56 protein-coding genes and 1 pseudogene (1 of these 57 cut by a window edge) are annotated in these 55,635 nt (G+C 70.5%); 44 read left to right on the top strand and 13 right to left on the bottom strand.

What is annotated here, in order from left to right; all coding sequences use genetic code 11:
• The first annotated feature begins 220 nt into the window (after positions 1–220).
• Both BLU02_RS02075 and BLU02_RS02070 read left to right on the top strand, forming a co-directional pair.
• Entirely contained in the window at positions 221–541 is a 321-nt protein-coding gene (locus BLU02_RS02075; RefSeq protein ID WP_231919620.1) for a hypothetical protein, read from the top strand.
• Between the two features lie 171 nt (positions 542–712).
• The gene (locus BLU02_RS02070) at positions 713–1,042 is read left to right on the top strand and encodes a DUF7882 family protein (protein WP_060922102.1); all 330 of its coding nucleotides are present in this window, start codon (positions 713–715) and stop codon (positions 1,040–1,042) included.
• Between the two features lie 77 nt (positions 1,043–1,119).
• Here the strand turns inward: BLU02_RS02070 and BLU02_RS02065 are convergent, their stop codons facing one another.
• Positions 1,120–1,593: a DUF4383 domain-containing protein gene (locus BLU02_RS02065; protein WP_083370863.1), complete on the bottom strand. Its 474-nt coding sequence runs from the start codon at positions 1,591–1,593 to the stop codon at positions 1,120–1,122.
• 188 nt (positions 1,594–1,781) lie between these two features.
• Between BLU02_RS02065 and BLU02_RS02060 the strand changes: the two genes are divergently transcribed.
• Both BLU02_RS02060 and BLU02_RS02055 read left to right on the top strand, forming a co-directional pair.
• The gene (locus tag BLU02_RS02060; RefSeq protein ID WP_231919619.1) at positions 1,782–2,276 is read left to right on the top strand and encodes a DUF6098 family protein; all 495 of its coding nucleotides are present in this window, start codon (positions 1,782–1,784) and stop codon (positions 2,274–2,276) included.
• Entirely contained in the window at positions 2,273–3,025 is a 753-nt protein-coding gene (locus BLU02_RS02055) for an MBL fold metallo-hydrolase (protein ID WP_060923170.1), read from the top strand. Before BLU02_RS02060 ends, BLU02_RS02055 begins: the two co-directional genes overlap by 4 nt.
• A 10-nt stretch (positions 3,026–3,035) precedes the next feature.
• Here BLU02_RS02055 and BLU02_RS02050 read toward each other — a convergent pair whose 3' ends face one another.
• The 6 genes from BLU02_RS02050 to BLU02_RS02025 form a co-directional block, all read right to left on the bottom strand.
• Positions 3,036–4,262 carry a Dyp-type peroxidase gene (locus tag BLU02_RS02050; protein WP_060923169.1) on the bottom strand — a complete coding sequence of 409 codons (1,227 nt, stop codon included), beginning with the start codon at positions 4,260–4,262 and terminating at the stop codon, positions 3,036–3,038.
• Positions 4,262–4,795, bottom strand: coding sequence for a copper chaperone PCu(A)C (locus BLU02_RS02045; RefSeq protein ID WP_060923168.1), 534 nt, complete (start codon positions 4,793–4,795; stop codon positions 4,262–4,264). The genes BLU02_RS02050 and BLU02_RS02045 overlap by 1 nt, the downstream gene beginning before the upstream one ends.
• 11 nt (positions 4,796–4,806) lie before the next feature.
• Positions 4,807–5,427, bottom strand: coding sequence for a copper resistance CopC family protein (locus tag BLU02_RS02040; protein ID WP_231919618.1), 621 nt, complete (start codon positions 5,425–5,427; stop codon positions 4,807–4,809).
• A 111-nt stretch (positions 5,428–5,538) separates the two neighbouring features.
• On the bottom strand, positions 5,539–6,144 hold the full coding sequence (locus tag BLU02_RS02035; protein WP_157546958.1) for a hypothetical protein: 606 nt from the start codon (positions 6,142–6,144) through the stop codon (positions 5,539–5,541).
• 50 nt (positions 6,145–6,194) lie between these two features.
• Positions 6,195–7,544: a cryptochrome/photolyase family protein gene (locus BLU02_RS02030; RefSeq protein WP_060923171.1), complete on the bottom strand. Its 1,350-nt coding sequence runs from the start codon at positions 7,542–7,544 to the stop codon at positions 6,195–6,197.
• Positions 7,541–7,918 (bottom strand): DoxX family protein, encoded by a 378-nt coding sequence (locus tag BLU02_RS02025; protein WP_060923166.1) that lies wholly within the window; start codon positions 7,916–7,918, stop codon positions 7,541–7,543. Before BLU02_RS02025 ends, BLU02_RS02030 begins: the two co-directional genes overlap by 4 nt.
• 50 nt (positions 7,919–7,968) lie before the next feature.
• On the opposite strand from BLU02_RS02025, the gene BLU02_RS02020 reads away from it, so the two are divergent.
• The 3 genes from BLU02_RS02020 to BLU02_RS02010 all read left to right on the top strand — a co-directional run bounded on the left by BLU02_RS02020 (position 7,969) and on the right by BLU02_RS02010 (position 10,953).
• Positions 7,969–8,328: a YnfA family protein gene (locus tag BLU02_RS02020; RefSeq protein ID WP_060923165.1), complete on the top strand. Its 360-nt coding sequence runs from the start codon at positions 7,969–7,971 to the stop codon at positions 8,326–8,328.
• Positions 8,329–8,449: 121 nt separating this feature from the next.
• A complete protein-coding gene (gene thrS / locus BLU02_RS02015) occupies positions 8,450–10,402 on the top strand; it encodes a threonine--tRNA ligase (protein WP_231919695.1) in 1,953 nt (650 codons plus the stop codon).
• Entirely contained in the window at positions 10,399–10,953 is a 555-nt protein-coding gene (locus BLU02_RS02010) for an HIT family protein (protein ID WP_025103533.1), read from the top strand. Before thrS ends, BLU02_RS02010 begins: the two co-directional genes overlap by 4 nt.
• Before the next feature lie 200 nt (positions 10,954–11,153).
• On the opposite strand, the gene pdxY is transcribed toward BLU02_RS02010, so the two are convergent.
• Both pdxY and BLU02_RS02000 read right to left on the bottom strand, forming a co-directional pair.
• A complete protein-coding gene (gene pdxY, locus BLU02_RS02005) occupies positions 11,154–12,005 on the bottom strand; it encodes a pyridoxal kinase PdxY (RefSeq protein WP_060922279.1) in 852 nt (283 codons plus the stop codon).
• A 46-nt stretch (positions 12,006–12,051) separates the two neighbouring features.
• Positions 12,052–13,358: pseudogene (locus BLU02_RS02000) on the bottom strand (aminotransferase class I/II-fold pyridoxal phosphate-dependent enzyme).
• Between the two features lie 89 nt (positions 13,359–13,447).
• Here BLU02_RS02000 and pdxS point away from each other — a divergent pair.
• From pdxS to BLU02_RS01950, 10 genes are all read left to right on the top strand, one after another.
• A complete protein-coding gene (gene pdxS, locus BLU02_RS01995; RefSeq protein ID WP_025103530.1) occupies positions 13,448–14,341 on the top strand; it encodes a pyridoxal 5'-phosphate synthase lyase subunit PdxS in 894 nt (297 codons plus the stop codon).
• Entirely contained in the window at positions 14,331–14,921 is a 591-nt protein-coding gene (pdxT, locus tag BLU02_RS01990; RefSeq protein WP_060922278.1) for a pyridoxal 5'-phosphate synthase glutaminase subunit PdxT, read from the top strand. Before pdxS ends, pdxT begins: the two co-directional genes overlap by 11 nt.
• A gap of 170 nt (positions 14,922–15,091) precedes the next feature.
• A complete protein-coding gene (locus BLU02_RS01985) occupies positions 15,092–15,853 on the top strand; it encodes a YebC/PmpR family DNA-binding transcriptional regulator (RefSeq protein ID WP_060922277.1) in 762 nt (253 codons plus the stop codon).
• A gap of 45 nt (positions 15,854–15,898) precedes the next feature.
• Positions 15,899–16,483: a crossover junction endodeoxyribonuclease RuvC gene (gene ruvC, locus BLU02_RS01980; protein WP_060922276.1), complete on the top strand. Its 585-nt coding sequence runs from the start codon at positions 15,899–15,901 to the stop codon at positions 16,481–16,483.
• Positions 16,484–16,492: 9 nt separating this feature from the next.
• Positions 16,493–17,113 (top strand): Holliday junction branch migration protein RuvA, encoded by a 621-nt coding sequence (gene ruvA, locus BLU02_RS01975; protein WP_060922275.1) that lies wholly within the window; start codon positions 16,493–16,495, stop codon positions 17,111–17,113.
• Complete coding sequence (gene ruvB, locus BLU02_RS01970; protein ID WP_060922274.1) at positions 17,106–18,131, top strand: Holliday junction branch migration DNA helicase RuvB; 1,026 nt, start codon at positions 17,106–17,108, stop codon at positions 18,129–18,131. The genes ruvA and ruvB overlap by 8 nt, the downstream gene beginning before the upstream one ends.
• 72 nt (positions 18,132–18,203) lie before the next feature.
• Positions 18,204–18,605: a preprotein translocase subunit YajC gene (locus tag BLU02_RS01965; RefSeq protein ID WP_370670655.1), complete on the top strand. Its 402-nt coding sequence runs from the start codon at positions 18,204–18,206 to the stop codon at positions 18,603–18,605.
• Between the two features lie 55 nt (positions 18,606–18,660).
• The gene (secD, locus tag BLU02_RS01960; protein ID WP_060922272.1) at positions 18,661–20,391 is read left to right on the top strand and encodes a protein translocase subunit SecD; all 1,731 of its coding nucleotides are present in this window, start codon (positions 18,661–18,663) and stop codon (positions 20,389–20,391) included.
• On the top strand, positions 20,391–21,380 hold the full coding sequence (gene secF, locus BLU02_RS01955) for a protein translocase subunit SecF (RefSeq protein WP_060922271.1): 990 nt from the start codon (positions 20,391–20,393) through the stop codon (positions 21,378–21,380). The genes secD and secF overlap by 1 nt, the downstream gene beginning before the upstream one ends.
• Positions 21,381–21,445: 65 nt before the next feature.
• Complete coding sequence (locus BLU02_RS01950) at positions 21,446–23,698, top strand: RelA/SpoT family protein (RefSeq protein ID WP_060922270.1); 2,253 nt, start codon at positions 21,446–21,448, stop codon at positions 23,696–23,698.
• Here the strand turns inward: BLU02_RS01950 and BLU02_RS01945 are convergent.
• The gene (locus tag BLU02_RS01945; protein ID WP_060922269.1) at positions 23,685–24,233 is read right to left on the bottom strand and encodes a type IV toxin-antitoxin system AbiEi family antitoxin; all 549 of its coding nucleotides are present in this window, start codon (positions 24,231–24,233) and stop codon (positions 23,685–23,687) included. The genes BLU02_RS01950 and BLU02_RS01945 overlap by 14 nt on opposite strands.
• Before the next feature lie 59 nt (positions 24,234–24,292).
• The gene (locus BLU02_RS01940; protein ID WP_231919617.1) at positions 24,293–25,645 is read right to left on the bottom strand and encodes a DUF349 domain-containing protein; all 1,353 of its coding nucleotides are present in this window, start codon (positions 25,643–25,645) and stop codon (positions 24,293–24,295) included.
• A gap of 278 nt (positions 25,646–25,923) precedes the next feature.
• On the opposite strand from BLU02_RS01940, the gene BLU02_RS01935 reads away from it, so the two are divergent.
• Together BLU02_RS01935 and BLU02_RS01930 are read left to right on the top strand one after the other, a co-directional pair.
• Positions 25,924–27,714, top strand: coding sequence for an NAD(P)/FAD-dependent oxidoreductase (locus BLU02_RS01935; protein WP_060922268.1), 1,791 nt, complete (start codon positions 25,924–25,926; stop codon positions 27,712–27,714).
• The gene (locus BLU02_RS01930; protein ID WP_060922267.1) at positions 27,711–28,463 is read left to right on the top strand and encodes a winged helix-turn-helix domain-containing protein; all 753 of its coding nucleotides are present in this window, start codon (positions 27,711–27,713) and stop codon (positions 28,461–28,463) included. The genes BLU02_RS01935 and BLU02_RS01930 overlap by 4 nt, the downstream gene beginning before the upstream one ends.
• 15 nt (positions 28,464–28,478) lie before the next feature.
• Here the strand turns inward: BLU02_RS01930 and BLU02_RS01925 are convergent, their stop codons facing one another.
• Positions 28,479–28,775, bottom strand: coding sequence for a hypothetical protein (locus BLU02_RS01925; RefSeq protein ID WP_060922266.1), 297 nt, complete (start codon positions 28,773–28,775; stop codon positions 28,479–28,481).
• A 100-nt stretch (positions 28,776–28,875) separates the two neighbouring features.
• On the opposite strand from BLU02_RS01925, the gene BLU02_RS01920 reads away from it, so the two are divergent.
• The 12 genes from BLU02_RS01920 (at position 28,876) to aroQ (ending at position 40,731) form a co-directional block, all read left to right on the top strand.
• The gene (locus tag BLU02_RS01920; protein WP_082750059.1) at positions 28,876–30,240 is read left to right on the top strand and encodes a replication-associated recombination protein A; all 1,365 of its coding nucleotides are present in this window, start codon (positions 28,876–28,878) and stop codon (positions 30,238–30,240) included.
• A 182-nt stretch (positions 30,241–30,422) separates the two neighbouring features.
• Positions 30,423–31,052 (top strand): 30S ribosomal protein S4, encoded by a 630-nt coding sequence (gene rpsD, locus BLU02_RS01915; RefSeq protein ID WP_060922265.1) that lies wholly within the window; start codon positions 30,423–30,425, stop codon positions 31,050–31,052.
• Positions 31,053–31,162: 110 nt separating this feature from the next.
• Positions 31,163–31,351 (top strand): hypothetical protein, encoded by a 189-nt coding sequence (locus BLU02_RS01910; RefSeq protein WP_025103513.1) that lies wholly within the window; start codon positions 31,163–31,165, stop codon positions 31,349–31,351.
• A 55-nt stretch (positions 31,352–31,406) separates the two neighbouring features.
• Positions 31,407–34,067, top strand: a complete 2,661-nt coding sequence (gene alaS / locus BLU02_RS01905) for an alanine--tRNA ligase (protein WP_083370862.1) — start codon at positions 31,407–31,409, stop codon at positions 34,065–34,067.
• The gene (ruvX, locus tag BLU02_RS01900) at positions 34,064–34,537 is read left to right on the top strand and encodes a Holliday junction resolvase RuvX (RefSeq protein WP_060923676.1); all 474 of its coding nucleotides are present in this window, start codon (positions 34,064–34,066) and stop codon (positions 34,535–34,537) included. The genes alaS and ruvX overlap by 4 nt, the downstream gene beginning before the upstream one ends.
• A 2-nt stretch (positions 34,538–34,539) precedes the next feature.
• On the top strand, positions 34,540–36,081 hold the full coding sequence (gene mltG, locus BLU02_RS01895; RefSeq protein WP_083370861.1) for an endolytic transglycosylase MltG: 1,542 nt from the start codon (positions 34,540–34,542) through the stop codon (positions 36,079–36,081).
• Between the two features lie 4 nt (positions 36,082–36,085).
• Positions 36,086–36,898 carry a shikimate dehydrogenase gene (locus BLU02_RS01890; protein ID WP_060922151.1) on the top strand — a complete coding sequence of 271 codons (813 nt, stop codon included), beginning with the start codon at positions 36,086–36,088 and terminating at the stop codon, positions 36,896–36,898.
• A 58-nt stretch (positions 36,899–36,956) separates the two neighbouring features.
• The gene (gene aroC / locus BLU02_RS01885) at positions 36,957–38,186 is read left to right on the top strand and encodes a chorismate synthase (protein WP_060922152.1); all 1,230 of its coding nucleotides are present in this window, start codon (positions 36,957–36,959) and stop codon (positions 38,184–38,186) included.
• Complete coding sequence (locus BLU02_RS01880; RefSeq protein ID WP_060922153.1) at positions 38,170–38,688, top strand: shikimate kinase; 519 nt, start codon at positions 38,170–38,172, stop codon at positions 38,686–38,688. The genes aroC and BLU02_RS01880 overlap by 17 nt, the downstream gene beginning before the upstream one ends.
• Positions 38,685–39,773, top strand: coding sequence for a 3-dehydroquinate synthase (gene aroB, locus BLU02_RS01875; RefSeq protein ID WP_025103506.1), 1,089 nt, complete (start codon positions 38,685–38,687; stop codon positions 39,771–39,773). Before BLU02_RS01880 ends, aroB begins: the two co-directional genes overlap by 4 nt.
• Positions 39,770–40,294, top strand: coding sequence for a GNAT family N-acetyltransferase (locus tag BLU02_RS01870; RefSeq protein ID WP_060922154.1), 525 nt, complete (start codon positions 39,770–39,772; stop codon positions 40,292–40,294). Before aroB ends, BLU02_RS01870 begins: the two co-directional genes overlap by 4 nt.
• Positions 40,291–40,731, top strand: a complete 441-nt coding sequence (gene aroQ, locus BLU02_RS01865) for a type II 3-dehydroquinate dehydratase (RefSeq protein WP_060922155.1) — start codon at positions 40,291–40,293, stop codon at positions 40,729–40,731. The genes BLU02_RS01870 and aroQ overlap by 4 nt, the downstream gene beginning before the upstream one ends.
• A gap of 11 nt (positions 40,732–40,742) precedes the next feature.
• On the opposite strand, the gene BLU02_RS01860 is transcribed toward aroQ, so the two are convergent.
• The gene (locus BLU02_RS01860; protein WP_060922156.1) at positions 40,743–41,081 is read right to left on the bottom strand and encodes a hypothetical protein; all 339 of its coding nucleotides are present in this window, start codon (positions 41,079–41,081) and stop codon (positions 40,743–40,745) included.
• A 175-nt stretch (positions 41,082–41,256) separates the two neighbouring features.
• Between BLU02_RS01860 and efp the strand changes: the two genes are divergently transcribed.
• The 13 genes from efp to pyrF form a co-directional block, all read left to right on the top strand.
• The gene (gene efp / locus BLU02_RS01855) at positions 41,257–41,817 is read left to right on the top strand and encodes an elongation factor P (protein ID WP_025103502.1); all 561 of its coding nucleotides are present in this window, start codon (positions 41,257–41,259) and stop codon (positions 41,815–41,817) included.
• A 3-nt stretch (positions 41,818–41,820) separates the two neighbouring features.
• Positions 41,821–42,231, top strand: a complete 411-nt coding sequence (gene nusB, locus BLU02_RS01850; protein WP_060922157.1) for a transcription antitermination factor NusB — start codon at positions 41,821–41,823, stop codon at positions 42,229–42,231.
• Between the two features lie 43 nt (positions 42,232–42,274).
• Positions 42,275–45,229: a DEAD/DEAH box helicase gene (locus BLU02_RS01845; RefSeq protein WP_082750048.1), complete on the top strand. Its 2,955-nt coding sequence runs from the start codon at positions 42,275–42,277 to the stop codon at positions 45,227–45,229.
• Positions 45,230–45,309: 80 nt separating this feature from the next.
• Entirely contained in the window at positions 45,310–46,887 is a 1,578-nt protein-coding gene (locus BLU02_RS01840; protein ID WP_060922158.1) for a Rieske 2Fe-2S domain-containing protein, read from the top strand.
• A 44-nt stretch (positions 46,888–46,931) separates the two neighbouring features.
• Positions 46,932–47,189, top strand: coding sequence for a hypothetical protein (locus BLU02_RS17535; protein ID WP_060922159.1), 258 nt, complete (start codon positions 46,932–46,934; stop codon positions 47,187–47,189).
• Positions 47,186–47,566, top strand: a complete 381-nt coding sequence (locus BLU02_RS01835) for a type II toxin-antitoxin system VapC family toxin (protein ID WP_060922160.1) — start codon at positions 47,186–47,188, stop codon at positions 47,564–47,566. The genes BLU02_RS17535 and BLU02_RS01835 overlap by 4 nt, the downstream gene beginning before the upstream one ends.
• Before the next feature lie 69 nt (positions 47,567–47,635).
• Positions 47,636–48,166, top strand: a complete 531-nt coding sequence (gene pyrR / locus BLU02_RS01830) for a bifunctional pyr operon transcriptional regulator/uracil phosphoribosyltransferase PyrR (protein WP_025103498.1) — start codon at positions 47,636–47,638, stop codon at positions 48,164–48,166.
• Positions 48,163–49,128, top strand: a complete 966-nt coding sequence (locus tag BLU02_RS01825; protein ID WP_060922161.1) for an aspartate carbamoyltransferase catalytic subunit — start codon at positions 48,163–48,165, stop codon at positions 49,126–49,128. Before pyrR ends, BLU02_RS01825 begins: the two co-directional genes overlap by 4 nt.
• Positions 49,125–50,429: a dihydroorotase gene (locus BLU02_RS01820; protein ID WP_060922162.1), complete on the top strand. Its 1,305-nt coding sequence runs from the start codon at positions 49,125–49,127 to the stop codon at positions 50,427–50,429. Before BLU02_RS01825 ends, BLU02_RS01820 begins: the two co-directional genes overlap by 4 nt.
• On the top strand, positions 50,426–50,938 hold the full coding sequence (locus BLU02_RS01815) for a PH-like domain-containing protein (RefSeq protein WP_060922163.1): 513 nt from the start codon (positions 50,426–50,428) through the stop codon (positions 50,936–50,938). Before BLU02_RS01820 ends, BLU02_RS01815 begins: the two co-directional genes overlap by 4 nt.
• Positions 50,935–52,137 (top strand): glutamine-hydrolyzing carbamoyl-phosphate synthase small subunit, encoded by a 1,203-nt coding sequence (gene carA / locus BLU02_RS01810; protein ID WP_060922164.1) that lies wholly within the window; start codon positions 50,935–50,937, stop codon positions 52,135–52,137. Before BLU02_RS01815 ends, carA begins: the two co-directional genes overlap by 4 nt.
• Positions 52,137–55,424, top strand: coding sequence for a carbamoyl-phosphate synthase large subunit (gene carB, locus BLU02_RS01805; protein WP_060922165.1), 3,288 nt, complete (start codon positions 52,137–52,139; stop codon positions 55,422–55,424). The genes carA and carB overlap by 1 nt, the downstream gene beginning before the upstream one ends.
• Positions 55,421–55,635 carry the 5' end (the start) of an orotidine-5'-phosphate decarboxylase gene (pyrF, locus tag BLU02_RS01800; RefSeq protein ID WP_060922166.1) on the top strand. Its footprint extends 631 nt past the window's final position, so the window shows 215 of its 846 coding nt (coding positions 1–215); it begins with the start codon at positions 55,421–55,423; its stop codon lies off the right edge, out of view. The genes carB and pyrF overlap by 4 nt, the downstream gene beginning before the upstream one ends.

The following is a 55,635-nucleotide window of genomic DNA, read 5'->3' as shown; positions in this document are numbered from 1 at the left end:
ATACTGTTTCGATCCCAGTATCGCGCACCACCTGAAACCCCCGGTTCTGCCGGGGGTTTTTTCTTGCCCGCGCGCGACGTCGCAGATCTGCGCGAGGTCGCAGCCTCACGGCAGAGCCCTGCGACCTCGGCGCGAATTTCCGAGTCGGCGCCGCCGGGATCGAGTTCGAAGATGTGTTCGAATATCGGTATCCTGGAAGAGGCCGGAGGAAGGAGCCGGTGTGGGGAACTCGGGTCGCGCGCTCTCCGCGTACAACGACATGCGGTCGCAGCATCAGGCCATCGAGGCCGCCGCACGCCGCGGCCCCCTGCAGTCCCTGTCCGATCGCGAGCTCGCCTTGCGCGAATCCGCCATCACCGTCTATCCGCACGCGCTCCAGCGGCGGGTGCGGGCGTGGGTGCGGTTCGGCCCGGAGGCGATCCGCGTGGAGGCCAAGGTCGTCCGCTCCACTCCGCTTGCGGCGGGCATCGAGTTCCGTGCCGGCGAGCGCACCTACCGCTGCTGGGTCTGGGGGAACGCCGTGCAGCCGGTGGAGGCATAACCGGGGAGTGGACACCGCTCGCACGAACTGTTCGTTTCCTGTCCGCACAACGCTGTCTTCGTCCTTCCGGGGGCGGTGCCGGTGACAGGGTGGACGGACATCACCACCCGCGATCGACGATCGCACCTCCGTGGGACGAGATCTCGTGGCGATCATCTCAGGAGGGCGAACATGGGCAGATTCATCTACGAAGGAAGCACCAAGGTCGAGGTCGAGGACCGCGCGCTGCGGCATCTGCAGCTGGTGATGACCGCGAAGCTGCGGCGGGGCGAGCCCTTCCCGTACACCTGGAAGGAGGACGCCAGCATCGGGGGCGGACGGATCACCGTCTGGCTCCACGCCGGGAGCTCCATGGTGTTCAAGTACGTCGGCAGCCGCCAGCCGGAGATCAACCGCGCCTGGGTCGACGCGCTGGCGTACACGGCGAACTCGCCCGGTGGTCTGTATCTCGTGCCGGAGCCCGCCGGGAGCGCCGTCACCGGCAACCTCGACGGGGCGTAGGGCACGGGACGGCGACAGACGGGACGCCCCCTCCGCGAGGCGAGGAGGAGGCGTCCCGTCTGGGGGTGCACCGAGCGTCAGACGCGCGCGGTGCCGGCGCCGTTCCGCGTGACGCGCGGCTCTCGACTGACGAAGATGCCCAGCAGCACCATGCCGATCGCGAGACCGAGGTGGAGCCAGTTGTCGGCGTTGTTCACCGGCAGGAAGTTCAGCTGCTCGTTGCCGACCGCGATGAGGCCGTACAGCCAGACGACGAGGTACGCGAGCCCGCCGATGATGAGGTAGAGGCGGGAGGCGCGCGGCGAGGCGGCGAGCGCGATGCCCGCGACGGCGAACAGCAGGTGCACGACGTTGTGCAGGACCGAGACCTGGAAGAGGCCGAGGAGCAGGGCCTCCGATGCTGCTCCGGCACCGTGCAGGTGTTCGGCCGAGTGGGTCAGGCCCGGGATGAAGCCGGCGATGCCGACGATGAGGAAGACGATGCCGACGATCAGCGCCGTCTTCTGGATCGGTGTCTCGGCGTAGCGGGTGGTGCGGGTGGTGTCGCTCATGATCCCCTCCAAGGTGGGTGCGGTTGCCCGAAGGTAGAACCCCGGGGTACGGGCTGAGAGGGCATTGACGCGGCGGAAGCGGCGCGCTAATTTCTCGCGCGTCCGCGAGCGCTCCGGCGATGATGCGCTCGAAGCCCGGATTGTCAATCCCCCTCGGCGTCGTCTCGCCCGCTTCTTACGCTCAGGCCATGACCGACGCCGCTCTCGACCGCACCTGCGGCACCTCGACCGATCGCGACGCCACGACCGGGTTGCGACGCATCGACCACCTGGCGCAGCTGGCCGCGGTCGTCCGCGCATGTCCCGGTCTGCACGTCCGGTACTCCGAGGGACCGGACGCGGACGCACGCCGCTCCAGCATCGACACCGAGAGCGGACTCGAGCTCCCCGGGCTCTCCGTCAATCCTCTCGACGCCGAGCGGTGGTGGACGCGTCCGCTGGAGGACTGGCTCGCGCGCCAGCTCTGTCAGTACCGACACCTCGCCGAGAAGGATCCGCAGCGCATCGCCTGGATCCTCCGCGGCGAGCACTGCGGTCGGGGGCCCGACTGCGAGCCGTTGCTGCGAGAGGTGGAACCGATCGCCGTGATCGGCGCACACGTGCTGCTCGAGGCCAGGGAGCGGTACGAGCGCAACTTCGATGCGGGTCGCGGACCCGCCGACGACGAGGAGGACCGGGGATGAGTAGAGGGCGGCAGTGGACGGAGGTCGTTCCCGGCTTCTTCGGCATCAGCGTGGCGGACGTCAACTGCTACCTCGTGCAGACCGCCGACGGGCTGACGCTGTTCGATGCGGGACTGCCGCGCAGCATGGGCGTGCTGCGCGACCTGCTCGGCCACCTCGGGGCGAAGGAGACCGACATCGATGCGGTCGTCCTGACGCACGGGCATTTCGACCACGTCGGTGTCGCGTGCAGGCTGCACGAGGAGGGGGTCTCCGTGTTCGTCCACCCTCGCGACGCACGGCTGGCCCGTCATCCCTACAGCTACCGTCCGGCCTCACCGCGCGTCCCCTACGTGCTCACCCATCCGAGGGGCATCCCGACGATCACCCGGATGGCACTCGCCGGAGCCCTGAACGTCCGCGGCGTCGAGGCGCAGCCGCGCGTGAGGCACGAGCATCCGATCGATGCCCCAGGGACCCCGATCGCCCTGTGGACTCCCGGGCACACGGAAGGGCACTGCGCGTACCTGTTCGAGGAGTCCGGGGTGCTCATCGCCGGCGACGCCCTCGTGACGCTCGACCCGTACACCGGCGAGACCGGACCCCAGATCGTCGCCAGGGCGGCCACGGCCGACACCGCGGAGGCGATGGAGTCGCTGGACACCCTGGCGCGCACGAGCGCGCGGGTCGTCCTGACGGGCCACGGAGAGCCCGTCCTGGACGGTGTGGGGCCCGCGGTCGCCGCCGCCCGGCGACGCGGACCCCACTGAGTCCTCGACCTCAGTCGAGCAGCGTCTCCCCGATGTAGCCGCCCTCCGCGCACCCCGGGGGCACCGCGAACACGGCGGATCCGATCGGGACCGTCCACTCGTTGAGCAGGTCGAGCTCGTCGAGCCGTTGCTGCATCGGGACGAACTGCCGCGCGACGTCGGCCTGGAACGCGGCGAAGAGCAGCCCGGATTCGGAGACGCCGTCTCCGGCCGGGCGCTCGTCGTAGTTGTACGCCCGTCGGAAGATGCGCTCCGTCCCGTCCCCGCGTGCGCGCCGGATGTGCGCGAACGCCGGGATGACGGGGAACCCGATGGCCGTCGTCGCGTCGAAGTCCGGCTCGTCGAACTCCGACGTCCCCGTGAGCGGCGCACCGTCACGGAGCGTCCGCCCCACCGAGGCCTCGCGGCCTCCGCGATCCAGGCGGTCCCAGGCGTCGAGGTCCATGCGGATGCGGCGGAGGACCATGCCCGTGCCGCCGGCGAGCCAGCCGTCATCGCTCCACACCACCTGGTCGAAGTCCGCGGTCCCCGGCTGCGGATTGCTCGTGCCGTCGACCTGGCCGAAGAGGTTGCGCATGGTCGTGCCCGGTCGCTCAGTGCCGTGTGCCCGGCGGAAGCCCTGCTGGATCCATCGGACGGTCGCGAAGCCGCGCGCGTCCTTCAGGAGCATGCGCTGCGCGTGCGCGACGGTCAGGGGGTCGTCGGCGGCGATCTGCAGGAGCAGGTCTCCGTCCGAGAACTCCGGCTGCAGGCGGTCAACGCGGAAGGCGGGCAGCGGAGCGAGCCACGCGGGGGTATTGCCGCCCGCTCGTGCCACGAGCGCCGGGCCGAAGCCGAACGTGACGGTCAACCGGGCAGGGGCGACGGCGAGCTCCGGCTCCGAGTCCGCGAGCGCCGATCGTCCCTGGGTGAGCCGCGCTGCGTCGTCCGTGAGGATCCGCAGGAGCCGGCGGAGTCCGTCGCGGTCGACCTCCGGCCGGAGGTCGAGCGCCACGAAGGAGCCGTGCGCCTGGGCAGGGGTGTCGATCCCGGCCTGATGGACACCGTGGAACGGGACGGTGAGGGAGCCGTTGAGCGGTGCGGGGGCCGCGGGAGCCTCCGTGTCCGCCCGCGTGAGGGCGAGGTCGGCCCCGACCGCGACGGCGGCGCCGACACCGGCGACAGCCCCTCCGAGGAGGAACTGCCGCCGGGTCGAGCCGGTGCGGCCGGTGCGCGCGCCCGAGACGCGCGCGGACATCAGTGGTCCATGCCCTCGTGGTCGTCGGCGCCGTCGTAGTTCTCGTTCGCGCCGGAGTAGTCCTTCACCGGTGCGGCGAACTCGAACGTGGAGTCGTCCGACAGGGTGACGGTGAAAGCGACCTCGTCACCAGCTCTCAGAGGCTCGGAGAGGTCCATCATCATGATGTGATTCCCCCCGGGCTCGAGGGCGAGGCTGCCGCCGGCGGGGACGACGAAGCCCCCGGCGATCTCCCGCATGACCATCTCCCCGGCCTCGTTCTCCACGGTCTCGTGGAGCTCGATCATCGGCGAGGCGGCGGAGGTGACCGATGTCACCGTCACGTCCTCCTCGCCCTCGTTGACGAGCACGCCGAAAGCCGCGGACATGCCTTCGTCGGCCGCCTTGACCCAGGCGTCGTCGATCCGGAGATCGTCACTGGCGGGGGTGCTGGTCGGGGTCTCGGTTTCTGTGGGCGCGGTGCACCCGGTGAGCGCGACCAGCGAGAGGACGATCGCCGCGCCGAAGCGGGGGAGAGAAGTGCGAGTGTTCATGATGATGCCTTTCAGGAGTTCTCTGCCGTGTCGTCGCCGGATTCCGGCGGCACGGCCGCCGCGCGGCGGCGGCGGAGGATGAGGAGGAGGGCGAAGGCGGCGACGGCGAGTGCCGCGCCCGCCCCGCCGACGAGCAGGACCCGGATCGGGCCGCCCGTCTCGTCTGCGTTCTGATCCGATGCGGTCGACGATCCGCCCGGGGCGGACGCGCTCGACTCCGGGTTCCCTGTCGATGCCAGCGGGACGGCGTCACCGATCGCGAAGGGGATGACCCCCGCGATCGGATGTCCGTCCTCGGAGACGACCTGCCAGCGCACCTGGTACCCGCCGTCCGGCATGTCGGGCAGGAGGGCGGCGGTGACGTTCCGTCCGCGCACCTCCACCTCGCCCGTCGCCCAGTCCTCGCCCTCCGCGTCGACGACGAGGACGACGGCCCCGGCGGTCGACTCGTCGAGGACGAGGAGTTCGCCCGAGAACGTCATGGTGACGCTCGAGGGCGCAGCGTCGAGATGCTCCCCGTCGCCTGGGCTGCTCTCGATGAGTTGGTCATGGGCGGTCGCCGGCGCTGCCGTCGCGAGGATCGCGACAGCCGCCAGCACCGCCCCGGCCGCGAATCTGCGGACAGGGGACATGGAAGAGCCTCTCTTCAGACGTCGCCGAGCGACGCGGGTACCTGCGTTCGGACGCGCGTCACAGCGGACGGCGCGAGGACGCACCGCACGGCGGGAGGCCGCGGGCGCGGATCAGAGCGCGGGGAGAGAGGGCGGGGCGCGCCCGAGAAGCGGAGTGAGGAGGCGAAGACCACGGCCCGCCGGCACGAGGAAGAGCCCGGCGAGGCGGAACGGAGAAGCAGCGGCGCGCGGGGCGAGCGTCGCGTCCGCACGCCGACGCACCCAGCGGACCATTCGGACGGCGAGAGCGCGCAGGGTGAGCAGCAGCCGCTCCCCGCGGTGGAGCGCCGTCACCGTGACGACCGCGGCGAGGGCATGCCCGAGCCACATCGCTGCATCCCCGCTCGCGACGACCGCAGAGCCTTCGGCTGCGGGGAGCACGAGCGGAGCGCCGTGCACGTGACGGATCGCCGCGCCGGACGGAGTGACCGTGCCGAGCACGAAGAGGACGTGGAAGAGGAACTGGCTCACGACCACGGAGAGCGTGAGCCGGGTGAGGGAGAGCCTTCGTCCGGCGAGGAGCACGCTCACCATGAAGGCGAACAGCCAGGGCACCAGGATGCCCAGAGGGCCCGGCATCTCTCCGCCGCCGCTCACGTGACCCGCCAGGGCCACGAAGATCGCGAGCGACGAGGTCGCGAAGCCCCGCACGACGGCGGGCTTGCGGGACGGGCTCACGGGCACCAGTCTGCCATGCGCCGGCGGTGGCCGCGGGCGTGAGCCAGGCGTCAGCTCCGCGGTGCGCCGGAGCGCTTCACGACGTCGTAGGCCGCGAGCGCTGCCTTCCGAGTCTCACCGAGGTCGACGATCGGCTCGGCGGGGGCGCCCGCAGCCCAGCGGCCGATGTACTGCCCCTCGCCGTCGAACTTCTTGGCCTGCAGCTCCGGGTTGAACACACGGAAGTACGGGGCGGCGTCGGCACCGGAGCCCGCGACCCACTGCCAGTTGAACGGATTGCTCGCGTCGTCGGCGTCCACCAGCGTGTCCCAGAACCACTCCTCGCCGAGCCGCCAGTCGATGAGGAGGTTCTTGACGAGGAACGATGCCGTGACCATCCGCACCCGGTTGTGCATGTACCCCGTGTGCCAGAGCTCGCGCATGCCCGCGTCGACGAGGGGGACTCCGGTCTCGCCGTGCTGCCAGAGCTCCAGCCGCGCGGGGTCCAGGGGAGGCCACGGGAAGGCGTCGAACTCGCGCCGCAGGTTCTTCGTCGCGAGATCCGGGAAGTGGAACAGCGTGTGCCAGGCGAACTCGCGCCAGCCGAGTTCCGAGAGGAATCCGCCGGCCCCGTCGACCTCGATCGCCTCGTGCCACACGGTGAACGGACTGAGCTCGCCCCAGCGCAGACGCGGGGACAACCGGGAGGTGGCACCGGCAGCCGGCGCGTCGCGAGCGTGGTCGTACGTGCGGAGGTCTTCGGCGAGGAAGTGCCGCAATCGGCGGCGCGCGGCGGGCTCGCCGGGCTCCCAGGTATCGCGCAGACCGCCCGCCCAGTCCGGGTCGGTGGGCAGGAGCCTCCAGTCGTCCAGCGCGTCGGAGCGGAGCCGCCTGCCGTCGCCGCGGAGCTCTCGAGGCTCAGGGAGCGGGGCGCGCGGGGCCGGGAGGGCCAGGCAGGCCCGCCAGAACGGCGTGAAGACCGAGTAGTGCGTGCCGCTCCCGGTGGTCACCGTCCACGGCTCGTGCAGAAGCGACGCCGCGAAAGACGCCACCTGGAGACCGTCGTCGCGCAGCGCCGCCTTCAGCCCCGCGTCGATCTCGCGCCCGGCCGCCCCGTAGCGGCGGTTCCAGAAGATCGCTCCGGCGCCCGACTCCACAACCAGCTCCCGCACGATCCGGTCGGCGGGCCCGCACCGCAGCACCAGCGTCGCCCCCTTCTCCTGCAGCCGCTCGGCGAGCGAGGCCAGCGAATGGTGCAGCCACCAGCGCGCCGCGCCGCCCAGCGGACGGATGCCGGGGGACTCCTCGTCGAGGACGAAGAGCGCGATGATCGGTTCGTCGCGCTCGACGGCGGCACGCAGCGCGGGGTTGTCGGTCAGGCGGAGATCGTCGCGGAACCAGACGATCGAAGGCGAGGTCATCGGGTCGCCCACAGGGCCCAGGCGATCAGCAGAGGTTGCAGGAACAGGCGGCCGAACCGCCGTCGGTCCGTATCGAGTCCCGGCGTCGATCGCCCGGTGCGCCACTGGTGCCAGTTGCCGGGGAAGACCGCGGCGAAGAACCCCGCTGTCGCCCACCCCATCTTCCGTCTTTCTCGCGGCAGTGCCACCAGCCCCGCGGCGAGCGCGACCTCGGCCGCACCCGACGCCAGGACGATCGTGTCCTTGTCCATCCGGGTCAGGTGGGTCGCCCAGTCGGGCACGACGACCCGGAACCCACGGGTCTGGGTGAAGTGCAGCACGCCCATCGCCCCGAGGGCGAGCGCGAGGAGCCAGCGGGCGATCGTCCGTGTCATGCGCCCACGCTACCGTCCCCGTCGGACGCCGCGGCTGTCACACTGAGGCGATGACCGTGCTGCGCATCGCCGTCCTCTTCCTCCTCGCCGCCGTCGCCGAGATCGGCGGTGCCTGGCTCATCTGGCAGGCGGTGAAGGAAGACCGCGGGTGGTTGTTCGCGGTCCTCGGGGTCATGGCGCTCGGTGCGTACGGGTTCATCGCCGCCCTGCAGCCGGATGCGAACTTCGGCCGCGTCCTTGCTGCGTACGGCGGGATCTTCATCGCCGGATCCCTCGCCTGGGGCGTCATCGTCGACGGATTCCGCCCCACCTCGTGGGACGTCATCGGCTCCGTGGTGGCGCTGGCCGGGGCGGCGATCATCATCTTCGCGCCGGTGGCCGCGGATCCGCTGTCGGAGACCGCCGCGTGACGGTCGGCGACCCGCGAGCGGACGAGTAGCCTAGATCCAGACCCAGATGGAGTGATCAGTGCCTGAAAACGCCCAGCCGACAGACGGCTTCGCCCTGTTCTCTGACCGAAACGTCGTCGCCATGCGCGTCGGCGGCGTCCTCAAGGACCTCGCTGCGACGGTCACCGAGACCGACGACGTCGAGCCCGTCACGATCGACAGCCCCGACGGCCTGAACATCCTGCGTCACTCGACCGCGCACGTCCTCGCCCAGGCGGTGCAGCGGATCAACCCGCAGGCGAACCTCGGCATCGGTCCGCCCATCACCGACGGCTTCTACTACGACTTCGGCGTCGACACCCCGTTCACGCCGGAGGACATCAAGGCGATCTCCAAGGAGATGCAGCGCATCGTCCGCGAGGGCCAGCGCTTCGTCCGTCGTGTCGTGACGGACGAGGAGGCTCGCGCGGAGCTGGCGGACGAGCCGTTCAAGCTCGAGCTCATCGGGCTCAAGGGCCCTTCGACAGGCTCAGGGACCCAGGGTGCTGCCGAGATCGCGGAGGGGGCCTCCGTCGAGGTGGGCGAGGGCGAGCTCACGATCTACGACAACACCACCCGCGACGGCGAGGTCGTCTGGAAAGACCTCTGCCGCGGTCCGCACCTGCCCAACACGCGCATGATCGGCAACGGCTGGGACCTCACCCGCATCGCCGCCGCGTACTGGCGGGGGAGTGAGAAGAACCCGCAGCTCCAGCGCATCTACGGCACCGCATGGCCGACGAAGGACGAGCTCCGTGCCTACCAGGAGCGCATCGCCGAGGCCGAGCGCCGCGACCACCGCAAGCTCGGCGCCGAGATGGACCTGTTCTCCTTCCCGGACGAGATCGGCTCGGGACTGGCGGTGTTCCACCCCAAGGGCGGCATCATCCGCTACGAGATCGAGGAGAACCTGCGCAAGCACCTGCTGCGCAACGGCTACGACCTCGTCAACAGCCCGCACATCACGAAGAAGGATCTCTTCATGACGTCGGGGCACCTGCAGACCTACGCGGACGGCATGTTCCCCCCGATGCACCTCGACGAGGTCGTCGACGACGAGGGCAACGTCACCCGCCAGGGCCAGGACTACTACCTGAAGCCGATGAACTGCCCGTTCCACAACCTCATCTTCCGTTCGCGCGGGCGCTCCTACCGGGAGCTGCCGCTGCGTCTGGCCGAGTTCGGCACGGTCTATCGCTACGAGAAGAGCGGAACGCTGTCGGGGCTCACCCGCGTGCGCGGCCTGACCCAGGACGACGCGCACATCTACGTCGCCCAGGACCAGGTCAAGGAGGAGCTCACCACCAACCTGAACCTCGTGCTCGACCTGCTCCGCGACTACGGCCTCAACGACTTCTACCTCGAGCTCTCGACGAACGAGGAGGGCAACCCGAAGTTCCTGGGCGAGCCCGAGCAGTGGTCGACGGCGATCGACACGCTGCGCGAGGTCGCGATCGAGTCCGGTCTCGAGCTCGTGGCCGACCCGGGCGGCGCCGCCTTCTACGGCCCGAAGATCTCGGTGCAGGCCCGCGACGCCATCGGCCGCACCTGGCAGATGTCGACCATCCAGCTCGACTTCAACCAGCCCGACCGCTTCGAGCTGGAGTACACCGGTCCTGACGGGCAGAAGCACCGCCCCGTGATGATCCACCGGGCGCTCCTCGGCTCCGTCGAGCGCTTCTTCGCGATCCTGCTCGAGCACTACGCCGGCGACTTCCCGCTCTGGCTCGCGCCCAGCCAGGTGGTGGGTGTGCCGGTGGCCGAGCAGTACGGCGACTACCTGGACGACGTCATCGCGCAGCTGCGCGCGGCGGGCGTGCGGGCCGACGTCGATCACTCCGACGACCGCATGCAGAAGAAGATCCGGAATCACACCACCGCGAAGGTCCCGCTGATCCTCATCGTGGGGGAGCAGGATCGCGCCGCGGGCACCGTGTCGTTCCGCTTCCGCGACGGCACGCAGGAGAACGGCGTGCCGGTCGCCGACGCCGTGCGCCGGATCAGCGCCGCCATCGCGTCGCACGCGCTGGTGTTGAAGGCGGGAGACCTCGCATGACGGGCGGTGAGGCGGACCTCGAGGACGCCTCCCGTCTCGTCGGGGTGCCCGACGAGTTCCAGCGGCTGTGGACCCCGCATCGGATGGCGTACATCCAGGCCGGGCCGGAACCGCTGCGCGAGGAATGCCCGTTCTGCGAGGCGCCGAAGTACCCGGACGCCGAGCGGCTCATCGTGGCGCGCGGGGAGACCGCGTACGTGCTGCTGAACCTCTTCCCGTACAACTCGGGGCATCTGCTCGTGTGCCCGTACCGGCACATCGCCACCTACGACCAGGCGACGCCCGAGGAGGTCGCGGAGATCGGCGCGCTCACGCAGACCGCGATGCGCGTGCTCCGCGAGGTCTCCGGCTGCGACGGCTTCAACCTCGGGATGAACCAGGGCGCGGTGGCCGGAGCGGGCGTGGACGCGCATCTGCACCAGCACGTGGTGCCGCGGTGGCGCTCGGATGCGAACTTCTTCCCGATCATCGCCAAGACGAAGGCGCTCCCGCAGCTCCTCGGTGAGGTGCGGGAGGCCGTCGCGGAGGCCTGGCCCGCCGCCGATCGCTGAGCCGTCGCGGCGGCGCCGGAGTGGGTCGCTGAGCCGCCTCTGGGTCGCTGAGCCTGTCGAAGCGTCGTGACCCGGCCGTTCGACAGGCTCAGGGACCCACCTTCGACAGGCTCAGGCCCTTCGACAGGCTCAGGGACCCAGCGCGGGCCCGCTCAGGGACCCAGGGCGGGCCCGCTCAGGGACCCGGCGTCGGGGAGGAGTCAGCGCACCTGGCGGGCGGTGAACTGCATCCGCGGGTTCGCGTAGAACTCCTGCGCCTCGACGAGCTGCAGCTCGCGCTCGCCCGAGTCGAGCGTGGCCTGCAGCAGGTCGTAGACGCTGGAGGCGGTGCGCTCCAGAGCGATCTGCGCGCTGCCGGTCGCGACGTAGTGCGCGGTGAACAGCGCGGCCGTCACGTCGCCGGAGCCGTTGGCCTTCATCGGCAGGTGCGGGGTCTGCACGAGCCAGGCGCCTGCGTCGTCGACGGCGAGCATCTCGATCGTGCCCTCTTCGCGGTCGGGCCGCTCGACGCTCGTGACGAGCACCGTGCGCGGCCCCATCGCCCGCGCGAGGTCGACCGACGCGAGGGTGGACTCGAGCGTGTCGGGCTCGGTCTCGGTGAGGAAGCCGAGCTCGAACTGGTTCGGCGTGATGATGTCGGCCACGGGAACCACGCGTTCGCGGAGCAGGATCGGGATGGCCGGAGCCACGAAGCAGCCGGACTTGGCATTGCCCATGACCGGGTCGCACGCGTACAGCGCATCGGGGTTGGCCGCCTTCACCCGGGAGACCGCGTCGATGATGACGTCGCCGATGCCTTCGCTGCCCTGATAGCCGCTGAGCACGGCATCGATGGAACCGAACACGCCGCGTTCCTCGATGCCGGTGATGACCTCGCCGACGTCGGCCGGGTCGATCAGCGGGCCGCGCCAGGCGCCGTAGCCGGTGTGGTTCGAGAACGTCACGGTATAGACCGGCAGCACCTCGACGCCGATGCGCTGCAGCGGGAAGACGGCGGCGGAGTTGCCGACGTGACCGTACGCGACGGCGGACTGGATGGACAGGATCTTCATACCCGGTCCCTTTCATTCTGGGCGGGGCGGTCCCCGCGTCGGGTGATCATCGTCCGGCGGCGACGAGGTCGGCGATGAGGGTCTCCGTGTCGTCCTCGGCGAGGTCGTGCACGGTGAGTCGGAGGTGATGCGAGGGCTCGGCGCGCTCGTCGAGCGCGAAGTCGTCACCGGTGCGCGCGAGCCAGCCGCGCCGCATGAGGTGGTCGGCGACCGTGCGCGCGGGCTTCTCGAATCCGACCCACAGGCTCAGGCCGTCCGGATCGGGCGCGTCGATGCCCGCGGCGCGCAGGCGTCCCGCGAACGCGGCGTTCCGCGCGGCGTAGTGCCGGCCCGCCTCCGCGATCTCCTCGCGGACGTCGGGGTCGGTGAGCTGGGCGAGCGTGAGGCGCTGCAGCAGGTGGCTCACCCACGTGGTGCCGGGGCTGAGCCGCATCGCCAGGCGCTCTGCGGTTTCCGGGTCGGTCGCCGCGAGCGCCAGGCACATGTCAGGCCCGAGGAACTTCGACACCGAGCGCACCAGGGCGAACCGCTGGTGGCCGGGGCCGATCAGCGATTCGTAGGGACGCTGGGAGAGGAGAGAGAAGTGGTCGTCCTCGATGACGAGCACATACGAGTGGTCGGCGAGAACCCCCGCAGCGCCTCCGCGCGGGCGGGGGAGAGGCTCACCCCCGTCGGATTCTGCGCGCGCGGGGTGCAGATCACGGCGCGGACGCCCGCGTCCAGAGCGGCGCGGAGACCGTCGACCGTCATGCCCTCGCTGTCCACCGGGACTGTGATGGCGCGATATCCGCCGAGCCGCACGGTGTGGATGCTCGCGAGGAAGCAGGGGTCCTCGAGTGCCACGGCGTCGTCACGCATGAGCGCCTGCGCGAGCAGGCGTTCGACGGCATCCACCGCACCGCTGGTCACGGTGACCCGGAAGTCGTGACCGGGGAGGTCGGCACCCATCCACTCCCGCGCCCACGCTTCGAGACCGCGGTCGATCACCGGCTCCCCGTAGAGCACGGGACGACGACCGATCGTGCCGAGCGCCTGCGACGGGTCGGGGATGCGGGCCGGGTCAGGGTTGCCGGTGCCGATGTCGCGGAGCACGGTGTCCGGTGCGTAGCCCTCCTGCGGCACGACGTCGACCCCGGCGACGACCGTGCCCGCGCGCCCTCGCGAATGCACGAGTCCCGCCTGCGCGAGCTGGCGGTAGGCGGCGACCGCCGTGTTGCGGTTGACCCCGAGGGTCGCCGCGAGCTCGCGCACGGGAGGAAGGACCTCGCCGGGCCGGAGCGTGCCGCGGTCCCGGAGGGCGCGCACGCTGTCCGCGATCTCCGCCGCGGTGGTTCCCCTGATCTGCTCGCTCATGATCCTCCTCCGAGATTCTAGGTGGATCGGACGGTGCTACCTTTGATCTAGATCAAAACCGATTTCGGATCATCCGACAGGAGACCCCCATGACCGAGCAGCCCACCACCGGATCCGCACGCGTGAAGCGCGGTCTCGCCGAGATGCTCAAGGGCGGCGTCATCATGGACGTCGTCACCGCCGAGCAGGCGAAGATCGCCGAGGACGCCGGTGCCGTCGCCGTGATGGCGCTGGAGCGGGTCCCCGCGGACATCCGCGCGCAGGGCGGTGTCTCCCGGATGAGCGACCCCGACATGATCGACAGCATCATCGACGCGGTCTCCATCCCCGTCATGGCGAAGGCGCGGATCGGCCACTTCGTCGAGGCGCAGGTGCTGCAGGAACTCGGCGTCGACTACATCGACGAGTCCGAGGTGCTCTCGCCCGCCGACTACGTGAACCACATCGACAAGTTCGGCTTCACCGTGCCGTTCGTCTGCGGCGCCACGAACCTGGGGGAGGCGCTCCGCCGCATCAACGAGGGCGCTGCGATGATCCGCTCCAAGGGTGAGGCCGGCACGGGGGACGTCTCCGAGGCCATGAAGCACATCCGGAAGATCCGGGGAGAGATCGCCGCGCTGACCGCGCTGCCGAAGGATGAGCTGTTCGTCGCCGCGAAGGAGCTGCAGGCACCGTACGAGCTCGTCGCGGAGATCGCCGAGACCGGGAAGCTCCCCGTGGTGCTCTTCGTCGCCGGAGGCGTCGCGACCCCGGCCGATGCGGCGATGATGATGCAGCTCGGCGCCGACGGCGTGTTCGTCGGCTCCGGCATCTTCAAGTCCGGAAACCCGGCCGAGCGCGCGAAGGCCATCGTCAAGGCCACCACGTTCTTCGACGACCCGAAGGTGATCGCCGAGGTGTCCCGCGGGCTGGGCGAGGCTATGGTCGGCATCAACGTGAGCGACCTGCCTGCGCCGCACCGCCTCGCCGAGCGTGGCTGGTAGCCCGCGCGTCGGCGTCCTCGCCCTGCAGGGCGATGTGCGGGAGCACGCCGCGCTCCTGGAAGTGCTCGGCGCCGACGTCACCCTGGTCCGTAGGGCCGAGGAGCTCGCGCGCGTCGACGGTCTCGTGCTCCCCGGCGGCGAATCGACCGTGATCGACAAGCTGTCCCGACTGTTCGGTTTGCAGCAGCCGATCCGCGACGCGATCGCCGACGGGATGCCGATGCTCGGCACCTGCGCGGGGCTGATCCTGCTGGCCGACGAGGTCGTCGACGCGATCGAAGGACAGCAGAGTTTCGGCGGACTTGATGCCGTCGTGCGGCGCAACGCGTTCGGGCGTCAGGCCGAATCGTTCGAGGCCGAGCTGACCGTGCCCGCGTTCGACGAGCCGGTGACGGCGGCCTTCATCCGCGGACCCGTCGTGGAGGCGGTCGGGCCGAGGGCCTCGGTGCTCGCGACGCTGCCGGACGGCCGCGTGGTCGCAGTGGAGCAGGACGGGCTGCTCGGGCTCAGCTTCCACCCGGAGATCACGAACGAGACGCGGTTCCACCGGCGCTTCCTCGACCGGGTCGCCCGCCGCTGACGGTGTCGTGGGTTCAGGCATCGGCGCGAGTTCAGGCGCGTGCGCACGCAGGTGCCTGAACTCGCGCGAACGCCTGCGCGAGGGGGACGACAGCGGTGCCGCGGCACGGTTCGATAGACTGGACGACGCCCTGGGCGGCGTTCCGGGGCGCAGACGACGAGCGGAGACTTATGTCCGGGCATTCCAAGTGGGCCACGACCAAGCACAAGAAGGCCGTCATCGACGCGCGCCGTGCGAAGTCCTGGGCCAAGCTCATCAAGAACATCGAGGTCGCGGCCAAGCTGGGCGGCGCCGACCTGCAGGGCAACCCGACGCTCTTCGACGCGGTGCTCAAGGCGAAGAAGACCTCGGTCCCCAAGGACAACATCGACCGCGCCATCAAGCGCGGCGCCGGCATCGGCGGTGAGGCCGTCGAGTACACCTCGATCATGTACGAAGGCTACGGTCCCAACGGCGTCGCCCTCATGATCGAGTGTCTGACCGACAACAAGAACCGTGCAGCGGCCGAGGTGCGCACCGCGCTCAGCCGCAACGGCGGCACCCTCGCCGATCCGGGCAGCGTCGCGTACAACTTCAGCCGCAAAGGCGTCATCGTCGTCGGTTCCGAGGGCACGACCGAGGACGACGTCATGATGGCGGCGCTGGAGGCCGGCGCCGAGGAGATCGAACCGCACGCCGAGGGCTTCGAGGTCATCACCGAGGCGAGCGACCTGGTGGCCGTCCGCTCCGCCCTGCAGGACGCCGGGATCGAGTACGAGTCGGCCGACGTCGAGTTCGTGCCGAACCTCAAGGTCGAGATCGACGCCGAGACCGCCCGCAAGGTGTTCCGCCTCATCGATGCGCTCGAGGACAGCGAGGATGTGCAGAACGTCTTCAGCAACTTCGATCTGTCGGCCGAGGTCCAGGCAGAGCTCGAGAACGACGACGCGTAGGCGCGGCGCGAGCCGGCGACGCGTCGCGCGGCCTAGCCTGGTCAGGTGACCACTTCGTTGCGCGTGCTCGGCATCGACCCCGGACTGACCCGGTGCGGTGTCGGCATCGTCGACGTCGATCGCGCTCGTCGCGGCACGCTCGTCCACGTCGGAGTCATCCGCTCCGCCCCGGATGCGGAGATCGGCGACCGGCTCGCGATCGTCGCCGCGGGGATCCGCGCGGCGATCGCCGAGCACCGGCCCGATGCCGTCGCGGTCGAGCGGGTGTTCGCGCAGCAGAACACGCACACCGTGATGGGCACGGCGCAGGCGAGCGGGGTCGCCCTCCTGATCGCGGCCGAGGCCGGCCTGCCGGCGGCGACCCACACGCCCAGCGAGGTGAAGGCCGCGGTGACCGGGTACGGCTCCGCCGACAAGCGTCAGGTCCAGGCGATGATCGCGCGGATCCTCCGGCTGGACGCGCCTCCGCAGCCCGCGGACGCGGCGGACGCCCTGGCGATCGCGCTGTGTCACGCTTGGCGCCGCGGCGCTCCGTCGACGAGTCGCACGGGTGGCGGCCTGACTCCCGCGCAGCGCGCGTGGGCCGACGCGGAGCGTGTCGCTCGAACATATCTACGAGCCGGCTCCTAGACTGACAGGATGATCTCCTCTCTGCACGGCACCGTGCTGCACACGACGCCGGACCAGGTCATCATCGACGTCGGGGGCGTGGGCTTCGCGGTCGCCGTCCCCGCCGATGTCGCCCACACCGCAACGGTGGGGGAGAAGCTCCTCCTGCACACGAGCCTCATCGTGCGCGAGGACTCGCTCTCGCTGTTCGGCTTCGCCGACCGCGGCGAGTTGGAGATCTTCTCCCTGCTGCTCAGCGTCACCGGCGTCGGCCCGAAGTCTGCGCTCGGGGTGCTGTCGCACCTCACCGCGGACCAGATCGCGGAGGCCGTGACCGCAGAGGACGATGCACCGTTCCGCCGGGTCTCCGGCATCGGACCGAAGACCGCGAAGCTCATCGTCGTGCAGCTCGCCGGCAAGGTCCAGGCCGTGGCTGCCCCGTCGACGCCCGCCGGGTCGGGAGGGGACGATGTCGTGGCCCAGGTGACGGTGGCTCTGGTCGGCCTCGGCTGGTCCGAGAAGGTCGCCGCCGAGGCGGCGACCCAGACGGCGACGGACGCCACGGATGCCGAGCGGGCCTCTGTGGCCCTGCTGCTGCGGCGCACGCTCGCGCTGCTCGGCCCGGCGCAGGCAGGCCAGAGTCGTGGCTGACGCCCTCGATCCGACCGAGCCGACCGACGAGTCCGAGCTCGCCATCGAGGGCGCTCTCCGGCCGTCGAGCCTCGGCGAGTTCGTGGGACAGCAGAAGGTACGTGGACAGCTGCAGCTGCTCCTGGAGGCGGCCCGCATCCAGTCCCGCCCCGCGGACCACATCCTGCTCGCGGGGCCCCCGGGACTCGGCAAGACCACACTGGCCATGATCGTCGCGCACGAGAGCGACCGTCCGCTGCGCATGTCCAGCGGTCCGGCCATCCAGCACGCCGGCGACCTCGCGGCGCTGCTGTCGAGTCTCGTGCCCGGCGAGGTGCTCTTCATCGACGAGATCCACCGCATGGCCCGGTCGGCGGAGGAGATGCTGTACCTCGCCATGGAGGACTACCGGATCGACATCATGGTCGGGAAGGGCGCGGGGGCCACCAGCATTCCGTTGGAGCTGTCCCCGTTCACGCTCGTCGGCGCCACCACGCGCTCCGGACTGCTGCCGAACCCGCTCCGCGACCGCTTCGGCTTCACCGGTCACCTCGAGTTCTACGACGAGGGCGAGCTGGAGCAGGTCATCGGGCGGTCCGCCTCGGTACTCGGCGTCGACCTCCCGACCGACTCGCTCTCCGAGATTGCGCGACGCTCCCGCGGGACCCCGCGCATCGCCAATCGCCTGCTGCGCCGGGTGCGCGACTATGCGCTCGTGCACGGCGGAGGCGAGGCGACCCTCGGGGGCGTGCGGGCGGCGCTCGACCTCTACGACGTGGACGCGATCGGCCTGGACCGTCTGGACCGCGCGGTGCTGGACGCCCTGGTCCGTCGGTTCCGCGGCGGGCCCGTCGGCCTCAGCACACTGGCGGTCGCGGTGGGGGAGGAACCGGAGACCGTGGAGAGCGTGGTCGAGCCCTACCTCGTGCGGATCGGCTTCCTCGGGCGCACCCCTCGCGGGCGGGTCGCGACGCCGGAGGCGTATGCCCACCTCGGCGTGGCGCACCCGGACGGGATGCTGAAGTTGGATGACCTATAATCGCTGAAGACTTCCCCGATACCGCTGTGCGCCCAAAGGCTGGTGCGTGCACCTGAGAAAGGCGCCATCCCCATGCCCATGGAATTTGTCCTCTTCGGACTCCTCGCCGTCCTGCTGATCTTCATGATCTTCAACACGCGCAAGCGCACGCGGCAGATGAAGGCCGAGCAGGAGGAGAAGGCGACCAAGACGGTTCCCGGCGCCAAGGTCCTGCTGCAGGGCGGCATCTACGGCACCATCGTCGCGTACGACGCCGAAGACCTCGACTCCCCGGCCCTGGTGGAGATCGCTCCCGGTACCGTCATCGAGGTGCACAGCCAGGCGATCCTCCGCGTCGTGGAGCCCAAGGACGCCATCGTCGACGCGCCCGTCGACGCCGCGGACGACCACGTCGTCGACGAGACCGCCGCTCCCGCGCTGGAGACGCCGGAGGAGACCCGTGCCCGCCTCGAGCGGGACGCCGACGACAAGTAAGACGAGGGCCGTCGCGGCCTCCCGGATCACCGTCCTTCCAGAAAGCTGAACACACGTGGCTTCATCCTCTCCTGTCCGTCACGCCTGGCGGGTCCTCCTCGGCCTGCTCCTCGTGACGGGCGTGCTCTTCGGCATCAACGCGCTGGGTGTGTACGTCTTCAAGCAGAGTTCGTGGACACCTGAGCTCGCGCTCGATCTGCAGGGCGGCACCCAGATCGTCCTGAGCGCGGAGACGGAGGACGGCGCGGCACCGACACAGGAGCAGCTCGACCAGGCCGCGGCGATCATCCGTCAGCGCGTCGACGCCTCCGGTGTGGCCGAGGCCGACATCACGACCGAGGGTGGACGCAACATCGTCGTCCAGATCCCCGGTGAGGCGGACGAGCAGACGCGGCAGCGGATCCAGTCCAGCGCCCAGCTCGAGTTCCGTCCGGTGCTCTACACCACGGCCGCGAGCACGGAGTTCGTCGGAGAGGACGGCAACTCCACCCCGTACCCGAGCCCTGACCCCTCGCTGAACGCCGAGCCCACGGCCGAGCCCACCGACGCCAGCGACCTGTCGTGGGTCACCGACAAGCTCGCGGCGGAGTTCCAGGCGTACGACTGCGCCAACCCGTCCAACGACCCGTCAAAGGCGCCGAAGGACGAGCCGGTGATCGCCTGCTCGCCCGACGACACCGCCAAGTTCATCCTCGGCCCGGCGGAGCTCGACGGCCGTGCGATCACCGACGCGACGGCGGGACGCGACCCGCGCTCCGGCGCCTGGATCGTGCAGCTCACCATGAACGGCGAGGGCGCGGACGCCTTCGGTCAGGTGAGCACCCGGCTCAACCAGAACCGCATCGACGGGCTGTCGCCGCGCGACCAGTTCGCCTTCGTGCTCGACGGCGAGGTCATCAGCGCGCCGCGAATGAACGGCGTCATCCTCGACGGCCGCCCCAGCATCTCCGGCAGCTTCACGCAGGAGAGCGCGACGACCCTGGCCGACCAGCTGAAGTTCGGAGCCCTTCCGCTCAGCTTCGAGGTGCAGAGCTCGGACACGATCTCCGCGACCCTCGGCACCCAGCAGCTCCAGATCGGCCTCATCGCGGGCCTCATCGGCCTCGCGCTCGTGGCGGTGTACTCGCTGCTGTCCTACCGGGCGCTCGGGACGGTGATCATCGCGTCGATCGCGGTGATGGCAGTGCTGACCTACATCGTCATCTGCATCCTGGCGTGGCGGATCGGCTTCCGCCTGTCGCTCGCCGGCGTCGCCGGCCTGATCGTGTCGATCGGCTTCACCGCCGACTCCTTCATCGTCTACTTCGAGCGCATCCGCGATGAGCTGCGCGACGGCAAGTCGATCACCGGTGCCGTCGAGGACGGCTGGGGTCGGGCCAAGCGGACGATCTACATCTCCAAGTCCATCAACGTCCTGGCCGCCGTGGTGCTGTACATCCTCGCCGACTCGACGGTGAAGGGCTTCGCGTTCACGCTCGGCCTCACCACCGTGATCGACGTGCTGATCTTCGTGATCTTCACCCACCCGGTGATGCAGCTGCTCGCTCGTACGCGGTTCTTCGGTGGCGGGCACAAGCTCTCCGGTCTGGATCCGGAGGCCCTGGGCGCCGTGTACCGGAGCCGCTCGCAGTACCGCGAGGTCGCCACGGCGTCCGCGGGGCGCGGAGCGAAGAACGCGCGTTCGCGCGGAGAGGCGGATCGCCGGCAGACCATCGCCGAGCGCAAGCGGGCGGAGGCCCTCGCCGCCGAGAGACAGACCACGGCCGGAAGTGAGGGAGACAACTGATGCCTTCCATGAATGAGTTCGGCAACAACCTCTACACGGGCAAGACGTCCTTCCCGTTCGTCGGGCGCCGTCGTCTCTGGTTCATCATCGCGATCGCTCTGGTCGTCGGCTCGGCCCTCGTGCCGCTGTTCCGCCCGATCCAGTTCTCGATCGAGTTCACCGGCGGTTCGCAGTTCACCGTCGCTGCGCCCGACACCACGGATCAGGACACCGCGACCGAAGCGGTGCAGTCCGTCGTCCCCGGTGCCGCGACCAAGGTCGTCATCGTCAACGACCAGGATGTCCGGGTGCAGACCGACCAGATGACCGCGGGCGAGACGCAGCAGGTGGCGCGCGCCCTCGCGGATGCCTACGGCGTCGAACCGGACGCCGTCGCCTCCTCGTACATCGGTCCGGCCTGGGGCGAGAGCGTGACCCGGCAGTCCCTGTGGGGCCTGGCGATCTTCCTCGCGCTGACCTTCCTCATCCTCGCCATCTACTTCCGTACGTGGAAGATGTCGGCGGCCGCGATCATCGGCCTGCTCGACGTGCTCGTGATCACGGTCGGCGTGTACGCCCTGGCCGGATTCGAGATCTCGCCCGCGGCCGTCATCGGCTTCCTCACGATCCTCGCGTACTCCCTGTACGACACCACCGTCGTGTTCGACAAGATCAGGGAGAACACCACGGAGGACGGGGAGAAGACGTCGCGGCTGTTCGGGGAATCGGTCAACCTCGCGGTGAACCAGACCCTCATCCGCTCGATCAACACCTCCGTGGTGGCCGCGCTGCCGGTCGGTGCGATCCTCTTCATCGGCGCCTTCTGGCTCGGTGCGGAGACGCTGACCGACATCTCGCTGTCGATCTTCGTGGGCATCCTCGTGGCGACCTACTCGACCCTGTTCGTGGCCGCGCCGCTGTACTCGCTCTTCCGCGAGAACGAGCCGCAGATCAAGGAGCGCGACGCCCGTATCCGCGCTGCGCGAGCCAAAGCGGCTGTCGAAGCCTGACGCCCCCGTTGCGGGGCCGACCCCCGCTCAGCGCGCGTAGGATTGTCTGATTCGGAGGTGAGTGGATGGCGGAGCCGCAGACGGCATCGCAGGGTTCGAGTCTGCGACGGCTGGTGCCCCGCATCTTCTCGCGTGCGTCCCGGATCAACGATCTCGACAACCTGATCCGCACCGTCAGGGCGAACCACCCCAAGGGCGACTTCGCCGTCATCTCCCGCGCCTATGCCGTGGCCAAGGAGAAGCACGAGGGGCAGAAGCGGCAGAGCGGCGAGCCGTACATCACGCATCCGCTCGCCGTCGCCCAGATCCTCGCGGAGCTGGGGCTCGGCCCGCGGGCGATCGCGGCCGCCCTGCTGCACGACACGGTCGAGGACACGGGCTATGCCCTCACCGACCTCACCGCCGAGTTCGGCGATGAGGTCGCGATGCTCGTCGACGGCGTGACAAAGCTCGACAAGGTCAAGTACGGCGAGAGCGCCCAGGCCGAGACCGTCAGGAAGATGATCGTCGCGATGTCGAAGGACATCCGCGTGCTGCTCATCAAGCTCGCCGACCGGCTGCACAACGCCCGCACCTGGGGCTTCGTCCCGCCGGAGAAGGCCGCGAAGAAGGCCAAGGAGACGCTCGAGATCTACGCGCCGCTGGCCAACCGCCTCGGTATCCAGGCGATCAAGTCGGAGCTCGAAGACCTCTCCTTCGCCGTCCTGCACCCGAAGATCTACAACGAGATCCACAGCCTCATCGCCCAGCGCACCCCGCAGCGGGAGAAGTACCTGAGCCAGGTCATCGAGGAGATCGACGAAGACCTCCGCGACCTGCGCATCCGCGGCAAGGTCGTCGGCCGGCCCAAGCAGCTGTACTCGGTGTACCAGAAGATGGTCATCCGCGGCCGCGAGTTCGACGACATCTACGACCTGATCGGGATCCGTGTCCTCGTCTCCTCCGTGCGCGACTGCTACGCCGTGCTCGGGGCCATCCACGCCCGCTGGACGCCGCTGCCCGGCCGGTTCAAGGACTACATCGCCACCCCGAAGTTCAACCTCTACCAGTCGCTGCACACGACCGTGATCGGCCCGGCCGGACGCACGGTCGAGATCCAGATCCGCACGCACGAGATGCATCACCAGGCGGAGTACGGCGTCGCCGCGCATTGGATGTACAAGGAGCGGATGAACGGCGGCGGCAAGGCCGAGGTCCGCGCCTCCGACACCGACATGGCGTGGCTCGCACACATCTCCGACTGGCAGGCCGAGACCGCGGACCCCGGCGAGTTCCTCGACTCCCTCCGGTTCGAGATCGGCGCCAAGGAGGTCTACGTCTTCACGCCGAAGGGGCGGGTGATCGGTCTCCCGGCCGGTGCCACCCCGGTCGACTTCGCCTATGCCGTGCACACCGAGATCGGGCACCGCACCATGGGCGCCAAGGTCAACGGACGCCTGGTGCCGCTGGAGTCCGAGCTGAAGAGCGGCGACGTCGTCGAGGTCTTCACGTCCAAGAACCCGGATGCGGGACCCAGCCAGGACTGGCTCGGCTTCGTCAAGAGCACGCGCGCCAGGAACAAGATCCGCGGCTGGTTCACCAAGGAGCGCCGCGAAGAGGCCATCGAGCAGGGCAAGGAGGCCATCGCGCGCGCGATGCGCCGGCAGAACCTGCCGCTGCAGCGTCTGATGAGCCAGGACTCGTTCACCGAGGTCGCCCACCAGATGCACTACGAGGACGTCTCGGGTCTCTACGCCGCCGTCGGCGAGGGGCACGTCTCGACGCAGTCGGTGCTCGAGAAGGTCACCGCGCTCGTCGCCACCGACGAGCCCACGACCGGCGCGATCGACCTCCCGGGAAGCATCCAGACCCGCGAGTCCCGGGGCGGCGATTCCGGTGTGCTCGTGCGCGGCGCGAACGACATCCTGGTGAAGCTGGCGAAGTGCTGCACGCCCGTCCCCGGCGATCCGATCGTCGGGTTCGTCACGCGGGGGAGCGGCGTCTCCGTGCACCGGGCGGACTGCGTGAACGTGAAGGCCCTCAGCGGCGAGCAGGATCGGTTCGTCGAGGTCTCCTGGGCACCGACGACGAAGAGCGTCTTCCGGGTGCAGATCCAGGTCGAGGCCCTCGATCGTTCCGGCCTCCTCTCGGACGTCACACGGGTGCTCAGCGAGCATCACGTGAACATCCTCTCGGCGACCGTGTCGACGACCGACGAGCGCCTGGCGTTGAGTCGCTTCGTGTTCGAGATGGGCGACGCGGTGCATCTCGACCGGGTCCTGAACGCGGTGCGCCGGATCGACGCGGTCTACGACGTCTACCGCGTCACCTCCTCCTGAGGAGCCTCTCCAGCGCGGCGAGGCCGCTGACGCTCCCGGGAACCCGGTGCGCTCCCTTGAGGGCCCGGATCGCACCCTCGAGAGCCGTGGGGTGGGCAGGGGCGAGCGCCTGCATCCAGGACAGCACACGCGGATCGCGGTGGAGCGTCGTGGCGAGATCGCACATCGTGCGGACGGGAGACGTCACGAAGATCCCGCCGAGGCGGCGCACGTCTTTCTCCGGGACCATCGTGTCGTGGAAGGACACGCGGGTGTGCACCCGCGGGCGCACACGACGTTCCACACAGCGACGCACGTGATGGATCGACGGCGGGGCATCGCCCGCCCCGTGTATCCAGGCGGCGCTCGGCCCGCACGCGGCGGCACCTTCCTGGACCAGGGCGGCGATGCTGCTCGCACGGACATCGGCGGATTCGGGAAGATCAGCGGGGATGTAGGCGTCGCCGACCTCGATGACATGTCCGTCGAGGCGGGCGGCGCTGAGTTCACAGACGCTGAGTCGCGCGCCGGGCAGATACAGCAGAGCGGGGTGCATCCCGCCAGTGTGGCGGCCTGCACCCCGCTCGTGCGGAGATCGGTGGATCTGTGGAGAGCTCAGCCACCCAGGGCGTTGAGCCAGGCGCGACGGGCCTCGAGGGCGTCCGCGGCCTCCTTGGCGGCCTTGCTGTCGCCGGAGGCCTCGGCGGCTGCGAGCTCCGCCTCCAGCTTCTCGATCGCCTCGTGGAGCTGCGAGCTCATGTCGTTCGCCCGCGCCTTGGTCTCCGGGTTGTTCTTCTTCCAGTCGACGTCCTCGCGGGCCTTGAGTGCCTGCTCGATGACGCGGAGCTTGTCGTCGAGCGCACGCTCCTTGTCGCGCGGGAAGATGCGGCCGACCTCGTCCCACTCGCGCTGGATGCGCGTGAGCAGGGCGCGGGCGCGCTTGATGTTCGGCTCGTCGGCGACAGCCTTGGCCTGCTCGAGCAGCGCCTGGCGGGCTTCGATCTTCGGAGCGGAGTCGGCTTCTTCCGCTGCGGCCTGCTCGGCACGAGCGGCGTAGAGAGCGTCGCCGGCGGCCTTGAAACGTGCCCAGAGGGCGTCGTCGGCCTTGCGTCCGGCGCGACCGGCCGTCTTCCACTCGTCGAGGAGCGATCGGTAAGCGGGGATGCCGTCGACACCGCGCGGGGCCAGGGCCTCGGCGCGCTCGACCAGTCGCGACTTCGCATCACGCGCCGCCTTGTGCGCATCGTCGAGCTCGGAGTAGAACGCCCGGCGGTGCTTGTCGACGACGGCCCTCGCGTCGCGGAACCGCTTCCAGAGCTGCTGCGAGACGCCCTTCGACAGGCGCGGACCGTTCTGCTGCTGGGCCTGCCAGGACTCGAAGAGCTCGTTGAGCTCGGCGGTGACCTGCTTCCACTGCACCTTGCTGAGGTCGCGGGCGGCGATGGCCTCGGCACGCTCGACGAGGGCGGTGCGCTCGGCGACGGCCTGCTCGACGAGCTCCTTCGCCTGCTGCGCCTCCTGGGCGGTGGCCTCGGACAGCGACGCGGTCAGCGCGGTGAGACGATCGCGGAGACCGGCGAGGTCGCCGACGGCCGCGGCATCCGTGGCCTCGTCGATGAGGTGCGCGGCCTGCTTGGACAGGTCGCTCGCGGAGGCACCGCCGGCCTGGTGGCGCTGCTCCAGGGCGACGACCTTGAACGCGATGTCGTCGTACTTGCGGACGTAGTAGGCGAGAGCCTCGTCGGGGGTCCCGTCCGGGTACTGACCGACGACGCGCCAGGACTCGCCTTCGCGCACCTCGACGGTGCCGTCTTCGGAGACGCGGCCCCATTCGCCGGCGGACGAGACCGGAGTCGGCTTCGCCGCGGCCGGTGCGACGGCGGCCGGAGTCGGCGTCTTCCGCGGCATCGGCACGGCGGGCGGGGTGGGAACGGGCGGGGTCGGCTTCGCGGGCTCGTTGGCAGACACGGTGATTCTCCTTGCGCGGTCACGCCGCGGGAGGCGGAAAGGACGAGGCTCAGCCTAGTACGCACTCTCTGATCCGCGAGACCCCGTCTTCCCGCCGAGACCCCGTGATTCGTGCGCGAACGAGGCGGGGTCTCGGCGACGAGGCGGGGTCTCGCGGGGTGGGACGTTACCGTTTCGTGAGCAGAACGTTCGATGCAGGACACACTGCGCGTCATCTGCGGGTAACACGGCGCTCCTATCGTCGCGACCACGACAGTCCCCAGGTCGACAGGAGTTCCATGGACGACATCCCAGCGCGCACAGTGGACATCGTCGTCGTGGGGGCGGGCATCGCGGCGCATCGTTTCGTCGCGCGGATGCTGGAGGACCCGGACCGTGCCGTGCGGATCACGGTGTTCGGGGATGAGGGACGCCTGCCGTACGACCGTTCCGGACTGGCGCGCGTCGTCGGCGGCAGCCCGGCGTCGGCGGGGGAGCTCGACCGCGCGCCGTTCCGCGACGACCGCGTCCGCCTCATCGACGACGACCGGGTCCTGCGGATCGACAGGGGAGGGCGCCGCGTGCGGACGCGTTCGCAGCGGTGGTACGACTACGACGCGCTCGTACTCGCGACGGGGACCCACGCCCATCGGCTCGACGTGCCGGGGATCCGTGCCCGTGGCTCCTTCCTCCTTCGCACGATGGAGGACGCGCACATGCTGCGTGCGTTCCTCGCGGTCCGTGCGACGGAGATGCCGCGGGCGCTGCGCGCGGTCGTCGTCGGCGGCGACGAGGGCGGAGTGGACGCCGCATGCGCGCTGCACGACGCCGGGGTGCAGACGACGATCGTGGACGCCGCGGATCGCCTGCTGCCTACGCACCTCACGCTTCCGGCGGCGAGCGCACTCCGCGGGATCATCGAGGCGCGCGGTATCGCGGTCCGGATGCGGACGCGGGTGACCCGCGTGGACCCCGACGCGACGGGCGCGGTGACGGCCGTGGAGTTCCAGGACGGCACGTTCGCGCGGACCGACCTCATCGTGACGACGGGTGCGCGGCCACGCGATGAGCTGGCACGGAACGCCGGGCTCCGCACGCGGCCGGGCGGCGGTGTCCTCGTGGACGCGGACGGGCGGACGTCCGACCCGCGCGTCCTCGCGATCGGCGACGTCGCCGCGGACCCGGCATCCGGCGGCACGGAGGCTGCCCTGGCGTCCGCGGATCGAGCGGCTGCCACCCTGCTCGGCGCTCGGGTCGCGAGCCCCGTGGGACACGGGTGGCACGGGAGCCCCGGCGGTATCGAGGTCGTGACCCTGCGTGTCGCGGACGGTGACGAACCGACGGTCGACGTCCCTCTTCCGAGCCGCGGAGACCGCGTATTCGGGGAGGTCGTGCTCTCCGAGGATGCCCGCGTGGTGCACCGCGTGACGGTCATCGGCGCGTCGGCAGATGCGTCGCTCGCTGGGCTCGCGCCCGGGTCGCTCGACGGTCAGAGGGCGGCGCGGACGCTGCTGGCCGCCGCCGTGGCCGAGGACGGTGCGGAGGCTTGCACACATGGGCTGCCGTCCGCGCCGCTGGAGGTGCTGGCAGCGGAGCTCACGGACCGAGGAATCCGGACCGTCGCGGAGGCTCTGGACGGTGCGGTCGAGAGCCGCGGCTGCGGCCCCTGCCTCCGCCGTCTCGCGCTCGCGTTGCAGGAGCGCCCCGAGGCGAATTTCGGCGTACGGCCCGGCGACCGCGGAACCCTTCGCCCCGAGGTGCGTCTCCGCGGGACGACGGCCGCTCCTGTCCTGGAGGTGCGCGTCGGCGCCGACTCCGACGGGGCGCTGCTCCTCGTCGTGGGTCGTCTCGCGGCACGACGGGAGGCGACGGTACGGATCGATCGAGGGCTCCTCGCCGTCAGCGGCCTCCGGGCGGAGGACATGCCGGACGCACTCGCGGACCTGCGAAGCGCCGGCGCCGTCGTTCCGGAGGCCTTGATCGGCGGGGCGGACCTCGCGCGGCCCGGAGGCCCGATCGCCGTCGTCCGGCACCCGTCACGGACAGGGCGGCGCGCCGGTGGTGCGAGGTCGGCGGAGGGCTCGGCATGAGTGCGCCCCCGCGTCCCGCTCCGGCGCTGGTCGGCTGCCGCGTCGTGGTGGTCGAGGTGCCGCGGCCGGTGCGTCCGGAGCCGGTCGACGTCGACACGCTTCTGCGGATCCTCGCGGCGACGGGCTCGGAGGTCGTCCGGATCACTCCGCCGCGGGCGGACCACGCGATCCCCGCCGGCTCCAAGCGGACGCTGTACCGGATCGCGTCCGGTCAGGTGGACGCGGTGCTGTTCCCCGCGGCGGAGGCCCTGCCCGGGTGGCTCGGAACGGTGGAACGACTGGGCATGCTCGACGCCATCCGCGAGCGGTCGCGCGCGTCCCGCCTGCTTCTCGCCACCAGCGATGCCGCTGCAACCGCGCGGTTGGTGGAGAACGGCCTGCCGGCATCGACGTCGTGCGGGCCCACCGCGGACGATCTTGCCCGGAGCGCGCTCGCACCTCTCACACACGGGGTCCTCGAGCGGCGGACTGCGGCGGGTCGGCTGGCGGTGCGCAGCGGCGGCGCGCTGATCGACGGCGGCTTCGTCCCGCTCTCCCGCGGCGCGGTCAGCATCCTCGAGGCCCTGTTCGTCGCCGACGGGCGCGTGCTCACCAGGGCCGAGATCGGCCAGGTGCTCCCCGGCGGTCAACGCAGTGCGCGTGCGGTCGAGGTCGCGGTTGCGCGGCTGAGGGAGGCCCTCGGCGAAGGGGACCTCGTGCAGACCGTGGTCAAGCGCGGGTACCGGCTCGCCGTCCTCGACGAGGACTGACGACGCCGGAGAGCCTCACTCCGAGGGGGTCTCGGGAGCGGTCGGTGCCGGGCTCGGGGTGTCGCTCGGCGCCGGGGAGGGAGCGATCGACGACGAGGGCAACGGCGTCGGCTCCGGTGTGGTCACCTGCGCGTGCACGACCTGACTGACGATGGCGCCCACGACGATGAGGGAGCCGACCGTGACCGCGATGATGTTGTCGCGGGTGCGCCGGCGGATCTGGTCCTGGTGCCAGCGGGTACGGGCGGTGTGCAGCCGGGCGCGCTCCGCCTCGGTGCGTGTCTGCGCCTTCTTGGAACCGCGTGCGGCCATGCCCTGTCTCTCCCGTCCGACGCCGGTCCACGACGTCGCCTGAGAGCCTACCGGGGGCACGGCCTCGCCTCGTGTCCCCGGCCGCCGTTAGCCTGGAGGAATGTCCTCTCCCTCCGCCCTGCTCTCCGGGCAGACACCGCTCGCCGTGCGCATGCGCCCGGTGTCGCTGGACGAGGTCGCGGGGCAGCGCCACCTGCTGCGGGCCGGGTCGCCCATCGTGGCCCTCGCCGATCCGGAGGCCAGCTCGCCCGGCGCGGTGTCGATCATCCTCTGGGGTCCGCCGGGCACCGGAAAGACCACGCTCGCGCAGGCCATCGCCCGCTCGTCCGGTCGCCGGTTCGTCGAGCTCTCGGCGATCACCGCCGGCGTCAAGGACGTGCGGGAGGTCATGCAGGAGGCGATCACCCAGCGCGACCTGTACGGGCAGACGACGATCCTCTTCCTCGATGAGATCCACCGCTTCACCAAGGCCCAGCAGGACGCGCTGCTGCCCGGCGTGGAGAACGGGTGGGTCATCCTCATCGCCGCGACCACGGAGAACCCCTCGTTCTCGGTGATCTCGCCCCTGCTGTCCCGGTCGCTGCTGCTCACGCTGCAGCCGCTCACCGATGACGACATCGGCGTGCTCGTGGACCGCGCGGTGTCGGATGCCCGCGGACTCTCCGGTACGGTCGCGCTCAGCGACGAGGCGCGGTCGGCGCTCATCCGCCTCGCGTCGGGGGACGCCCGTCGTGCCCTCACCGGACTGGAGGCCGCCGCTGCCGTGGCGCTCTCGCACGCCGCCGCCTCCGAAGCCGACCACGACGGCGAAGACCCGGAGACGGTCGTCCCGGAGGTCACCGCCGACGACGTGGCGCAGGCCGTCGACAAGGCTCTGCTCCGTTACGACCGCCAGGGCGACGAGCACTACGACGTCATCAGCGCCTTCATCAAGTCGATCCGGGGTTCCGACCCGGACGCCGCGCTGCACTACCTCGCCCGCATGATCGAGGCGGGGGAGGACCCGCGGTTCATCGCCCGTCGGCTCGTCATCTCCGCCTCCGAAGACGTGGGGCTCGCCGACCCCCAGGCCCTCGGCATCGCCGTGGCCGCGGCCGACGCGGTGGCCTTCATCGGGATGCCGGAGGGGCGCATCCCGCTCGCCGAGGCTACCGTCTATCTCGCCACGACCGCGAAGTCGAACGCGGCCTACGTCGGCATCGACGCCGCCATCGCCGACATCCGCGCAGGGGGATTCGGGCGCGTGCCGCTTCACCTCCGTGACGCGCACTACCCCGGAGCGAAGCGCCTCGGGCACGGCCGCGGCTATCGCTACGCGCACGACAGCGAGTTCGGGATCGTGCCGCAGCAGTACCTGCCGGACGAGCTCGACGGGCGGCACTACTACGAGCCGAAGAACCTCGGCGCGGAGCGCGACATCAGCGCGCGGCTGGAGCGTATCCGCCGCATCCTCGGCGACCGCTGAACCGCCGGCCCCGGGCTTGGGCCGCCGTCTGATAGAATTGAGCGGCTCGAAACCGAGTTTTCGGGCATCTCCTCGTTCATACCCCACCTTGCTGGCGCCCCGGCGTGCGCTCCAAGGCAGAACGCGGGTGATACGTCCGCGAGTCGCGAAAGTCGCGACCGCGTCATCGGAAGGACAGCTTCGTGACCACGAAGTCCCAGGACCGCCGCAAGGTGCGTCTCAGCCGCGCTCTCGGCGTGGCTCTCACCCCGAAGGCCGCCCGCTACCTCGAGAAGCGTCCCTACGCTCCGGGCGAGCACGGCCGCACCAAGCGCAAGGCCGACAGCGACTACGCCGTCCGTCTGCGCGAGAAGCAGCGTCTGCGCGAGCAGTACGGCATCCGCGAGAAGCAGATGCGCAACACGTTCAACGAGGCCCGTCGTCAGGACGGTCTGACCGGTGAGAACCTGGTCGAGCTGCTCGAGATGCGTCTCGACGCCCTCGTGCTGCGTTCGGGCTTCGCCCGTACCACCGCGCAGGCTCGCCAGCTCGTCGTGCACCGTCACATCCTCGTCGACGGCCAGCTCGTCGACCGCCCGTCGTTCCGCGTGAAGCCGGGTCAGCTCATCCACGTGAAGCCCAAGAGCGAGGGCACCGAGCCCTTCCAGGTGGCGGCCGCCGGCGGCCACGCCGAGGTCCTGCCCGCCGTTCCGGGCTACCTCGAGGTCGAGCTCGACAAGCTCCAGGCCCGTCTGGTCCGTCGTCCGAAGCGCGCCGAGGTCCCCGTGACCTGTGAAGTGCAGCTCGTCGTCGAGTACTACGCGGCTCGCTGATCCAGCGGAAGAGCATCAGGCAGGAGGCGTCGGGGTTCCCGACGCCTCCTGTCGTTTCCGCCTACGATGGAGAGACCGCGCCTTCGCGGCTCTAGGGCAAGGATGACGACATGAAGAATGTGCTGTGGTTCCTGATCGGCGTGATCGGCGGCTTCGTCGCGGCTCACTTCATGAACAAGGACCCGCGGGGCCACGACATCCTGGCCGACGTCGACGCCCGCCTCAACGGCCTCGCCGCGATCCTCAGCGACGCGTATCGCGCGCAGGAGGCTCGGCTGACCGAGCCGGGCGAGAACTGACCCCCCGCATCTGCGCCTCGGCGCGCCCCCTCACGCAAGGACATCCGGCACTCCTATGAAAACTGCGGAAATCGCGCAGCGCTACCTCTCCTACTTCGAGAAGAACGACCACCTCATCGTCCCCTCGGCATCCCTGGTCAGCGACGACCCCTCGCTGCTGTTCACCGTCGCCGGCATGGTCCCGATGATCCCGTACCTCACGGGCGTGGTCCCGGCGCCGCATCCGCGCATCGCCGACCTGCAGAAGTGCATCCGCACCAACGACATCGAGGAGGTCGGGCGCACCGCGCGTCACGGCACGTTCTTCCAGATGCTCGGCAACTGGTCGTTCGGCGACTACTTCAAGGAAGGCGCGATCCGTTACGCCTGGGAGCTGCTCACGAGCTCGGAGGCGGACGGCGGCCTCGGCTTCGACGAGAAGGATCTCTGGGTCACCGTCTACGAGACCGACGACGAGGCCGAGGCGATCTGGCGCGACATCATCGGGCTCAAGCCGGAGCGCATCCAGCGCCTCGGTCGCGCGGACAACTACTGGAACACAGGCCAGCCCGGTCCCGGCGGCCCTGACTCCGAGATCTTCTTCGACCGCGGCCCTGCCTACGGCAAGGACGGCGGCCCTGCGGTCGACGACTCGCGGTTCCTGGAGATCTGGAACCTCGTGTTCATGCAGGACTTCATCGAGAACATCCGCGGCAAGACCGAGTTCGACATCGTCGGCGAGCTGCCGATGAAGAACATCGACACCGGCATGGGGCTGGAGCGTGTCGCCTTCCTCAAGCAGGGCGTCGAGAACATGTACGAGACCGACCAGGTGCGTCCGGTGCTCGACCGCGCCGTCGAGCTCTCCGGCCGCCGCTATGGAGCGGTCCACGAGGACGACGTCCGCTTCCGGGTGATCGCGGATCACGTGCGCTCCTCGCTCATGCTCCTCTCCGACGGCGTGCGTCCGTCGAACGAGGGCCGCGGCTACATCCTGCGGCGCCTCATGCGCCGGACCGTGCGCGCCATGCGTCTGCTGGGCGTCGACGACCCCGCCTTCCCCGAGCTGTTCGCCGCCTCCCGCGATGCGATGAAGTCGGCGTACCCGGAGCTGGAGCGCGACTGGTCCGTGCTCTCCTCGGCGGCGTTCGCCGAGGAGGAGACCTTCCGGCGCACCCTGGCGCAGGGATCGACCATCCTCGACCTCGCGCTCGACGAGACGAAGAAGGGTGGCGGGAAGACCCTCAGCGGTTCCGAGGCGTTCCTGCTGCACGACACCTACGGCTTCCCGATCGACCTCACCCTGGAGGTCGCCGAAGAGGCCGGGCTGGACGTGGACCGTGCCGCGTTCGACTCCCTCATGCAGGAGCAGCGTCAGCGCGCAAAGGACGACGCCCGCAATCGCAAGCGCCAGCTCGCGGATGTCTCGGTCTACCGCGACCTGCGTGCGCTGGGCGAGACGGGCTTCGACGGCTACACGGCCCTCGAGGTGGAGTCCCGTGTGCTCGGCCTGCTCGTCGACGGGGCGCCGGTGCGCAGCGCCGCCGAGGGGCAGATCGCCGAGGTCGTGCTCGCCGAGACGACGCTGTACGCCGAGTCGGGTGGTCAGGTCGCCGACAAGGGCACCATCGTGGGCCCCGGCTACGAGCTCGAAGTGCTCGACGTGCAGCGTCCGGTCCCGGGGCTGATCAGCCACACGGTCGAGGTCTCCCGCGGCACGGTCGCGGTCGATGACATCGCGACGACGATCGTCGACGCCGCGAACCGGCGCGCCGCTCGGCAGGCGCATTCCGCCACCCACCTCGTGCACGCCGCCCTCCGCGACACGCTCGGTCCGACGGCCACACAGTCCGGGTCGCTCAACCGTGCCGGGTACATGCGGTTCGACTTCGCCTGGTCCCAGGCGCTGTCGACCGACACCCGCACGGAGATCGAGGAGATCACGAACCGCGCCGTGCAGGACGCCCTCGAGGTGACCACCCGCATCGTGACGCTCGACGAGGCCAAGGAAGCGGGCGCCATGGCGCTCTTCGGCGAGAAGTACGGCGACGTCGTGCGGATGGTCGACATCGGCGGCCCGTGGTCGCGCGAGCTCTGCGCCGGCACGCATGTGTCGACCAGTGCGGAGATCGGTCTGGTCAGCGTGGTGGGGGAGTCGTCGGTCGGCGCCTCCAACCGCCGGATCGAGGCTCTCGTCGGCGCGGATGCGTTCCGTGAGCTCGCGGCGGAGCGGGCTCTCGTGTCGCAGCTCACCGCCTCCCTGAAGACCCCGCGCGAGCAGCTCCCCGAGCGGATCGCCGATCTCGCCGCGAGCCTCAAGGCCGCGGAGAAGCGCATCGCGCAGTTCGAGGCGAAGGAGCGGGCGGGGCGCATTCCCGCGATCGCCGAGGCCGCGACGCGCGTCGGAGACTTCTGCGTGGCGGCGCAGGCCCTGGGCGATGTGGCCTCCGCGGACGATGTCCGCGAGCTCGTCAACGGCGTGCGCGACCGGCTGGGTTCCGACCCCGCGGTCGTCGCGCTCGGCGCGGTCGTCAACGGTCGCCCTGTCGTCGTCGTCGCCACGAACGAGGCCGCGCGCGGTGCCGGTGCGAAGGCGGGTGCGCTCGCGAAGCGCGCCGCCGGTGTGCTCGGCGGAGGCGGCGGCGGTCGGGACGACGTCGCCCAGGGCGGCGGTACCGACGCAGCGGCACTGCCCGCCGCGCTCGAGGCCGTCTCCCAGGAGCTGCGCGGCGCGTGAGCGGCTACCGCCGCGGTGTCCGGCTCGGCATCGACGTCGGCCGGGCCCGCGTGGGCGTGGCGCGGTCCGATCCGGACGGCATGCTGGCCGTCCCCGTCGAGACCGTACCCCGCGATGAGCGCTCGCTCACGCGCATCGCGGAGCTGGCTGCGGAGTACGAGCCGCTGGAGATCGTCGTCGGTCTGCCGGTGAACATGCAGGGTGCGGACACGCCGTCGACGGTGGATGCGCGCGAGTTCGCGGCGGCTCTCCAAGCGCGCAGCGGCGTGCCGGTACGCCTCGTCGACGAGCGTCTGAGCACGGTCTCGGCGCATGCGGCGTTGCGGAGTTCTGGGCGATCACAGAAGAACTCTCGTAGCATTGTGGATCAGGTCGCCGCCGTGGTGCTGCTGCAGCAGGCGATCGACACGGAGAAGAGCACCGGAAACCCGGCCGGTGCCCCGGTCCCCGTTGACGAGGAGCCCGCCTGAACATGTCCGAACGCGAGAGCCGTGCGCCCGAGCACGAGCAGAGCACCCGGTTGGGGGATCTGTTCGAGAACCTCCCCGCTCCGTCCCCGCAGGTCCCGACCGCCGGAGACGACACGCCGGCACCCGGATCCCGCCGCGCGGCCAGGGAGGCCGCGGCACGCGAGCAGGACGCCTCGCCCACTCCGGACGCCGGGGTCGCGCCCGGTGCCGATGTGCCCGCCCGCCCGGTCTCGGCGTCGGCGGCGACCACCGCGGATGCGGCCGTGACCGACCACCGGCCGCAGGCGAATGCCGCAGACGTCGAACCGGTCGTGACCCGCGCGATGCCCGTCGCCGCGACGAGCGCGGATGAGACCCCCGCTCCGGGGCCGCGCCGGTCGACCGGCACCGAAGACCCCGCACCCGCGCTGGGCGGCGGGCTCGACGAGATCTTCGCCGCCCAGGACGACGGCCGCGATCACGGCGCGCCGACCAAGAAGAAGCGCCGCAAGGGCTGCCTCGTCGCCCTGATCATCGTCCTGGTGATCCTCGGCGGCATCGCCGCCGGCGGAGTCTGGGTCGCCAACACCTTCGGCGACCGCATCGCCGACGCCATGGGGTGGGGGGAGCCGAAGGACTGGGAGCCCGGTCAGGCGACCGGTGAGGTGTACGTCACGATCAAGCAGGGCGACACGGGCGGCCCCGTGTCGACGGCGCTGTACGAAGCCGGCGTCACGAAGACCGAGGACGTCTTCTACGACTACCTCATCGACGAGAACATCGCGGTGACCTTCTATCCCGGCGTCTACCGCCTGCAGAAGAAGATGACAGCGGAGGATGCCCTCGCCGCGCTCCGCAACGAGGAGAACAAGCTCGAGAACACCGTCTCCATGCCGGAGGGCGGGACGATCGAATCGGCCCTGCCGTCCATGGCGGAGACTCTCGGGATGCCGCTGGCCGACCTCGAGGCAGCCGTCGCCGATCCGTCCGCGTACGGGGTGCAGGCGCAGAGCCTGGAGGGGTGGCTGTTCCCCGCGGTGTACACGTTCGACCCCGAGGTCACCGCGACGCAGGTCATCCAGCGCATGGTCGACCGGACGCGCGAATCGCTCGCCGCCGCCGGCGTCCCGGACGAGGACGCGCAGCGGATCCTCACGATCGCCTCGATCATCCAGCGCGAAGGCCGCACGGACGACTTCGCCAAGGTGTCCCGCGTGATCCAGAACCGCCTCGACGACGACATGCTGCTCCAGATGGACTCGACGGCGCAGTACGGGTACGGCTCCCTGCACGAGGGCGTGGTCTCGAGCTCGGCCGAGGCTCTGGAAGACCCCAACGAGTGGAACACCTACGTGAACAAGGGGCTTCCGGCCACGCCGATCGCGAGCCCGAACGATGCCGCGATCGATGCCGCGATGCACCCCGCGGACGGGCCGTGGATCTACTTCGTCACCGTCAACCTCGAGACCGGCGAGACGCAGTTCTCGGAGACCCTCGCGGAGCACGAGCAGGGCGTGGAGAAGTGGCGGGACTGGTGCCGCGCGAACCCCGACGCCGGTTGCTGACGCGGTGAACCGGAGACGACTGGCGGTCTGGGGCGACCCGATCGGGCACTCCCGGTCGCCGGAGCTGCACGCCGCGGCCTACGCGGTGCTCGGGCTGGACTGGGAGTACGGGCGCCGCCAGGTCGGCGCGGAGCACTTCACGGACGCGGTCGAAGCCCTCGATGGCTCCTGGCGCGGCCTGTCCCTGACGATGCCGCTCAAGGAGGAGGCGTACCGATACGCTGCCACCCGTGACACCCACGCGGAGCTGACCGGCGCGGTCAACACGCTCCTGGTCTCGGAGACCCCGGCGGGATTCAACACCGACGTCGGCGGGATCGTCGATGCGCTCGGGGACGCCGGCATCCGCGAGATCGGGACGGCGCGGATCCTGGGCGCCGGAGCCACGGCGGCCTCGGCCCTCGTCGCCCTCGCCGACCTGGGGGCGTCACGGGTCGAGGTCGCCGCCCGTCGGCCGGAACGCGCCGCCGGGCTCGTCCGCATCGGAGAGCGTCGCGGGGTCGTGGTCACCCCTCGATCGTTCGAGGAGGTGGACGGCGACGCGGACCTCACGGTGGCGACGTTGCCCTCCGGCACCGCGTTGCCACCGGACGTCGCCTCCCGCCTGTCTGACATGGGCGGGACGCTCTTCGATGCGGCCTATGCCCCGTGGCCGTCCGCGCTCGCGACGGAGTGGGGCGATCAGCCGGTGGTCTCCGGGCTCGGGATGCTGCTGCATCAGGCGGTCCGGCAGATCCGGATCTTCCTGCACGGCGATCCGGTCTCGCCGCTGCCGGACGAGCATGCGGTCCTCGCCGCGATGCGCGCCACCCTCTGAGCGCCGCCGGACGAAACGCGGCACGGCGCGGGGGGAAACGCATGGGAGACTAGAGCACATGCTCCGCGTGCTCACGGCCGGCGAATCGCACGGCCCAGAACTCATCGCCGTCATGGAGGGTCTGCCCTCCGGCGTCCCGGTGTCGTCCGAGGCCATCCAGGCCGATCTCGCCCGCCGCAAGCTCGGCTATGGACGCGGCTCCCGGATGAAGTTCGAACAGGACGAGCTCACGATCTCCGGCGGCGTCCGGCACGGGAAGACGCTGGGCAGCCCCATCGCTCTGCGCATCGGCAACACCGAGTGGCCGAAGTGGATCGAGGTCATGAACCCGGAGCCGGTGGAGCTCACCGATCGCTCGCGCGGTCGTGGCGCCCCGCTGACCCGGCCACGTCCGGGCCACGCCGACCTCGTGGGCATGCAGAAGTACGACTTCGACGAGGCCCGCCCGATCCTCGAGCGCGCGAGCGCCCGGGAGACCGCCGCCCGCGTGGCGCTCGGTGCCGTCGCCCGCTCCTTCCTCGGCGAGCTCGGCATCCGACTCGTCAGCCACACGCTCTCCATCGGGCCGGTGCGCGTGCCGGATGGCGCAGCGCTGCCGACCCCGGACGACGTGGACGCCCTGGACGCCGACCCGCTGCGGTGCTTCGACCCCGCGACCTCGGCGCTCATGGTCGCCGAGGTGGACGACGCCAAGAAGGACGGCGACACCCTCGGCGGCATCGTCGAGGTCCTCGCGTACGGCCTGCCGCCGGGGCTCGGCTCCCACGTGCACTGGGACCGCCGCCTGGATGCCCGACTGGCCCAGGCGCTCATGAGCATCCAGGCCATCAAGGGCGTGGAGGTCGGCGACGGCTTCGAGACCACGCGCCGCCGCGGCTCCGCCGCCCACGACGAGCTCTTCGCCACCGCCGACGGCATCGCCCGCGGCACGGACCGCGCCGGCGGCACCGAGGGCGGCATGTCGACCGGAACCGTGCTGCGCGTCCGCGCCGGCATGAAGCCGATCGCGACCGTGCCTCATGCGCTGCGCACGATCGACGTGGCGACCGGTGACGAGGCGACCGCGCACCACCAGCGTTCCGACGTCTGTGCGGTGCCCGCGGCGGGCGTCGTCGCGGAGGCCATGGTCGCCATCGAACTGGCCCGCGCCGTGCTGGAGAAGTTCGGCGGCGACAGCATCCGCGAGACGCTCCGCAACCTGGAGGGGTACCTCGACGGCATCCCGGCGGAGCTGCGCACGGCCCCCGCGTCCGAGGCGGCGCTCATCGCGCATGACGAACGAGGCTGAGCCGCTGACGCTGGTCCTCGTCGGACCGATGGCGGCCGGTAAGACCAGCGTCGGGCGACGGGTCGCGCGGCGGCTGGGCGTCGCCTTCGTCGACACCGACAAGCGCATCGTCGCCGCGCACGGCCCGATCCCCGAGATCTTCGCCACGCATGGCGAGGCCCACTTCCGGGACCTGGAGCGCGCGGCGGTCCGGGAGGCCCTCGCCGAGGGCGGCGTGATCTCCCTCGGCGGCGGCGCCGTCACGGATCCGGAGACGCGCGCGCTGTTGCGCGCCCACCCCGTGGTCTTCCTCACCGTGAGCGAGGCCGCCGTCGCCGACCGCCTGCGCGGCGGGACGCGCCCGCTGCTGGCCGGCGAGGACCCGGTCGAGAAGTGGAAGCGCATCTTCGCCGAACGGCGAGGATGGTACGACGAGGTGGCGTCGGCCACGTTCGACACCTCGCGGCGTCCGATGCAGCGCATCGCCGACGAGATCGTGGCATGGAGGAGAGAACAGCGATGAGCACGACGACCATCAGCGTCACCGGGAACGACGCCTACGACATCACGATCGGACGAGGGATCCTCGACCAGGTGTCCGCGGCTCTCGCGCCGGGCGTCCGCAAGATCCTCGTCGTGCACCCGCCGACCCTCGCAGCCCGCGCCGCCGAGCTCCGCGACCGGCTCCTCGCCGACACCGCGGACGGCCCGCGCGAGGTGCTGCTCGCCGAGATCCCGGATGCCGAGCAGGGCAAGCGCATCGAGGTCGCCGCCTTCTGCTGGCAGGTCATGGGCCAGGCGGACTTCACCCGGACGGACGCCGTCGTCGGCTACGGCGGGGGAGCGGTGACCGACCTCGCCGGCTTCGTCGCGGCGACGTGGCTGCGCGGCATCCAGATCGTCCAGGTGCCCACCACCGTCCTCGGCCTCGTGGACGCCGCCGTGGGCGGCAAGACGGGCGTCAACACCGCGGAGGGCAAGAACCTCGTCGGCGCCTTCTGGGCCCCGCGCGCCGTCGTCGGCGACCTCGACGAACTGGGCAGCCTGAGCCCCAACGAGGCCACCGCCGGCTTCGCGGAGGTCGTCAAGGCCGGTTTCATCTGGGCCCCGGAGATCCTCGACATCGTCGAGGCCGACCCCGCGCGCGCGGTCGACACCACGACGGACGAGTTCCGCCGGGCGGTCGAGCTCGCGATCGACATGAAGGCGCAGGTCGTCTCTGACGACTTCCGCGAGGCCGGACAGCGCGAGATCCTGAACTACGGCCACACGCTCGGCCACGCAATCGAGCACGCCGAGCGATACCGCTGGCGGCACGGGGCGGCCATCTCGATCGGCATGCTGTACGCCGCGGAGCTCTCCCGGCTCGCGGGGCGGCTGTCGGACGCCGCGGCGGAGCGCCACCGTACGATCCTCGAGTCGCTGGGCCTGCCCACGTCGTACCGCGCCGGCGCCTGGCCGCAGCTGCTCGCCACGATGCAGCGCGACAAGAAGAGCCGCGGCGGGATGCTCCGATTCATCCTCCTCGACGACATCGCCAAGCCCACCGTGCTCCAGGCGCCGGACGAATCGCTGCTCTTCGCCGCCTACCAGGAGATCGGCGCATGAGCATCGCCGTCCGGCGCATCACACCGGAGGACTGGCGGGAGGTCAAGGCGCTGCGGCTGCAGGCCCTCGCCGACCCGGCCGCACCGATGGCCTTCCTCGACACCGTCGAGCACGCCGCCGCACAGCCCGACCGCTTCTGGCAGGAGCGCGCCGCGAATGCCGCGGGCGACGCCGCCGCGGCGCAGTTCGTCGCGATCGCCGACGACGGCGCCTGGACCGGGACCGTGACCGTGCTCCCGCATCGCGAGCAGCACGACGCGGGGCTGGTCGTGGGGGTCTATGTGGCGGATGCGCATCGCGGTGCGGGCGTCATCGATGCGCTCCTCGACGCCGCGGCGGCCTGGGCCCGCGATCGCGGCCTCCGCGCGCTCGTGCTCGAGGTGCACGTGGACAACTCCCGGGCTCAGGCCGTGTACCGCCGAGGCGGCTTCGTCCGGACCGGGGAGATCGAGACGGCCAACTTCGGGCGGGAATGGGTCATGCGCCGCGAGCTGGTCGACACCGGGAGCGTGCCCGCATGAGCGCCCCGCGTCGGCTGCTGCTCGTCAACGGCCCCAACCTCAACCTCCTCGGCACCCGCGAACCCGAGGTGTACGGCACCGCGACCCTCGCCGACGTCGAGCGGATCACCGCCGAGACCGCTGCCGCCCTGGGGTTCGAGGTGCGGGCGCTGCAGAGCAACCACGAGGGCGTGCTCATCGACGCGATCCACGATGCGCGGGCGGACTGCGCGGGCATCGTCATCAACCCGGGCGGCCTCACCCACACCTCCGTCGCCCTGCGCGACGCGCTCACCGGCGTCGCGTTGCCCTTCGCCGAGGTCCACATCTCCGACGTCTACGCCCGCGAGGAGTTCCGTCACCACTCGTACCTGCACGACGTCGCCGCGGTCCGTGTCATCGGACGCGGCGTGGAGGGCTACGCCGAAGCGGTGCGGGAACTCGTCGCGCAGCTCTGAGCGCGCGGGGATCAGGGCAGGCCGACGAGCAGCACGCACACCGTGATGCCCACGAGCGTCAACAGGGCCATGGCGAGGAAACAGGCAGCCAGCGCACGGAGCCGCGGCCGCATGCTCGACACCGCGAGGCGGATGACGACCATCGCGGCCAGGCCCAGGACCAGGATGATCGCGGTCACCAGGCCGACGGTTCCCACCGCGCCGCCGCTGCGTACGATGCCGATCAGGGGCACGAGGCTGACCGCCGTGAAGATCGTGGCGACGATGAGCCAGACCGCCCCGGACGACGTCCGCAGCGCCGGCTGATTCGCCATCCTGGTCGGGTCCCGGTCGCGATCGTCTTCGCTCATGTCGATTCCTCCTGTCCTCGTCCACGCTGCCCGGGGCCACGGGCATCGTCACGGGGCTTCCGCTCTCGCGGAGGAGCGTCTATCGTGCCTCGCGACGGCCCGCGCCGGGCATCCCGTAGAATCGACTGTCGGCCGACCCCGGCCCCCACGGACTCAGGAACGGAACTCCTCGCACATGGCATCCACCGCAGACATCAAGAACGGCGTCGTCCTCAGCATCGACGGGCAGCTCTGGAGCGTCATCGAGTTCCAGCACGTCAAGCCCGGCAAGGGCGGCGCCTTCGTCCGCACGAAGCTGAAGAACGTCGTCTCGGGCAAGACCGTGGACCGCACGTACAACGCCGGGGCGAAGATCGACATCGAGAACGTCGACCGCCGGGACTACACCTACCTCTACACCGACGGTGACGGGTTCGTGTTCATGGACCAGACCGACTTCGACCAGATCACGCTGCCGGCGGCCACGGTCGGCGACGCGAAGAACTTCCTGCTCGAGAACCAGCAGGTCACCATCGCCCTCAACAACGGCAACCCCCTCTACATCGACCTCCCGGCCTCGGTCATCCTCGAGGTGACCTACACCGAGCCCGGTCTGCAGGGCGACCGCTCGTCCGCCGGCACCAAGCCCGCGACGCTCGAGACCGGCTACGAGATCCAGGTCCCGCTGTTCCTGGAGACCGGCACGAAGGTCAAGGTCGACACCCGCACGGGCGAGTACCTCGGCCGCGAGAAGTAAGGCGTGAGCGCCCGCACGAAGGCGCGCAAGCGCGCGCTCGACATCCTGTTCTCCGCCGACGTCCGCGGCGACGAGGTCGCGGTGGCCCTCGCCGCCGAGGCGAAGCGCGCGGCGAACGAGCCCGCGCGCGAGGCATCGTGGCTGTACGCCCGCGAGATCGTCGACGGCATCATCGACCAGCGCGACGAGATCGACGAGCAGATCACGACGCACAGCCGTGACTGGAAGCTCGAGCGGATGCCCGCCGTCGATCGCGCCCTGCTGCGCATCGGCGCGTGGGAGATCCTCTACAACGACGAGGTGCCGACCGCGGTCGCGATCGACGAGGCGGTGGAGCTCGCGAAGGAGTTCTCCACCGACGAGTCGGGCGCGTTCGTGCACGGCGTGCTCGCCCGCGTCGCCCGCTCGGCCTGAGCGCCGCAGCGGCGGTGTCGGCGGTGGCGGGCAGGATCGTCTCATGATCCGCCCGCCCGCCTCCGCCACCCCGGGAGACGGCGCGCGGGATTGGCGTGCCCTGTTCGACGTCGGCACTGCTCCGGCGGCGGCGACTCCGCTCGCCCTCGGGTTCGAGGTGCGCGTCCGCGACGCCCGAGGAGCCAATCCGTGGGCATCACGCCCGCAGCGCACCGCGACCCCCCGCGACGTCGCCAAGGGTGTGGGGGAGATCCTCCTCGGCATCCGTCCGCTGGAGCGGAGCGCGGCGACGGGGTCCTGGGTGCTCGGCTCCGCCACCTGGGACGCGGTCCGCCGCGCGCCGGACCAGTACGGTCGGGAACGGTCGCGGTGGTTCGCCGATCTGCTGAGCATCGCGCGCGACACGCTGCTCTCCGGCACGGCGGGGGACTGGCTCGTCGCCGACCTGATCGAGTCGCGGCTCCTCTGGGGGCATCTGCGGTCGGCGACCGACCTCGGCATCCCGCTCGTGGCGGCGCAGCGGTCGACGACGCTCGTCCTCGCCGACACCGCGGAACTGACGGCGACCGTGTCCCGTGACGACGACGGCGGCCTCGTCGTCCGTCCGGTCGTGACCCTGGACGGGCGCGAGACGCCGCCGGGCAGCATCCGCGCCCTCGGGCGCTCCGGCGTGTACGAGGTCGCGCAGAGCGGGTCGCGCCTGCAGGTGACGCTCGCGGAGCTTCCGCTCGTAGGGCCGGCGCAGTCGCTGCTCCGGGCCCGGACGCTCGTCGTCCCCGCGGAGGAGGAGACGGCCTTCCTCCAGGATGCCTATCCGCTCCTCGCGCGTCGCCTCTGCGTCCGCGCGGTCGGCCGCGTCGCGCTACCCGACCTCCCGCCACCTCGTGCCGTGCTGCGGGTGGCGTTCCGTCGCGGCGACACCGTGGAATACGCCATCGAGTGGGACTATCGCGGCTTCGGGCGGGTGCCGTTCACGCCGGGTCCGGAGGCCGTGCGCGATCCGGAGGCCGAAGCCTCTGCGACGCATCGGATCCGGAGCGTCTGGCAGGAGCACGGCGTCGCCTTCGCCCCCGCGGGGGCGTTCCACGACGTGGGGGCCGCGGAGTTCATGACCCGCGTCGTCCCCGCCGTGGAGGCGGAGGGCGTCGAGGTGGAGGTGTCGGGCCGCCGCAAGACGTATCGCGAGCTCGCCGGGGAGCCGGAGATCACGGTCTCGACCGTGGAGAGCACCGACCCGGACTGGTTCGACCTCGGCGTGATCGTCCGCATCGACGGGCGGAACATTCCCTTCGAGCCGCTGTTCACGGCGTTGAGCGCGGGCCGGCGAAAGCTCCTGCTCGTCGACGGCAGCTACTTCTCCCTGAACCACCCGGCGCTCGACCGCCTGCGCGACCTCCTCGACGAGGCCGGGGATCTGGACGAGTGGGAGACGGGCCCGCGGATCAGCCGTCATCAGACGGATCTGTGGGAGGAGTTCGAGGATCTGGCGGACGAGGCCCTTCCCGCGGTGAGCTGGCGGGCCACCGCCGAGGGACTGCGCAGCGCCACCGCGGTACCGGCGGTGCCGATCCCTCCGGGACTCACCGCACAGTTGCGGCCGTACCAGAAGGAGGGGCTGGACTGGCTCGCGTTCCTCTGGTCGCACCGGCTCGGCGGCATCCTCGCCGACGACATGGGTCTCGGGAAGACGGTCCAGCTGCTTGCGCTCATCCTGCACGCCCGTGCGGCGGGGGAGGGACGCCCTTTCCTCGTGGTGGTGCCGACATCCGTGCTGGCGACCTGGCGCACCGAGGCAGCGCGGTTCGCTCCGGGTCTCCGCGTGATCACCCGGGACTCCACCGCCGGTCCTGCTGTGGCCGCCGTGGCTCGCGAGGCCGATGTGGTCCTGACCACCTACGCCGTCGCCCGGCTCGACGAAGAGGGGTTCGCGAGCGTCACCTGGGCCGGGCTGATCCTCGACGAGGCCCAGTTCGTGAAGAATCCGGCGACGAAGCTGCATCGTGCCGTCGCGCGCTTCCCCGCCGACGTCACCATCGCGGTCACGGGCACGCCGCTGGAGAACAGCCTCGAGGAGCTCTGGGCGCTGCTGAAGCTCACGGCACCCGGCCTGTTCGCTTCCGCGCGGAAGTTCCGCGAGCACTACATCCAGCCGATCGAGCAGGGGAAGGTGCCGGAGAACGCGGAGGGCGGACCGTATCGGCAGCGCCGCCTCGCGCAGCTCCGACGACGGATCCGCCCGCTCGTGCTCCGCCGCACCAAGGAACTCGTCGCCCCGGACCTCCCGCCGAAGCAGGAGCAGGTGCTGGAGATCGAGCTGAGCGCCGGGCATCGCGAGCTCTACGAGACGGTGCTGCAGCGGGAGCGGCAGAAGGTGCTCGGCCTGCTGGAGGATCTCGACCGCAACCGCTTCATCGTGTTCCGCTCCCTGACGCTGCTGCGGATCCTGAGTCTCGCTCCGGCGCTGATCGACCCGGCCGACGCGCGCCTCGGCTCCCGCAAGCTCGACGAGCTCCTGGAGCGGATCGTCGAGCTGCAGGCGGAGGGGCACCGCGCGCTCGTGTTCAGCCAGTTCACGTCCTTCCTCGACATGGCGGCCGCGCGTCTGGACGCCGCCGGCATCCCGTACGCGCACCTCGACGGCTCGACGCGTCATCGCGAGCAGGTGGTCGCGGACTTCGCGGAGGGGGAGCAGCCCGTCTTCCTCATCAGCCTGAAGGCCGGCGGGTTCGGGCTCACGCTGACCGAGGCCGACTACGTGTTCCTCCTCGACCCGTGGTGGAACCCCGCCGCCGAGGCCCAGGCCGTCGACCGCACGCACCGCATCGGCCAGCGCAGCCAGGTGTTCGTCTCCCGCATGATCGCCAGCGGAACGATCGAGGAGAAGGTCCTCGCGCTGCAACGCCGCAAGGCCCGCCTGTTCACCGCCGTGCTCGATGATGACGCGCTCTTCGCCCAGGCGCTCACGGCGGACGACATCCGCGGTCTCTTCGACGACTAGACCGTTTTCCCCGGCCCGTCCCGCCGGGTGCTCAGGGAGCCGTCGGTACAATCGAACGGTTCATCTTCGAGAGGAATGCAATGCGGATCACGGGACTCGGCCACGCCGGCATGTTCATCGAGACGGTGGGCGGCAACATCATCTGCGACCCGGTGCTCGGCCCGTCCTTCTTCGGGTCCTGGTTCCCGTTCCCGGACAACCGTGCCCTCGATTGGGAGCGCTACGGCCGCGAAGCCGACTTCCTCTACATCTCGCACCGGCACCGCGACCACTTCGACCCGGCGCTGCTGGAGCGGTACATCCGCAAGGACATCGAGGTGCTCCTGCCGGAGTATCCGATCGACGACCTGGAGCAGGACATCCGGGCGCTCGGCTACACGAACATCACCTACGCGCCCGCCGGCGAGATCATCGAGCGCGGAGCGCTCAAGATGATGATCACCCCGCTGCGCGCTCCGAGCGACGGCCCGATCGGCGACTCGTCGCTCAGCGTCGACGACGGCACCGGCTCGATGCTGAACCAGAACGATTCGCATCCGCTCGACCTCGACAAGCTGCTGCACTTCGGGAAGCCCGACGCCTACTTCACGCAGGTCTCCGGGGCGATCTGGTGGCCCATGGTCTACGACCTCCCGCTGGATGCGAAGCAGAACTTCGCCCGCCTCAAGCGCGAGGCGCAGAACAAGCGCGCGATGTACTACATCGAGAAGGTCGACGCTCCGCACGTCTTCCCGATGGCGGGCCCGCCCATGTTCCTCCGCGACGACCTCTTCGACTTCAACGGGATGGGCCGCAACGGCGAGTCCATCTTCACGGACCAGAAGCAGTTCATCGCGCACATGAAGGAGCTGGCCCCGAAGTACGACGGGCAGCTCTTCGTCCCCGGCACGCTCGTCACGATCGACGGTGGTGCGGTGACCACCGAGCAGACGCTCTACACCGAGGCCGAGCTCACCCACATCTTCGACGAGAAGTGGGAGTACCTGGAGGAGCAGCGCGCGACCCGCCAGCAGGAGATCCGCGACGAGGAGGCCTCGCGCGCCGAGATCATCCCGCCCGACGAGATGCTGGCCGCGATCAAGGAGTGGTGGGAGCCGCTGCTGAAGAAGTCGCGCACCATCCGCCTCGGGGTCGGCGGGCACGTCCGCTTCCGCATCGGGGAGCTGGACATGGTGGTCGACTTCCCGCGCGCCAAGGTCCGCGAGTACGCGGGGGAGGAGTGCGTGTACTGGTACACGATCCCGGCCGACCTCGTCTCGACGAACATCCGCGACCACGAGATCGACTGGTCGAACTCGATCTTCCTGTCGATGCAGTTCTCGGTCGGCCGCAGCGGCAAGTTCAACGAGTTCCTCACTACGTTCCTCAAGTGCCTCTCGGTCGACCGGATCGAGTACGTCGAGAACTGGTACCAGGAGCAGACCGACCAGACCGAGGACGCGGAGATCGGCGACTGGGTCGTCCAGCGCCGCTGCCCCCACCTGCGCGCCGACCTCACCAAGACGGGGAAGGTCGACGAGGACGGCATCCTCACGTGCAGCATGCACGACTGGAAGTGGGACCTGAAGACCGGACGCTGCCTCTCCACGAGCGGCCACCCGATCCGTTCCTCGAAGATCGACGACGTGACGGATCCGGTGCTCCGCGAGGCGAGCTGATCTGCGCCTGTACCACCGAGTGCAGCCGGTGGTACAGTGAGGCGATGCCGACCGCTCTGACCCGCATCCAGGTGACGCAGACCGCCGCGCTGCGCGAGGCGCTGGAACTCGCGGAAAGCGAGTGGCCAGGACTGCCGAAGTCGGAGCAGGTGGCGAGGCTCGCGGTGCTGGGGGCGGAGCGGCTCGCAGAGCGAGGATCCCACCGGCGCGCGACCCGGCGGGCGGCGCTCGAGGCGACGCGGGGATCGATCGCCTATCCACCGGGGTATCTCGACGCTCTCCGGAAGGACTGGCCGGAGTGATCGTCGTGGACGCCGGTGTCCTCATCGCGCACCTTTCCACCGACGATGTCCACCAGGAGGCGGCGTTCGACATCCTCGATACCGAGGAAGACCTTCTGATCCACCCGATCACCCTCGCGGAGACGCTCGTGCATCCGGCGCGGATGGGCACAGAGCTCGCCGATCTCGCCAAGATCGACTCCCTCGGGCTGCTGCGTCGGGAGGAGACGGTCGACGAACCGGTCCACATCGCGCGGCTCCGCGCCGCGACCTCCCTGAAGCTCCCGGACTGCGCGGTACTCGTCACTGCGGAGGCGTTCGGCGCGACGCTGGCGACCTTCGACCGTCGTCTCGCGACGGTCGCCAGAGAGCGCGGTGTCGAGGTCGTAGGCGTCTGATCCCTCCGATAGACTGAGATCACAAGCAACCTTTAACACCGTCCTGTGAGGCGGAGAAGGGAGCGGCTGATGGGTGTGCGCACTGTGTTGCACCAAGCCGACATCTCACGAGCGCTGACCCGGATCGCGCACGAGATCCTCGAGTCCAATCGCGGGGCCGACGACCTCGTCCTGCTGGGCATTCCGACCCGCGGCGTGACGCTGGGCCATCGGCTCGCCGCCCTGATCAGCGAGATCGCGCAGGTCTCCGTCCCCGTCGGGTCCCTCGACGTGACGCTCTTCCGCGACGACCTCGCCAAGCACCCGACGCGATCGCCGCAGCCGACGGAGATCCCCGCGGGCGGCATCGACGGGAAGACGGTCGTCCTCGTCGACGATGTCCTGTTCTCCGGCCGGAGCATCCGCGCCGCGCTCGACGCCCTCCAGTCGATCGGCCGTCCCGCCGTCGTGCGGCTCGCGATCCTCATCGACCGCGGACACCGGGAGCTTCCCATCCGCCCGGACTTCGTGGGCAAGAACATCCCCTCCGCGCGCACCGAGCGCGTCAACGTGCGTCTGTTCGAGAACGACGGCGCCGAGGAGGTGACGATCGGCGAATGAGGCATCTCCTCGACACCCGCACCCTCGACAGAGCGACCGCCCTGCGCATCCTCGATGTCGCGGAGGACATGGCCGACACGCAGTCCCGCGAGGTCAAGAAGCTTCCCACGCTCCGCGGGAAGACCGTCGTGAACCTCTTCTTCGAGGACTCGACGCGCACCCGCATCTCGTTCGAGGCCGCCGCGAAGCGCCTGTCCGCCGACGTCATCAACTTCGCCGCCAAGGGTTCCAGCGTCTCCAAGGGCGAGAGCCTGAAGGACACCGCGCAGACGCTCGAGGCCATCGGTGCCGACGCGGTCGTCGTGCGGCACCCCGGCTCCGGCGCGCCGCAGACCCTGGCGACGAGCGGCTGGATCTCCGCCGGCGTCGTCAACGCGGGCGACGGCACCCACGAGCACCCCACCCAGGCGCTCCTCGACGCCTTCACCATCCGCAAGCGTCGCTTCGGCGTGGACAGTCGCGGACGCGACCTCTCCGGTCTCCGGGTGACGATCGTCGGTGACGTGCTGCATTCGCGGGTGGCGCGCTCCAACGTCTGGCTGCTCACCACGCTCGGCGCCGAGGTCACGCTCGTGTCGCCGCCGACCCTGGTTCCACAGAACGTGTCCCTGTGGCCGGTCCGCGTGGTCTACGACCTGGACGAAGCCCTCGCGGAGGGGCCGGACGCCGTGATGATGCTGCGCATCCAGCTCGAGCGGATGAACGCGGCGTATTTCCCGACTGAGCGGGAGTATTCGCGCCGGTGGGGCCTGGACGCACGGCGCGTGGCGGCTCTGCCGGGCGGTAGCATTGTCCTGCACCCCGGACCCATGAACCGGGGACTGGAGATCTCCTCCGAAGCTGCCGATTCCCCCCGTTCGACGGTGCTGGAACAGGTGTCGAACGGGGTCTCCGTGCGCATGGCGGTGCTGTACCTGCTGCTGGCAGGAGAACGAGACGACGAACGAGGGGGAGACCTGTGAGCGAGACCCTCGTCATCACCGGTGCACAGCTGCTCGGCGCGGACGGCGCCGACATCATGATCGAGGACGGCGTCATCGCCGAGGTCGGGACGGGGCTCACCCGCACCGGCGCGCGGGTGATCGACGCCGCGGGCCTGGTCGCGCTGCCGGGCCTCGTCGACCTGCACACCCACCTGCGCGAGCCGGGGTTCGAGGCCTCTGAGACGATCCTCACCGGCACCAGAGCGGCCGCGGCGGGCGGGTTCACCGCCGTGTTCGCGATGCCGAACACCTCCCCGGTCGCCGACACGGCGGGCGTGGTCGAGCAGGAGCTCGCCCTCGGCGAGGCGGCCGGCTACGCGACCGTGCAGCCGATCGGCGCCGTCACCGTGGGGCAGAAGGGTGAGCGCCTCGCCGAGCTGGGCGCCATGGCCACCTCCCGTGCCCAGGTTCGGGTCTTCAGCGACGACGGCTTCTGCGTGTGGGACCCGCTGATCATGCGCCGGGCTCTGGAGTACGTGAAGTCCTTCGACGGCGTCATCGCCCAGCATGCGCAGGACCCGCGGCTCACCGAGGGCGCCCAGATGAACGAGGGCACCGTCTCGGCCGAGCTCGGACTGGCCGGGTGGCCGGCGGTCGCCGAGGAGTCGATCATCGCCCGCGATGTGCTCCTCGCCGAGCACGTCGGCTCACGGTTGCACGTGTGCCACCTGTCAACGGCCGGCTCCGTCGACATCATCCGCTGGGCCAAGAAGCGCGGTGTCAACGTGACGGCGGAGGTCACGCCGCACCACCTGCTGCTCACGGACGAACTGGTCCGCGGCTACGACGCGCGGTTCAAGGTCAACCCGCCGCTGCGCCGCGAAGAGGACGTTCTCGCGGTCCGGGAGGGCCTGGCCGACGGCACGATCGACATCGTCGCGACCGACCACGCACCGCACCACAGCGAGCACAAGGCGTGCGAGTGGCAGGCCGCCGCGAACGGCATGGTCGGTCTGGAGAGCGCCCTGCGGGTCGTGCACCAGTCGATGGTGCAGACCGGCCTGATCGGCTGGGCCGATGTCGCCCGCGTCATGAGCGCGACGCCCGCCCGCATCGGACGGCTCTCCGGCCACGGCACGCCGCTCACTGCCGGGCAGCCCGCGCACATCACGCTGTACGACCCCGCGGTCGACGGCGTGTTCACCGCCGCGGACCTGCACGGGCGCAGCGTGAACTCGCCCTACCTGGGCCGCGCACTGCCCGGGCGCGTGGAGTACACGGTGCACGGCGGCGTCCTCACGGTCGACGGCGGCGCCGTCGTCGAGGAGCTCGGCGCATGAGCGCACGGGACCTCGCGGTCGCGATCATCATCGCCGTCGCGCTGCTGATCCTGCTCTCCATGCTGTTCGCCTGGCGACGACGAGTGCGGCGCGATGCCGCGTACACGGCCCCGCTCGGGGTGCCGGAGCACGCGGAGGTGACGCGCCGTGACGAGGTGCTCTACGTGTCCACCACCCGGCACGAGCAGCCCCTCGAACGGCTCGCGATCACCCCGCTGGCGTTCCGCGCACGCGGCGAGCTGGCTGTGACCGATCGCGGCATCGCGCTGGCCCTGGACGGTGCCCCCACCGTCTTCCTCGCCGCCGACCGCCTCGTCTCCGTCGATCGCGCGACCGTCACGATCGATCGCGTCGTCGAGCCCGGCGGGCTCGCGCGCATCTCGTGGCGCGTCGACGACACGACCGTCGTCGACAGCTATGTGCGCCTCACCGGCGGCGACCTCCCGACCCTCATCTCCGACCTGCAGCGGCTCATCCCCGCCGCCCCTGACACAGGAGCCTCGTCATGACCCTCTCGACTTCCTCCCCGCAGGCCTCTGCGGCCCGCCTTCCCGACCCCGCCGTCCTCGTCCTGGAGGACGGCACCCGACACCGCGGACGCGCGTACGGCGCGCGCGGGCGCACCCTCGGCGAGGTCGTGTTCGCCACCGGCATGTCGGGATACCAGGAGACCATCACCGACCCGTCCTACGCCGGGCAGATCGTCCTGCAGACCGCCCCGCACATCGGCAACACCGGCATGAATGACGAGGACACCGAGTCCCGCCGCATCTGGGTCGCCGGCTACATCGTGCGCGACCCCTCGCGCGTCGTCTCGAACTGGCGGGCGAACGCCTCTCTCGACGACGTCCTCGTCGAGGACGGCATCGTCGGCATCAGCGGCATCGACACGCGCGCGGTCACCCGCCACATCCGCTCGGCCGGCTCCATGCGGGGCGGCATCTTCTCGGGTGCGGAGGCGGAGCTCGACCCGGAGGAGCAGCTGCGCATCGTCCGCGAGGCCCCGGAGATGACCGGCCTCAACCTCTCCGCGCAGGTGTCCGTCCAGAGCGCGACCGTCACCCCGGCGGTGGGGGGGCGCATCGGCAACCTCGCCGTGCTCGACCTCGGCGTGAAGCAGGCGACGATCGACAACCTCGCGGCCCGCGGCTTCGACGTGCACGTCCTCCCGCAGGACGTGGGCATCGACGAGATCCGGGCGATCGAGCCGGTCGCCGTCTTCTACTCGAACGGTCCCGGCGACCCCGCGGCGTCGGGCGACCACGTCGAACTGCTGCGCGCGGTCCTCGACGACGGGCTGCCCTTCTTCGGGATCTGCTTCGGCAACCAGCTCCTCGGCCGGGCCCTGGGTCTCGGCACGTACAAGCTGCCGTTCGGCCACCGCGGCATCAACCAGCCCGTGCTGGACAAGCAGACGGGCAAGGTCGAGATCACCGCGCACAACCACGGCTTCGCCGTCGAGGCGCCCCTGGAGGGCTCCTTCGACAGCCCGCACGGCTACGGCAAGGTCGAGGTCAGCCACGTCGGCCTCAACGACAACGTCGTGGAGGGCCTGCGCGCCCTCGACATCCCCGCCTTCTCGGTGCAGTACCACCCCGAGGCGGCGGCCGGACCGCACGACGCCAACTACCTCTTCGACCGCTTCCGCGACATGGTCATCGCGACCCTTCGACCCGCTCAGGGACCCACCCAGGGAGATGCAAAGTAATGCCCAAGCGCGACGACATCCGCTCCGTCCTCGTCATCGGCTCCGGCCCGATCGTCATCGGCCAGGCCTGCGAGTTCGACTACTCCGGCACCCAGGCGTGCCGCGTCCTCCGTGAGGAGGGCGTCCGGGTCATCCTCGTCAACTCCAACCCTGCGACGATCATGACCGACCCCGACTTCGCCGACGCGACCTACATCGAGCCGATCACCCCCGCGGTGATCGAGACGATCATCGCCAAGGAGAAGCCCGACGCGATCCTGCCGACGCTCGGCGGTCAGACGGCCCTCAACGCCGCGATGGCGCTGCACGAGCAGGGGATCCTCGAGAAGTACGACGTCGAACTCATCGGCGCGAAGGTGGACGCCATCAAGAAGGGCGAGGACCGTCAGGTCTTCAAGGAGCTCGTCCTCGAGGCGGGCGCGGACGTCGCCAAGAGCGTCATCGCCCACACCATGGACGACCTCCTCGCCGGGGCCGAGCAGCTCGGCTACCCGCTGGTGGTGCGCCCGTCCTTCACGATGGGCGGCCTGGGCTCCGGGTTCGCCTACGACGAGGAGGACCTGCGCCGTATCGGCGGCGCCGGCCTGCGCGACTCCCCGACGACCGAGGTGCTCCTGGAGGAGTCGATCCTCGGCTGGAAGGAGTACGAGCTCGAGCTCATGCGCGACACCGCCGACAACACGGTGGTCGTCTGCTCCATCGAGAACGTCGACCCGGTCGGCGTGCACACCGGCGACTCGATCACGGTGGCGCCGGCGCTGACCCTGACGGACCGGGAGTACCAGAAGCTCCGCGACATCGGCATCGACATCATCCGCGCCGTGGGCGTGGACACCGGTGGCTGCAACATCCAGTTCGCGGTCAACCCCGAGAACGGGCGCATCATCGTCATCGAGATGAACCCGCGCGTCTCCCGGTCGAGCGCCCTGGCCTCGAAGGCCACCGGCTTCCCGATCGCCAAGCTCGCGGCCAAGCTCGCCCTCGGCTACCGCCTCGACGAGATCCCGAACGACATCACCGGCGTGACCCCGGCGAGCTTCGAGCCGACGCTCGACTACGTCGTCGTCAAGGTCCCGCGCTTCGCGTTCGAGAAGTTCCCGGCCGCCGACGCGACCCTCACCACGACCATGAAGTCCGTCGGCGAGGCGATGGCCATCGGCCGCAACTACGCCACCGCACTGCAGAAGGCGCTGCGGTCGCTCGAGAAGCGGGGCTCCAGCTTCCACTGGGGCGAGGAGCCGCGCACCGTCGAAGAACTGCTCGAGATCGCGAAGACCCCGACCGACGGCCGGATCGTCACCCTGCAGCAGGCGCTGCGCAAGGGCGCGACCGTCGAGCAGGCGTTCGAGGCCACGGCCATCGACCCCTGGTTCCTCGACCAGATCGTCCTCATCAACGAGGTCGCCGATGTCGTCCGCACCGCTGGCGAGCTGGATGACGCGACGCTGCGCTACGCCAAGGAGCACGGCTTCTCCGACGCGCAGCTCGCGCAGCTCCGCGGCGAGAGCGAGGCCGAGATCCGCGGCGTGCGCCACGGCCTCGGCATCCGCCCCGTGTACAAGACGGTCGACACCTGCGCAGGGGAGTTCCCCGCGCTGACGCCGTACCACTACTCGAGCTATGACGCCGAGACCGAGGTCGCGCCGTCCGAGCGCACCAAGGTCGTCATCATCGGTTCCGGCCCGAACCGCATCGGTCAGGGCGTCGAGTTCGACTACTCCTGCGTGCACGCCTCGTTCGCGCTGTCCGACGCGGGCTTCGAGACCGTGATGATCAACTGCAACCCGGAGACCGTGTCGACCGACTACGACACGTCCGACCGGCTGTACTTCGAGCCGCTGACGCTCGAGGACGTGCTCGAGGTGCTGGACGCGGAGGCCGCGAGCGGCACCATCCTCGGCGTCGTCTGCCAGCTCGGCGGGCAGACCCCGCTCGGGCTCGCGAAGGGCATCGAGGCGGCCGGCTACACGGTCCTGGGCACAAGCCCGGAGGCCATCGACCTGGCCGAGGAGCGCGAGCTGTTCTCGCGCCTGCTCGACGAGGCCGGGCTCCTCGCGCCGCGTAACGGCACGGCGATCGACGTGGAGGGCGCGGTGCGCATCGCCGAGGAGATCGGCTACCCCGTGCTCGTGCGCCCGAGCTTCGTGCTCGGCGGTCGCGGCATGGAGATCGTCTACGGCACCGACGCGCTGCGTGACTACTTCGTGCGGACCGCCGGCGAGGTCGTGATCGAGGAGGGCAAGCCGCTCCTGGTCGACCGCTTCCTCGACGACGCGATCGAGCTCGATGTGGACGCCCTGTACGACGGCACCGACCTCTTCATCGGCGGCGTCATGGAGCATCTGGAGGAGGCCGGCATCCACTCCGGCGACTCGAGCTGCACGCTGCCGCCGGTCTCGCTCGGCCGCAGCGACGTGGACCGCGTCCGCGAGGCCACCCTCGCCATCGCACAGGGCGTGGGCGTGCGCGGTCTGCTGAACGTGCAGTTCGCGATCAGCGCCGGCGTGCTCTACGTCATCGAGGCCAACCCCCGGGCGAGCCGCACGGTGCCCTTCGTCTCCAAGGCGCTGGGCATCCCGATGGCGAAGGCCGCCAGCCGCATCATGGCCGGCTCCACGATCGCCGAGCTCCGCGCCGAGGGGATGCTGCCCGCGCAGGACGGCTCGCGCGTCCCCCTGGACGCCCCGGTCTCGGTCAAGGAGGCCGTGCTGCCCTTCAAGCGGTTCCGCACCGCCGACGGCAAGACGGTCGACTCGGTCCTCGGCCCGGAGATGCGTTCGACCGGCGAGGTCATGGGCATCGACCGCGACTTCCCGACCGCGTTCGCGAAGTCGCAGGCCGCGGCCTACGGCGGCATGCCGACCTCGGGCACCGTGTTCATCTCGGTCGCCGACTCCGACAAGCGCGCGGTGATCCTCCCGGCGCACCGCCTCCAGCAGCTCGGCTTCACGATCGTGGCGACCGAGGGCACGGCGGAGATCCTGTCCCGCAACGGCATCGCCGTCACGGTGGTCGAGAAGTACAGCGAGACCCAGGAGAGCGGCGCCCGGAACATCGTCGACCTCATCAACGACGGGGAGATCGACATCGTCGTGAACACCCCGTCCGGTGGCGCCGCTCGCGCGGACGGCTACGAGATCCGCGCCGCCGCCGTCGCCGCGGACAAGGCGCTCTTCACGACCATCGCCGTGCTCGGCGCGGCGGTGAGCGGGATGGACGCCGCGCACGAGGGCTTCCAGGTCAAGAGCCTGCAGGAGTATGCCCAGGACCGGATGGCCGCGGTATGACGGAACGCTTCGGCGGGCGAGCCCGCGCCGCTCTGGAGGCGCACGGTCCGCTCTGTGTCGGCATCGACCCCCACGCCGCTCTGCTGGCGGCGTGGGGGCTGACCGCCGACGCCGCCGGAGTCCGGGAGTTCGGGCTCCGTACCGTCGAGGCGGCCGCCGGTCGCGTCGGTGTCGTGAAGCCGCAGGTGTCGTTCTTCGAGCGGTACGGCGC

The sequence above is a fragment of the Microbacterium paraoxydans genome, from assembly GCF_900105335.1.
Taxonomy (GTDB): domain Bacteria; phylum Actinomycetota; class Actinomycetes; order Actinomycetales; family Microbacteriaceae; genus Microbacterium; species Microbacterium paraoxydans.
Note: the sequence above shows the minus strand (reverse complement) of the source record. Positions and strands in the feature narration are given on the sequence as shown.

Bases quoted from the DNA above. Each gene is read 5' to 3' on its own strand.
- BLU02_RS02070 (WP_060922102.1), top strand. From the start codon at position 713: ATGGGCAGATTCATCTACGAAGGAAGCACCAAGGTCGAGGTCGAGGAC.
- BLU02_RS02065 (WP_083370863.1), bottom strand. From the start codon at position 1,593: ATGAGCGACACCACCCGCACCACCCGCTACGCCGAGACACCGATCCAG.
- BLU02_RS02060 (WP_231919619.1), top strand. From the start codon at position 1,782: ATGACCGACGCCGCTCTCGACCGCACCTGCGGCACCTCGACCGATCGC.
- BLU02_RS02055 (WP_060923170.1), top strand. From the start codon at position 2,273: ATGAGTAGAGGGCGGCAGTGGACGGAGGTCGTTCCCGGCTTCTTCGGC.
- BLU02_RS02050 (WP_060923169.1), bottom strand. From the start codon at position 4,262: ATGTCCGCGCGCGTCTCGGGCGCGCGCACCGGCCGCACCGGCTCGACC.
- BLU02_RS02045 (WP_060923168.1), bottom strand. From the start codon at position 4,795: ATGAACACTCGCACTTCTCTCCCCCGCTTCGGCGCGGCGATCGTCCTC.
- BLU02_RS02040 (WP_231919618.1), bottom strand. From the start codon at position 5,427: ATGTCCCCTGTCCGCAGATTCGCGGCCGGGGCGGTGCTGGCGGCTGTC.
- BLU02_RS02030 (WP_060923171.1), bottom strand. From the start codon at position 7,544: ATGACCTCGCCTTCGATCGTCTGGTTCCGCGACGATCTCCGCCTGACC.
- BLU02_RS02025 (WP_060923166.1), bottom strand. From the start codon at position 7,918: ATGACACGGACGATCGCCCGCTGGCTCCTCGCGCTCGCCCTCGGGGCG.
- BLU02_RS02020 (WP_060923165.1), top strand. From the start codon at position 7,969: ATGACCGTGCTGCGCATCGCCGTCCTCTTCCTCCTCGCCGCCGTCGCC.
- thrS (WP_231919695.1), top strand. From the start codon at position 8,450: ATGCGCGTCGGCGGCGTCCTCAAGGACCTCGCTGCGACGGTCACCGAG.
- BLU02_RS02010 (WP_025103533.1), top strand. From the start codon at position 10,399: ATGACGGGCGGTGAGGCGGACCTCGAGGACGCCTCCCGTCTCGTCGGG.
- pdxY (WP_060922279.1), bottom strand. From the start codon at position 12,005: ATGAAGATCCTGTCCATCCAGTCCGCCGTCGCGTACGGTCACGTCGGC.
- pdxS (WP_025103530.1), top strand. From the start codon at position 13,448: ATGACCGAGCAGCCCACCACCGGATCCGCACGCGTGAAGCGCGGTCTC.
- BLU02_RS01985 (WP_060922277.1), top strand. From the start codon at position 15,092: ATGTCCGGGCATTCCAAGTGGGCCACGACCAAGCACAAGAAGGCCGTC.
- ruvA (WP_060922275.1), top strand. From the start codon at position 16,493: ATGATCTCCTCTCTGCACGGCACCGTGCTGCACACGACGCCGGACCAG.
- BLU02_RS01965 (WP_370670655.1), top strand. From the start codon at position 18,204: ATGCCCATGGAATTTGTCCTCTTCGGACTCCTCGCCGTCCTGCTGATC.
- secF (WP_060922271.1), top strand. From the start codon at position 20,391: ATGCCTTCCATGAATGAGTTCGGCAACAACCTCTACACGGGCAAGACG.
- BLU02_RS01950 (WP_060922270.1), top strand. From the start codon at position 21,446: ATGGCGGAGCCGCAGACGGCATCGCAGGGTTCGAGTCTGCGACGGCTG.
- BLU02_RS01945 (WP_060922269.1), bottom strand. From the start codon at position 24,233: ATGCACCCCGCTCTGCTGTATCTGCCCGGCGCGCGACTCAGCGTCTGT.
- BLU02_RS01935 (WP_060922268.1), top strand. From the start codon at position 25,924: ATGGACGACATCCCAGCGCGCACAGTGGACATCGTCGTCGTGGGGGCG.
- BLU02_RS01930 (WP_060922267.1), top strand. From the start codon at position 27,711: ATGAGTGCGCCCCCGCGTCCCGCTCCGGCGCTGGTCGGCTGCCGCGTC.
- BLU02_RS01925 (WP_060922266.1), bottom strand. From the start codon at position 28,775: ATGGCCGCACGCGGTTCCAAGAAGGCGCAGACACGCACCGAGGCGGAG.
- BLU02_RS01920 (WP_082750059.1), top strand. From the start codon at position 28,876: ATGTCCTCTCCCTCCGCCCTGCTCTCCGGGCAGACACCGCTCGCCGTG.
- BLU02_RS01910 (WP_025103513.1), top strand. From the start codon at position 31,163: ATGAAGAATGTGCTGTGGTTCCTGATCGGCGTGATCGGCGGCTTCGTC.
- alaS (WP_083370862.1), top strand. From the start codon at position 31,407: ATGAAAACTGCGGAAATCGCGCAGCGCTACCTCTCCTACTTCGAGAAG.
- mltG (WP_083370861.1), top strand. From the start codon at position 34,540: ATGTCCGAACGCGAGAGCCGTGCGCCCGAGCACGAGCAGAGCACCCGG.
- aroC (WP_060922152.1), top strand. From the start codon at position 36,957: ATGCTCCGCGTGCTCACGGCCGGCGAATCGCACGGCCCAGAACTCATC.
- BLU02_RS01880 (WP_060922153.1), top strand. From the start codon at position 38,170: ATGACGAACGAGGCTGAGCCGCTGACGCTGGTCCTCGTCGGACCGATG.
- aroB (WP_025103506.1), top strand. From the start codon at position 38,685: ATGAGCACGACGACCATCAGCGTCACCGGGAACGACGCCTACGACATC.
- BLU02_RS01870 (WP_060922154.1), top strand. From the start codon at position 39,770: ATGAGCATCGCCGTCCGGCGCATCACACCGGAGGACTGGCGGGAGGTC.
- aroQ (WP_060922155.1), top strand. From the start codon at position 40,291: ATGAGCGCCCCGCGTCGGCTGCTGCTCGTCAACGGCCCCAACCTCAAC.
- BLU02_RS01860 (WP_060922156.1), bottom strand. From the start codon at position 41,081: ATGAGCGAAGACGATCGCGACCGGGACCCGACCAGGATGGCGAATCAG.
- efp (WP_025103502.1), top strand. From the start codon at position 41,257: ATGGCATCCACCGCAGACATCAAGAACGGCGTCGTCCTCAGCATCGAC.
- BLU02_RS01845 (WP_082750048.1), top strand. From the start codon at position 42,275: ATGATCCGCCCGCCCGCCTCCGCCACCCCGGGAGACGGCGCGCGGGAT.
- BLU02_RS01840 (WP_060922158.1), top strand. From the start codon at position 45,310: ATGCGGATCACGGGACTCGGCCACGCCGGCATGTTCATCGAGACGGTG.
- BLU02_RS17535 (WP_060922159.1), top strand. From the start codon at position 46,932: ATGCCGACCGCTCTGACCCGCATCCAGGTGACGCAGACCGCCGCGCTG.
- pyrR (WP_025103498.1), top strand. From the start codon at position 47,636: ATGGGTGTGCGCACTGTGTTGCACCAAGCCGACATCTCACGAGCGCTG.
- BLU02_RS01825 (WP_060922161.1), top strand. From the start codon at position 48,163: ATGAGGCATCTCCTCGACACCCGCACCCTCGACAGAGCGACCGCCCTG.
- BLU02_RS01815 (WP_060922163.1), top strand. From the start codon at position 50,426: ATGAGCGCACGGGACCTCGCGGTCGCGATCATCATCGCCGTCGCGCTG.
- carA (WP_060922164.1), top strand. From the start codon at position 50,935: ATGACCCTCTCGACTTCCTCCCCGCAGGCCTCTGCGGCCCGCCTTCCC.
- carB (WP_060922165.1), top strand. From the start codon at position 52,137: ATGCCCAAGCGCGACGACATCCGCTCCGTCCTCGTCATCGGCTCCGGC.